This window comes from Mycobacterium nebraskense, from assembly GCF_002102255.1.
GTDB lineage: Bacteria > Actinomycetota > Actinomycetes > Mycobacteriales > Mycobacteriaceae > Mycobacterium > Mycobacterium nebraskense.
On sequence record NZ_LQPH01000183.1, the window covers coordinates 57672 to 109477 of the forward strand.

At 67.0% G+C, this 51806-nt stretch carries 49 protein-coding genes and 1 pseudogene (1 of these 50 only partly in view); 22 read left to right on the forward strand and 28 right to left on the reverse strand.

Annotation, left to right across the window (positions count from 1 at the left end):
* Nucleotides 1-712: the 5' portion of a M24 family metallopeptidase gene (locus tag AWC17_RS30250; RefSeq protein WP_047322909.1), read on the reverse strand. It extends 416 nt beyond the left edge of the window; the window shows 712 of its 1128 coding nt (coding positions 1-712); the start codon lies at nt 710-712; its stop codon lies off the left edge, out of view.
* Nucleotides 713-814: 102 nt separating this feature from the next.
* On the opposite strand from AWC17_RS30250, the gene AWC17_RS30255 reads away from it, so the two are divergent.
* Nucleotides 815-1771, forward strand: a complete 957-nt coding sequence (locus AWC17_RS30255; RefSeq protein ID WP_046187072.1) for a 5'-3' exonuclease — start codon at nt 815-817, stop codon at nt 1769-1771.
* A gap of 4 nt (nt 1772-1775) precedes the next feature.
* Here the strand turns inward: AWC17_RS30255 and AWC17_RS30260 are convergent, their stop codons facing one another.
* The 11 genes from AWC17_RS30260 to dop all read right to left on the reverse strand — a co-directional run bounded on the left by AWC17_RS30260 (nt 1776) and on the right by dop (nt 14017).
* The gene (locus tag AWC17_RS30260; protein WP_046187073.1) at nt 1776-2534 is read right to left on the reverse strand and encodes a DUF4333 domain-containing protein; all 759 of its coding nucleotides are present in this window, start codon (nt 2532-2534) and stop codon (nt 1776-1778) included.
* An 80-nt stretch (nt 2535-2614) separates the two neighbouring features.
* The gene (locus AWC17_RS30265; RefSeq protein WP_085165685.1) at nt 2615-5392 is read right to left on the reverse strand and encodes a DEAD/DEAH box helicase; all 2778 of its coding nucleotides are present in this window, start codon (nt 5390-5392) and stop codon (nt 2615-2617) included.
* A gap of 19 nt (nt 5393-5411) precedes the next feature.
* On the reverse strand, nt 5412-6380 hold the full coding sequence (gene tatC, locus AWC17_RS30270) for a twin-arginine translocase subunit TatC (RefSeq protein WP_141224863.1): 969 nt from the start codon (nt 6378-6380) through the stop codon (nt 5412-5414).
* Nucleotides 6381-6425: 45 nt separating this feature from the next.
* Nucleotides 6426-6704: a Sec-independent protein translocase subunit TatA gene (gene tatA, locus AWC17_RS30275; protein ID WP_046187091.1), complete on the reverse strand. Its 279-nt coding sequence runs from the start codon at nt 6702-6704 to the stop codon at nt 6426-6428.
* A gap of 72 nt (nt 6705-6776) precedes the next feature.
* A complete protein-coding gene (locus tag AWC17_RS30280) occupies nt 6777-7748 on the reverse strand; it encodes a helix-turn-helix transcriptional regulator (protein WP_085165673.1) in 972 nt (323 codons plus the stop codon).
* Nucleotides 7745-8749, reverse strand: coding sequence for a helix-turn-helix transcriptional regulator (locus AWC17_RS30285; protein WP_085165687.1), 1005 nt, complete (start codon nt 8747-8749; stop codon nt 7745-7747). The genes AWC17_RS30280 and AWC17_RS30285 overlap by 4 nt, the downstream gene beginning before the upstream one ends.
* A gap of 217 nt (nt 8750-8966) precedes the next feature.
* On the reverse strand, nt 8967-10325 hold the full coding sequence (gene pafA / locus AWC17_RS30290) for a Pup--protein ligase (RefSeq protein ID WP_141224864.1): 1359 nt from the start codon (nt 10323-10325) through the stop codon (nt 8967-8969).
* Between the two features lie 225 nt (nt 10326-10550).
* Entirely contained in the window at nt 10551-11324 is a 774-nt protein-coding gene (gene prcA / locus AWC17_RS30295) for a proteasome subunit alpha (protein ID WP_046183115.1), read from the reverse strand.
* Nucleotides 11321-12196: a proteasome subunit beta gene (prcB, locus tag AWC17_RS30300; RefSeq protein ID WP_046183114.1), complete on the reverse strand. Its 876-nt coding sequence runs from the start codon at nt 12194-12196 to the stop codon at nt 11321-11323. The genes prcA and prcB overlap by 4 nt, the downstream gene beginning before the upstream one ends.
* A complete protein-coding gene (locus AWC17_RS30305) occupies nt 12193-12387 on the reverse strand; it encodes a ubiquitin-like protein Pup (RefSeq protein ID WP_007170369.1) in 195 nt (64 codons plus the stop codon). The genes prcB and AWC17_RS30305 overlap by 4 nt, the downstream gene beginning before the upstream one ends.
* 121 nt (nt 12388-12508) lie before the next feature.
* The gene (gene dop, locus AWC17_RS30310) at nt 12509-14017 is read right to left on the reverse strand and encodes a pup deamidase/depupylase (RefSeq protein ID WP_046183113.1); all 1509 of its coding nucleotides are present in this window, start codon (nt 14015-14017) and stop codon (nt 12509-12511) included.
* Nucleotides 14018-14192: 175 nt separating this feature from the next.
* Here dop and AWC17_RS30315 point away from each other — a divergent pair, with 175 nt between their 5' ends.
* Both AWC17_RS30315 and AWC17_RS30320 read left to right on the forward strand, forming a co-directional pair.
* Entirely contained in the window at nt 14193-15383 is a 1191-nt protein-coding gene (locus AWC17_RS30315) for a hypothetical protein (RefSeq protein WP_085165675.1), read from the forward strand.
* A gap of 9 nt (nt 15384-15392) precedes the next feature.
* Nucleotides 15393-16037 (forward strand): hypothetical protein, encoded by a 645-nt coding sequence (locus AWC17_RS30320; RefSeq protein WP_046183111.1) that lies wholly within the window; start codon nt 15393-15395, stop codon nt 16035-16037.
* Between the two features lie 28 nt (nt 16038-16065).
* On the opposite strand, the gene arc is transcribed toward AWC17_RS30320, so the two are convergent.
* A complete protein-coding gene (gene arc / locus AWC17_RS30325; protein ID WP_046183119.1) occupies nt 16066-17895 on the reverse strand; it encodes a proteasome ATPase in 1830 nt (609 codons plus the stop codon).
* Between the two features lie 310 nt (nt 17896-18205).
* Here arc and lppK point away from each other — a divergent pair, with 310 nt between their 5' ends.
* Together lppK and AWC17_RS30335 are read left to right on the forward strand one after the other, a co-directional pair.
* On the forward strand, nt 18206-18790 hold the full coding sequence (gene lppK, locus AWC17_RS30330; RefSeq protein WP_085165677.1) for a lipoprotein LppK: 585 nt from the start codon (nt 18206-18208) through the stop codon (nt 18788-18790).
* An 8-nt stretch (nt 18791-18798) separates the two neighbouring features.
* Nucleotides 18799-19092, forward strand: a complete 294-nt coding sequence (locus AWC17_RS30335) for a DUF503 domain-containing protein (protein WP_046183109.1) — start codon at nt 18799-18801, stop codon at nt 19090-19092.
* A gap of 60 nt (nt 19093-19152) precedes the next feature.
* Here AWC17_RS30335 and trmI read toward each other — a convergent pair whose 3' ends face one another.
* Nucleotides 19153-19995: a tRNA (adenine(58)-N(1))-methyltransferase TrmI gene (gene trmI / locus AWC17_RS30340; protein ID WP_046183108.1), complete on the reverse strand. Its 843-nt coding sequence runs from the start codon at nt 19993-19995 to the stop codon at nt 19153-19155.
* A 73-nt stretch (nt 19996-20068) separates the two neighbouring features.
* On the opposite strand from trmI, the gene AWC17_RS30345 reads away from it, so the two are divergent.
* Nucleotides 20069-20947, forward strand: coding sequence for a RecB family exonuclease (locus AWC17_RS30345; protein WP_085165689.1), 879 nt, complete (start codon nt 20069-20071; stop codon nt 20945-20947).
* Between the two features lie 267 nt (nt 20948-21214).
* Nucleotides 21215-22510, forward strand: a complete 1296-nt coding sequence (locus AWC17_RS30350) for a DEAD/DEAH box helicase (RefSeq protein WP_046183106.1) — start codon at nt 21215-21217, stop codon at nt 22508-22510.
* A gap of 5 nt (nt 22511-22515) precedes the next feature.
* On the opposite strand, the gene AWC17_RS30355 is transcribed toward AWC17_RS30350, so the two are convergent.
* From AWC17_RS30355 to AWC17_RS30370, 4 genes are all read right to left on the reverse strand, one after another.
* Nucleotides 22516-23898 carry an FAD-containing oxidoreductase gene (locus AWC17_RS30355; RefSeq protein ID WP_046183105.1) on the reverse strand — a complete coding sequence of 461 codons (1383 nt, stop codon included), beginning with the start codon at nt 23896-23898 and terminating at the stop codon, nt 22516-22518.
* Nucleotides 23895-24404 (reverse strand): membrane protein, encoded by a 510-nt coding sequence (locus tag AWC17_RS30360; RefSeq protein ID WP_046183104.1) that lies wholly within the window; start codon nt 24402-24404, stop codon nt 23895-23897. The genes AWC17_RS30355 and AWC17_RS30360 overlap by 4 nt, the downstream gene beginning before the upstream one ends.
* A gap of 120 nt (nt 24405-24524) precedes the next feature.
* Complete coding sequence (gene hisG, locus AWC17_RS30365) at nt 24525-25379, reverse strand: ATP phosphoribosyltransferase (RefSeq protein ID WP_046183103.1); 855 nt, start codon at nt 25377-25379, stop codon at nt 24525-24527.
* Nucleotides 25380-25381: 2 nt separating this feature from the next.
* Entirely contained in the window at nt 25382-25663 is a 282-nt protein-coding gene (locus tag AWC17_RS30370) for a phosphoribosyl-ATP diphosphatase (protein WP_046183102.1), read from the reverse strand.
* A 491-nt stretch (nt 25664-26154) separates the two neighbouring features.
* Here AWC17_RS30370 and AWC17_RS30375 point away from each other — a divergent pair, with 491 nt between their 5' ends.
* Genes AWC17_RS30375 through AWC17_RS30420 form a run of 10 tightly spaced genes read left to right on the forward strand, consistent with a single transcriptional unit; the run spans nt 26155 to nt 36714 of the window.
* Entirely contained in the window at nt 26155-27096 is a 942-nt protein-coding gene (locus AWC17_RS30375; protein ID WP_082122931.1) for an MlaE family ABC transporter permease, read from the forward strand.
* 1 nt (nt 27097) lies between these two features.
* Entirely contained in the window at nt 27098-27961 is an 864-nt protein-coding gene (locus AWC17_RS30380) for an ABC transporter permease (RefSeq protein WP_046183101.1), read from the forward strand.
* A 26-nt stretch (nt 27962-27987) separates the two neighbouring features.
* On the forward strand, nt 27988-29523 hold the full coding sequence (locus tag AWC17_RS30385) for an MlaD family protein (RefSeq protein WP_046183100.1): 1536 nt from the start codon (nt 27988-27990) through the stop codon (nt 29521-29523).
* Complete coding sequence (locus AWC17_RS30390) at nt 29520-30569, forward strand: MlaD family protein (RefSeq protein ID WP_047322906.1); 1050 nt, start codon at nt 29520-29522, stop codon at nt 30567-30569. Before AWC17_RS30385 ends, AWC17_RS30390 begins: the two co-directional genes overlap by 4 nt.
* Nucleotides 30570-30576: 7 nt before the next feature.
* Nucleotides 30577-31614 carry an MlaD family protein gene (locus AWC17_RS30395; protein WP_141224865.1) on the forward strand — a complete coding sequence of 346 codons (1038 nt, stop codon included), beginning with the start codon at nt 30577-30579 and terminating at the stop codon, nt 31612-31614.
* Entirely contained in the window at nt 31611-32744 is a 1134-nt protein-coding gene (locus AWC17_RS30400; RefSeq protein ID WP_046183097.1) for an MCE family protein, read from the forward strand. The genes AWC17_RS30395 and AWC17_RS30400 overlap by 4 nt, the downstream gene beginning before the upstream one ends.
* Nucleotides 32744-33982: an MlaD family protein gene (locus AWC17_RS30405; protein WP_047322904.1), complete on the forward strand. Its 1239-nt coding sequence runs from the start codon at nt 32744-32746 to the stop codon at nt 33980-33982. Before AWC17_RS30400 ends, AWC17_RS30405 begins: the two co-directional genes overlap by 1 nt.
* Nucleotides 33979-35229: an MlaD family protein gene (locus tag AWC17_RS30410; protein WP_046185872.1), complete on the forward strand. Its 1251-nt coding sequence runs from the start codon at nt 33979-33981 to the stop codon at nt 35227-35229. The genes AWC17_RS30405 and AWC17_RS30410 overlap by 4 nt, the downstream gene beginning before the upstream one ends.
* A gap of 25 nt (nt 35230-35254) precedes the next feature.
* Nucleotides 35255-35950 carry a tetratricopeptide repeat protein gene (locus tag AWC17_RS30415; RefSeq protein WP_046185873.1) on the forward strand — a complete coding sequence of 232 codons (696 nt, stop codon included), beginning with the start codon at nt 35255-35257 and terminating at the stop codon, nt 35948-35950.
* Complete coding sequence (locus tag AWC17_RS30420; protein WP_046185874.1) at nt 35947-36714, forward strand: mannan-binding family protein; 768 nt, start codon at nt 35947-35949, stop codon at nt 36712-36714. The genes AWC17_RS30415 and AWC17_RS30420 overlap by 4 nt, the downstream gene beginning before the upstream one ends.
* Nucleotides 36715-36779: 65 nt before the next feature.
* On the opposite strand, the gene metH is transcribed toward AWC17_RS30420, so the two are convergent.
* Nucleotides 36780-40442 carry a methionine synthase gene (gene metH / locus AWC17_RS30425; protein ID WP_276038778.1) on the reverse strand — a complete coding sequence of 1221 codons (3663 nt, stop codon included), beginning with the start codon at nt 40440-40442 and terminating at the stop codon, nt 36780-36782.
* Nucleotides 40443-40606: 164 nt separating this feature from the next.
* Between metH and AWC17_RS32950 the strand changes: the two genes are divergently transcribed.
* Nucleotides 40607-40750: a hypothetical protein gene (locus tag AWC17_RS32950; RefSeq protein ID WP_167385662.1), complete on the forward strand. Its 144-nt coding sequence runs from the start codon at nt 40607-40609 to the stop codon at nt 40748-40750.
* On the opposite strand, the pseudogene AWC17_RS34265 reads toward AWC17_RS32950, so the two are convergent.
* A pseudogene (locus tag AWC17_RS34265) lies at nt 40687-40859 on the reverse strand (hypothetical protein); the annotation flags it as partial. The gene AWC17_RS32950 and the pseudogene AWC17_RS34265 overlap by 64 nt on opposite strands.
* A gap of 211 nt (nt 40860-41070) precedes the next feature.
* Between AWC17_RS34265 and AWC17_RS30430 the strand changes: the two are divergent.
* Nucleotides 41071-41949 carry a PAC2 family protein gene (locus AWC17_RS30430; RefSeq protein WP_047322900.1) on the forward strand — a complete coding sequence of 293 codons (879 nt, stop codon included), beginning with the start codon at nt 41071-41073 and terminating at the stop codon, nt 41947-41949.
* Here the strand turns inward: AWC17_RS30430 and AWC17_RS30435 are convergent.
* From AWC17_RS30435 to AWC17_RS30465, 7 genes are all read right to left on the reverse strand, one after another.
* Nucleotides 41946-42827, reverse strand: a complete 882-nt coding sequence (locus tag AWC17_RS30435) for an SDR family oxidoreductase (RefSeq protein WP_046186216.1) — start codon at nt 42825-42827, stop codon at nt 41946-41948. The two genes, AWC17_RS30430 and AWC17_RS30435, sit on opposite strands and share 4 nt — an antisense overlap.
* Nucleotides 42828-42846: 19 nt before the next feature.
* Nucleotides 42847-44082, reverse strand: a complete 1236-nt coding sequence (gene mshC / locus AWC17_RS30440; RefSeq protein ID WP_046186210.1) for a cysteine--1-D-myo-inosityl 2-amino-2-deoxy-alpha-D-glucopyranoside ligase — start codon at nt 44080-44082, stop codon at nt 42847-42849.
* Between the two features lie 24 nt (nt 44083-44106).
* The gene (locus AWC17_RS30445; protein WP_085165679.1) at nt 44107-44895 is read right to left on the reverse strand and encodes a 3'(2'),5'-bisphosphate nucleotidase CysQ; all 789 of its coding nucleotides are present in this window, start codon (nt 44893-44895) and stop codon (nt 44107-44109) included.
* 45 nt (nt 44896-44940) lie between these two features.
* Nucleotides 44941-45756, reverse strand: coding sequence for an SCO1664 family protein (locus AWC17_RS30450; protein WP_046186212.1), 816 nt, complete (start codon nt 45754-45756; stop codon nt 44941-44943).
* Entirely contained in the window at nt 45740-46327 is a 588-nt protein-coding gene (locus tag AWC17_RS30455) for a DUF3090 domain-containing protein (RefSeq protein WP_046186213.1), read from the reverse strand. The genes AWC17_RS30450 and AWC17_RS30455 overlap by 17 nt, the downstream gene beginning before the upstream one ends.
* Nucleotides 46328-46390: 63 nt before the next feature.
* On the reverse strand, nt 46391-47143 hold the full coding sequence (locus AWC17_RS30460) for a histidine phosphatase family protein (protein ID WP_046186214.1): 753 nt from the start codon (nt 47141-47143) through the stop codon (nt 46391-46393).
* Nucleotides 47144-47234: 91 nt separating this feature from the next.
* Nucleotides 47235-47537 (reverse strand): hypothetical protein, encoded by a 303-nt coding sequence (locus AWC17_RS30465; protein ID WP_046186215.1) that lies wholly within the window; start codon nt 47535-47537, stop codon nt 47235-47237.
* A gap of 125 nt (nt 47538-47662) precedes the next feature.
* On the opposite strand from AWC17_RS30465, the gene AWC17_RS30470 reads away from it, so the two are divergent.
* From AWC17_RS30470 to AWC17_RS30480, 3 genes are read left to right on the forward strand one after another with little or no spacing between them, the layout of a single operon-like run.
* Nucleotides 47663-48760, forward strand: coding sequence for a YncE family protein (locus tag AWC17_RS30470; RefSeq protein ID WP_085165681.1), 1098 nt, complete (start codon nt 47663-47665; stop codon nt 48758-48760).
* Nucleotides 48757-49011: a DUF5703 family protein gene (locus AWC17_RS30475; protein WP_046186804.1), complete on the forward strand. Its 255-nt coding sequence runs from the start codon at nt 48757-48759 to the stop codon at nt 49009-49011. The genes AWC17_RS30470 and AWC17_RS30475 overlap by 4 nt, the downstream gene beginning before the upstream one ends.
* Nucleotides 49012-49037: 26 nt before the next feature.
* Entirely contained in the window at nt 49038-50120 is a 1083-nt protein-coding gene (locus AWC17_RS30480) for a quinone-dependent dihydroorotate dehydrogenase (RefSeq protein WP_167385666.1), read from the forward strand.
* Here the strand turns inward: AWC17_RS30480 and AWC17_RS30485 are convergent.
* Nucleotides 50117-51496 (reverse strand): HNH endonuclease signature motif containing protein, encoded by a 1380-nt coding sequence (locus tag AWC17_RS30485; protein WP_085165693.1) that lies wholly within the window; start codon nt 51494-51496, stop codon nt 50117-50119. The genes AWC17_RS30480 and AWC17_RS30485 overlap by 4 nt on opposite strands.
* Between the last annotated feature and the right edge of the window lie 310 nt (nt 51497-51806).

The following is a 51806-nucleotide window of genomic DNA, read 5'->3' on the forward strand; positions in this document are numbered from 1 at the left end:
CGGGCTCATAGGCGCCGCCGATATCGACGACGACGATGTCACCGACTTGCAGTTCGCGATCCGAATAGCCGTGGTGCGGGTCGGCGCTGTGCGGCCCGGAGCCGACGATGATGAACGCCACCTCCGAATGCCCCTCGGCCACAATCGCTTCCGCGATGTCGGCGACCACGTCGGCCTCGGTCCGGCCTGGTACCAGAAACTCCGGCACGCGGGCGTGCACGCGATCGATGGCAGCGCCGGCTTTGCGCAGCGCGTCGATCTCGCATTCCTCCTTGACCATCCGCAGCGTGCGCATCACGTCGGTTGCCAACACGGGCAACACTCCAAGCACCCCGGCCAGCGGCAAGAGGTGCAGCGCCGGCATGGAATCCGTAACGGCGGTCGCGGCGGGAGCACCCCCCAACGCCACACCCACCAATTGATAAGGGTCGTCGCCGTCGACCCAATCCCGCACCGCGAGCCCCAGTTCCGCGACCGCCGACCCCTTGAGCGAGGCCAGTTCCAGCCGCGGCACCACCACCGTCGGGTCACCGGACGCCGGCAACACCAGCGCGGTGAACCGCTCGAGCGTCTGGGCGCGCGACCCGACGAGATAGCGCAGGTCGTACCCCGGCGTGATCACCAGCGCGGACAACCCCGCGTCGGCGGTCGCGGCGGCGGCCGCCGACAGCCGCCGGGCATACACCCCTGCGTCGAACCGATGAGATTCCATGGCAGCCAGGCTAACCCGCTCGGCCCAACGCCGACTTGTCGCGCCGATTGGCCTGGGTAGTCAACAACAAGTCGACGCTCGGCAACGTGAGACGATAGCCGCATGCCCGCACCGCTACTGCTGCTCGACGGGGCCAGCATGTGGTTCCGGTCCTATTTCGGGGTGCCGTCGTCGATCACCGCCCCCGACGGCCGGCCCGTCAACGCCGTGCGCGGATTCATCGATTCAATGGCCGTGGTGATCAACCAGCAACGTCCCAGCCGGCTGGTGGTGTGCCTGGACCTGGATTGGCGGCCGCAGTTCCGCGTGGACCTCGTCCCGTCCTACAAGGCCCATCGCGTCGCGGAGCCCGAGCCCGAGGGCCAACCGGACGTCGAAGAGGTCCCCGACGACCTGACGCCCCAGATCGACATGATCATGGAGCTGCTGGACGCCTTCGGGATCCCGACCGCGGGCGCCGAAGGGTTCGAGGCCGACGATGTGCTCGGCACGCTGGCCGCCCGCGAACGCCGTGACCCGGTGGTGGTGGTCAGCGGTGACCGCGACCTGCTGCAGGTGGTGTCCGACGATCCGGTACCGGTCCGAGTGCTCTACCTGGGCCGCGGGCTGACCAAAGCCACCCTGTTCGGGCCGGCGGAGGTCGCCGATCATTACGGCGTGCCGGAGCATCGGGCCGGGCCGGCCTACGCCGAATTCGCGCTGATGCGCGGTGATCCGTCCGACGGCCTGCCGGGCGTGCCGGGTGTCGGTGAGAAGACGGCGGCGACGCTGCTGGCCCAGCACGGGTCGCTGGAGCAGATCCTGGCGGCCGCCCACGACCCGAAATCGAAGATGGCGAAGGGACTGCGCTCGAAACTGCTGGGTGCCACCAACTACATCGAGGCCGCAGGACAGGTGGTGCGGGTGGCCACCGACGCGCCCGTCAGCCTGTCGACCCCGACCGACGCGCTACCGCTCGCGGCCGACGACCCGCACCGCACCGCCAAGCTGGCGACCAAACTGGGCGTCGGGTCCTCGATAGCCCGGTTGCAGAAAGCGCTCGACGCGCTCCCCGCATAGCCGACTACTGCGGGCGGCCGACCTCGTAGGTGCCCTTGTTGTCCTGGAACGTCACCGTCACGTGCTTGGTGGCGCCGTCGATGCTGACGTCGCAGTCGAACGTGGCGCCCTTCTTGACGGTGGGATTCTGGCCATGGTTGCACTTGACGTTTTGGACGTTCTTGGCGCCGTAGCCGTTCGTCTCGTCGGTCAGGACCTGCTGCACACCGGTCTGCGCCTTATTGACGTCCAGCTTGGTGGTGACGAAGAACCCGGGCTGCCAGAACCCGAGCACCAGCACCACCGCGATGAGCAGAAACGCGATCGCCCCGCCCACGCCCGCGATCAGGCCGACCGACCGCTTCTTGGCCGGTTGCTGCTCGTAGGGCGGGTACTGCTGCGGGTACTGGCCCGGCTGCCCGTACTGACCCGGCTGGCCATACTGTCCGGGCTGACCGTACTGACCCGGCTGCGCGTACTGACCGGGCTGCGCGTACTGGCCCGGCTGCCCGTATTGACCGGGCTGCCCGTACTGGCCGGGCTGCGCATACTGCCCGGGCTGCCCGTAGCCGGGCTGCTGCGGATATTGCTGCGGGTAGGCCTGTTCGCCCGGCTGCTGATACTGCGGGTACTCGGCAGGCGGCGTGTACGCCGGGGCCTGCCAGGTCGCCTCCTGGCCCGGCTGCTGCTGCCACGGCGAACCGACCTGGGTCGGTTCGGAGGAGTGATCGCTACCTTGGCCGGGCGGTTGCCACTGCTGCTCCGGTCCCTGCGGTCCGCTCATCGTCTCTCCTCAGCCCCTTGTGTCTCGGCATGAATTATCGGCGTAATGCTTTCCCGGATCTACGGTAGCTTCGGCTCAGCCTACCCGGCGTCAACAGCGACGACGCCGCGCCGAACGTCATTGATGGCGCGCTTGGCGGTGGCCCGCAGTTCCGCATCCGGGGCGGCGTTGCGGACCTGGTCCAACAGATCGAGAACCTGGCGACACCAGCGCACAAAATCCCCCGCCAACAGCGGCGAGCCGGTGCCGACCGGGTCGACGGCCGCGAGCGCCGCGGCCAGGTCGCCGGTCTCGGCCCAGCGATAGATGACGCTGACGAAACCGTCGTCGGGTTCACGGCTGGGCGCGATCCGGTGCGTCTGCTCGTCAGTGCGCAGCGCATACGACAGCCGCGACGTTTGCTGCAGCGCCTGCCGCACCCGCTGGGTAGGCGCCTCGGCGGCGAACGCCCCCCGCGGGCCCTCACCGCCCCTGCTCTCGTACAGCACCGCCGAGACCACCGCCGCCAGCTCGGCCGGCTTCAGATCGGACCATGCGCCGGTGCGCAGACATTCGGCGACCAACAGGTCACTCTCGCTGTAGATGCGGGCCAGCAGCCGGCCGTCGTCGGTGACATGTGGATCGGTGTCCGGGCCTTGGATGAAGCCGCGCTCGGTGAGCAGGCCGACGATCCGATCGAACGTCCGCGCCAACGAATTGGTCGCCGCGGCAACCTTTTTCTCCAATTGCGCGTTATCGCGTTCGATGCGCAGGTAGCGCTCGGCCTGCCGGACTTGGGACTCGAGGCCGGGGCTGTTGTGCGACGGGTGCCGGCGCAGCTCCTCCCGTAACGACACCAGCTCCGGGTCGTGGAAAGCTCCATCGTGGTCGCCGCCCCGGGCGCTGCGGCGCCTGGCCGGAACGGCCAACCCGGCGGCCGCCGACCGCAGCGCCGACGCCAGGTCACGCCGGACCCGCGGCTGGCGGTGCTCGACCCGCTTGGGCAACGGCATCGAACCGACCGGAGCCGACGCTCCGGAGTAGTCGGCCGTCGAAATGCGCCCCGCCCAGCGGTTTTCGGTGAGCACCAACGGGCGCGGGTCTTCGCCGTCGCGGGCCGATTCCAGCACCACCGCCAGCCCGCCGCGCCGGCCTTGGGTGATGTTGATGATGTCGCCACGCCGCAGCGCGGCCAGCGCGTCGCTGGCCGCCTGCCGACGCTGCAGCCGCGACGCGCGGGACTGCGCGCGCTCCATGTCGGAGATGCGCGCCCGCAGCCGGGCGTAGTCGAGGATCGGCGCCTGCGGGCCGCCCAGCTCGGCGGCGATCTCGGCGAGCATCGCGTTGCCGCGCTCGATACCGCGGACCAGCCCGACGACGGAACGGTCGGCCTGATACTGGGCGAACGACTGCTCCAGCAGCCGATGCGCCTGCTCGGGGCCCATCTGGTGCACCAGGTTGATGGTCATGTTGTAGGACGGGGCGAACGAGCTGCGCAGCGGGAAGGTGCGGGTCGAGGCCAGGCCCGCGACCGCGGACGGTTCGGTGGTTTCTTCGGCGGGATTCCACAGCACCACCGCGTGGCCCTCGACGTCGATGCCGCGCCGGCCGGCGCGCCCGGTCAGCTGTGTGTACTCCCCCGGCGTCAGCGGCACATGCTGCTCCCCGTTGAACTTCACCAGCCGTTCGAGCACCACCGTGCGGGCGGGCATGTTGATGCCGAGCGCCAAGGTCTCGGTGGCGAACACCGCCTTGACCAGACCGGCGGTGAACAGCTCCTCGACGGTGTGCCGGAAGGCCGGCAACATCCCGGCGTGGTGAGCCGCCAGACCGCGCAGCAGCCCCTCCCGCCACTCGTAATAGCCGAGCACCGCCAGGTCGGCGTCGGCAAGATCGCCGCACCGGTGCTCGATCACCTCGGCGATCTGCGCTCGTTCCTCCTCGGTGGTCAATCGGAGCGGCGAGCGCAGGCACTGCTGGACGGCGGCGTCGCAGCCGGCGCGGGAAAACACGAACGTGATCACGGGCAAGAGGCCCTCGGAGTCCAGGGTGGCGATCACGTCGGCGCGCCCCGGCGGCCGATAGAAGCGCGGCCGGCCGGGGCCACCGCGGCCAGTGCGTCCGCGGCGCGGCTGCCAGTCCGACATGCGGTCCGCTTCCCGGCGATGCGTGATGTGACGCAGCAGGTCGGGGTTGACGCGGGCCTCGCGGATAGCGGCCGGTTGCTCGCGGGCTGCCGAATTCCCGTAGTCGAACAGGTCGAAAAGCCGCTTGCCCACCAAGACGTGCTGCCACAACGGCACCGGCCGGTGCTCGTCGACCACCACGGTCGTATCGCCCCGCACCGTCTGGATCCAGCCGCCGAATTCCTCGGCATTGCTCACCGTCGCCGACAGGCTGACCACCCGCACCTCGTCGGGCAGGTGCAGGATCACCTCCTCCCATACCGGGCCGCGCATCCGGTCGGCCAGGAAATGCACCTCGTCCATCACCACGTAGGAAAGCCCTTGCAGCGCAGGCGAATCGGCGTAAAGCATGTTGCGCAGCACCTCGGTGGTCATCACCACCACGGGGGCGCCGGCGTTCACCGACATGTCACCGGTCAGCAGGCCGATCCGGTCGCGACCGTAGCGAGCGGTCAGGTCGGTGTGCTTCTGGTTGCTCAGCGCCTTGAGCGGGGTGGTGTAGAAGCACTTGCCGCCGGCGGCCAGCGCCAGGTGCACGGCGAATTCGCCAACCACCGTCTTGCCGGCGCCGGTCGGCGCGCAGACCAACACGCCGTGGCCTCGTTCCAACGCGGCGCACGCCTGCTGCTGGAAACCGTCGAGCGCGAAGGGCAATTCCGCGGTGAAGCGGGTCAGTTCGACGAGCTCCGTCAGGTCCTTCGGCACCGACGGTTTAGGTGACATCGTCATGCTGGCCGACGGTGAACGACGGCTCCCGTACCGGCTCCTCTATCGGCGCGGGCGGCTCGATGACCGATGCCTCGTCGTCGGGGATCACGGCCTGGGCTTCGCGCTTGGCCTTCCGCCTGTCGTGCAGGCGGGCGATCTGGATCGCGAACTCGAGGAGTACCGACAGCGCCACGCCCAGGGCGGTCATCGAAAACGGGTCGGACCCGGGGGTGAAGACGGCCGCGAACACGAACATCCCGAAGATCAGGCCGCGCCGCCAGGACTTGAGCCGCTCGTAGGTCAGCACACCCGTCATGTTGAGCATGACGATCAGCAACGGGAACTCGAAGCTGACCCCGAAGACCACCAACAGGTTGATCAGGAAACCGAAGTAGCGGTCCCCGGACAGCGCGGTCACCTGCACGTCGCTGCCGACGGTCAGCAGGAAGCCCAGCGCCTTGGCCAGCACGAAGTAGGCAAGCACCGCACCCGCGACGAACAGCACGGCCGCAGGGACCACGAACCCGACCGCGAAGCGGCGCTCCTTCTGATACAGCCCCGGGGTGATGAACGCCCACAGCTCGTAGAACCACACCGGACAGGCCAGCACCACCCCGGCCGTCAGCCCGACCTTCAACCGCAACATGAACTGGTCGAACGGCGCCGTGGCCAGCAGCCGGCACTGACCATCGGCGCTGATGCTCGCGCGCGCGGACTGGGGCAGCGAACAGTAAGGATGGCGCAGCCACTCGCCGAGGCTTTCCAGCCCGAAGATGGAATGCGAGTACCAGACGAACCCGAAAATCGTCGTGACCAGGATGGCGGCCAGCGAGAGCAGTAACCGGGTACGCAGCTCGGTCAGGTGATCGACGAGCGACATCGTCGCTTCGGGATTGGTGCGGCTGCGCCTGTTACGCGGATTGAGGCGCTTCAGCACGCCGGCCGTGCGCGCTGAAACCTTGAAAAATTTCACGACGCTCGTTCAGTGGCGTTCGGGCACCGCGACGATGATGGCGGGCTAAGCGGGACGTGCTTCGGAGTGCCCCTGCTCGGGAGCCGGCGGAGCGTCGACTCGCTGCGACTGCACGGGAGTGGGGTTCGCCGCGGAGGGCGCGCTGTTTGTGTCCAACGCGGACGGTTCCGCTTTGGTCTCGCTCTGCATTTCGCGCAGCTCAGACTTGAAGATGCGCATCGACTTGCCCAACGAACGTGCTGCATCGGGGAGCTTCTTGGCACCAAAAAGCAGGATCACCACCACAGCGAGGATCGCCCAGTGCCACGGACTAAGACTGCCCACTTTGATTACCTCCAGACGTCTACCCGATGCTACCGCAGTGCAGCGATACACCGGGCGGCCCGCGCCGTGGCCTCAAGGGGTAAGCGCCTGATAGGACTCGCACGCCGCCGCCGCGGCATCCCGTACACGTGTTGCGAGTGGCTCCGGTTCAAGCACCCGCACGGCCGACCCGAAGCCCAGGACCAGGCGGGTCATCCAGTCTTCAGACGCATAGGTCATTACCGCCTCGCAGGATCCGTCCGGCAACTCCCGCACCTCGCGCATCGGGTAGTACTCGAACATCCACGACGCGGAGGGCGCGACGCGGAGCTTGGCCGACGGCAGCGACGGGTCGCCGTCGAACAGCGACGTGTCCGGTGGCGCCTGCAGCGCCAGTTCGGGCGGAGCCGCCGGCTCGCCCAACTCGGTGGCATCGACGATCCGGTCGAAGCGGAACAGCCGCACCCCTTCGGCCTCGCGTGACCAGGCCTCCAGGTAGCTTTGGCCGCCGATCAGCAGTACCCGGATGGGGTCGACGATCCGGCTGGTCAGGGTGTCATGCGACGCGGAGTAATAGTCCATGGCCAGCGCGTGTTTGTACTGCACCGCCGTGCGCACCGCGGCCGCGGCCCGACTCTCCGCGGGTGCTTGCTCATCGACCGCTGCCGCCGAGCCGGTGGCGTCGTGCCCGACGGCGCCGGCCGCGGCTTCGATCTTGGCGATCGCGCTGCGCGCCGCTTCCGGATCGACAACGCCGGGAATGTCAGCGAGCGCCCGCAGCGCCACCAGCAGACCGGTCGCCTCCGGCGAGGTGAGCTTGAGCGGCCGGTCGATCCCCGCGGAGAAGGTCACCTCGATGGTGTCCCCGGAGAACTGGAAATCGATCAGGTCGCCTGGGTAGTAGCCAGGCAGCCCGCACATCCACAGCTGGTTGAGGTCCTCTTCCAGTTGCTTGGCGGACACCCCGAGATCGGCGGCCGCCTTGGCCCGGGTGACCCGCGGGTTGGCCTGGAAGTACGGCACCATGTTGAGCAGCCGGATCAGGCGGGTGGATACGGAAGTCACGGCCGCTCTCCCCCGTCCATGTGAGCGCGCAGCCGCGCCAGCACGTCCTCGCGCAGTACCTGCGGCTCGAGCACGACGGCGTCGGCCCCGTAACCGGCGATATCGCGCGCCAACCGGTCGCTGGATCCGATGTCGATTTCGATCACCTCGCCGTCGCGGCCGCCCAATTGCCGCGTGCCGGTGGACCTCCCGGCGCGCCGCAGCGCAGTGGCCCGCCCGTCGGCGACCCACACCCGCGCCTGCCCACCGGTCGGGGTCTCCGCAACCGTGCGGGCGACGATCTGGCGCAGGTCCGCATCTTCGGGCACGACGACCGCCCCCGGAGGGCCGATCGGGCTGACCTCGGCGCCGATCCGCGACAGCCGGAAGGTGCGGGTGGCGTCGCGGTCGCGGTCGTGGCCTACGAGATACCAACGGCCCTTCTGGGTCACGACGCCCCATGGCTCCACGGTGCGCATGCTGTACGGCTCGGCCCGCGACGGCCGGTGCGGGAACTGCACCGCCTGCCGGGAATCGATGGCCGACAACAGGATTCCGAGCACCTCTTCCGAGCCGCGCAAACCCGGCACGCCGGCCGGGGAGGCGATGGCCACCGGCGCCCCGATATCCAAGGGGTCGACGTCCACCCCGGCGGCGCGCAGCTTGAGCAACGCACCCTGGGTGGCGGTGATCAGTTCGGGCGACTCCCACAGTTGCGTCGCGACGGCAACCGCGGCCGCCTCGTCCGGAGTCAGCTCGACCGCCGGAAGCGAGTAGGCGTCCCGATTGATTCGGTAGCCCTCGATCGGATCCCAGGCCGACGCCCTGCCGACCTCGAGCGGGATGCCGAGATCGCGCAACTCGTTCTTGTCACGCTCGAACATGCGGGAGAACGCCTCGGCGCTGGGGCTGTCCGAATACCCCGCCACGCTCGACCTGATCTTCTCCGCGCTGATGTAGCCGCGGGTGGACAACAGGGCGATGACGAGATTGACCAACCGCTCGACTTTCGAGGTCGCCATTCGCACCAGGTTATAGCTGGCGCTCGCCCCGCGCGTGCACCGGCTGGCGAGTCGCAGCATTCACATTCGCCACATTAGTCACGGGCTGGCGGGCACCACTGCCGTTGGAAAGTTGATAGCGCCAGCGCTACTACGTTTGCGACTTCAGCATGGGCAGCCACGGCGGGGCTGGTGTGACTGATGCGACGGATGGTGAACGGTCGAGCTATATGGCGAGCTACATGCTGGCGATCAGCCGCTTGACCCGCTCGTCGACCGCCCGGAAGGGGTCTTTGCACAGCACCGTGCGCTGCGCCTGGTCGTTGAGCTTGAGGTGCACCCAGTCGACAGTGAAGTCACGGCCCGCCGCCTGCGCGGCGCTGATGAACTCGCCGCGCAGCCGGGCGCGGGTGGTCTGCGGCGGATGGTCGACCGCCTCCGCGATCTCCTCGTCGGTGGTGACGCGCGCCGCCAGGCCCTTGCGCTGCAGCAGGTCGAACACGCCGCGCCCGCGCTTGATGTCGTGGTAGGCCAGGTCCAGCTGGGCGATCTTCGGGTCGGACAGCTCCATGTCGTAGCGGTCCTGGTAGCGCTGGAACAGCTTGCGCTTGATCACCCAGTCGATCTCGGTGTCGACCTTGGCGAAGTCCTGGCTTTCGACGGCGTCGAGCTGACGCCCCCACAGGTCGACGACCTGCTCGATCTGGGCGTTGGGCTCCCGAGTCTGCAGGTGCTCGACGGCGCGGCTGTAGTACTCGCGCTGGATGTCCAGGGCGCTGGCCTGTCGGCCGCCGGCCAGCCGGACCGGCCGTCGGCCGGTGACGTCGTGGCTGACCTCGCGGATGGCACGGATGGGGTTGTCCAGCGAGAAGTCGCGGAAGGGGACGCCGGCCTCGATCATCTCGAGCACCAGCGCCGCGGTGCCCACCTTGAGCATGGTGGTGGTCTCGCACATGTTGGAGTCGCCGACGATCACGTGCAACCGGCGGTACTTCTCGGCATCGGCGTGCGGCTCGTCACGGGTGTTGATGATCGGCCGGCTGCGGGTGGTGGCCGAGGAGACGCCCTCCCAGATGTGCTCGGCACGTTGAGACAGGCAGAACGTCGCCGCTTTGGGCGTCTGCAGCACCTTGCCGGCCCCGCAGATCAGCTGGCGCGTGACCAGGAACGGCAGCAGCACGTCGGAGATCCGGGAGAACTCACCGGCCCGCACGATCAGGTAGTTCTCGTGGCAGCCGTAGGAGTTGCCCGCCGAATCGGTGTTGTTCTTGAACAGGTAGATATCGCCGCCGATGCCCTCGTCGGCGAGCCGCTGCTCGGCATCGATGAGCAGGTCTTCCAGCACCCATTCGCCGGCTCGGTCGTGGGTGACGAGCTGCACCAGGCTGTCGCACTCGGCCGTCGCGTACTCGGGGTGGCTGCCCACGTCGAGATACAGGCGGGCGCCATTGCGCAGGAACACGTTGGAGCTGCGCCCCCAGGACACGACGCGCCGGAAGAGATAACGGGCGACCTCGTCCGGGGATAGGCGGCGGTGGCCGTGGAAGGTGCAGGTGACACCGAACTCGGTCTCGATGCCCATAATTCGCCGCTGCACGTAATCGAGGGTACTTGTTGTCTGACCGGGAGGGTGCGGAAGCCGCGCCTGTGGGTTCCGAGGAGTTTCGCGCGGCTCCCTAGCGCGTCACGAGGAGGCGGCCGTCACGGCAGCCTGAGGGCTCACCAGCACCCAGGGCACCCGCGGCCCCAGAACGGCCCGACGCGGCTTGCGCTCGGCGTTCTGCCGATAGCGAACACGCGTCGGCGGCCGATGCGGCCCGATTCAGCCCGCGGATTCGCCGTTGGAATCCGGCGCTTCACCGTTGGTTTCCGGCTGCTTCGAATCCCCCTCGTGCAGCAGGCTTTCCAAGGTGGCTCGGTTGATCCGCCGGAACGCCCGTCGCGGCCGGCTGACGTCGAGGATGGCGACCTCCAGGCTGCCCACGTCCGGGGAGGGCTGATCCCCACTGGAGCCCTCCGCGCTGCCGGCGCGCAGCGCCTTCACGGCGATCTGCGTCGCGTCGCGCAGGTCGGCGTTCTCGGCGTAGGACTCTTTGAGCGCGGTGGTGATCGGCTCCGTGGTACCGCCCATCACCACGAAATGCGGCTCGTCGGCGATCGACCCGTCGTAGGTGATCCGGTACAACTCAGGCGGTTTCGTCTCGCCGTAGTGCGCGACCTCGGCGACGCACAACTCCACCTCGTATGGTTTGGCCTGCTCGGTGAAAATGGAGCCCAATGTCTGCGCGTAGACGTTGGCCAGCTGGCGCCCCGTGACGTCCCGGCGGTCGTAGGCGTAGCCCCGGGTGTCGGCGAACTGGATTCCGCCGCGGCGCAGATTATCGAACTCGTTGAACTTGCCCGCAGCCGCGAAGCCCACGCGATCGTAGAGCTCGCTGATCTTCTGCAGGGACCGCGACGGATTCTCCGCCACAAAGAGCACACCACCGGCGTAGACCAGCGCCACCACGCTCTTGCCGCGCGCGATGCCCTTGCGGGCGAGCTCGCTGCGCTCGCGCATCGCCTGCTCGGGCGAGATGAAATATGGGAAGCTCACTTCTCACCGCCATCGGGGCCGAAAGTATCTGCGCGCGAGCGGCTTTCGATGACTTCGCGGGCCAGTTCGGCGATCCGCCGCTCGGGCACTTCGACCGCGCCGTCGGCGCCGATGGTGACCGCTGAAGGGTAGATGCCGCGGACCAGGTCGGGTCCGCCGGTGGCGGAATCGTCGTCGGCGGCGTCGTAGAGCGCCTCGATGGCCACCCGCAGTGCGGAATCGGCGTCGGTCACCTGCGAGTACAACTTCTTTATCGACGACTTGGCGAAGATCGACCCTGAACCGACCGACTGGTAGCCCTCCTCCTCGAGGTTCCAGCCGCCGGCGGCGTCGAACGAGACGATCCGGCCGGCGCCCTCGGGGTCGGCCGCGTCGATGTCGTATCCCGCCAGCAGCGGCAGAGCCACCAGTCCCTGCATCGCGGCCGCCAGGTTGCCGCGCACCATGATGGCGAGCCGGTTGACCTTGCCGGCAAAGGTGAGTGGTACCCCTTCGAGCTTCTCGTAGTGCTCGAGTTCCACGGCGTAGAGGCGGGCGAACTCGACGGCGATCGCGGCGGTGCCCGCGATGCCCGTGGCGGTGTAGTCGTCGGTGATGTACACCTTTTTCACGTCGCGCCCGGCGATCATGTTGCCCTGGGTCGAGCGCCGGTCCCCGGCGATGACGACGCCACCGGGATATTTCAGGGCGACGATGGTGGTGCCGTGCGGCAGCTGCGAGCCGGCCCCACCGGCTTGCCCGGCGCCGAGGCTCGCCGGCAGGAGCTGCGGCGCTTGACGGCGCAGGAAGTCAGCAAACGACGACAGGTCTACGGCGGGATTTGCCGGGAGTGCGGAGTTAGTGGACAGGCGATCAGAGAAGGGCCAGGTCACTGTCCGCCCTTTTGGACGTATGCCCGGACGAAGTCTTCGGCGTTCTCTTCGAGGACGTCATCGATCTCGTCGAGCAGATCGTCGGTGTCCTCGGCTAGCTTCTCGCGGCGCTCCTGGCCCGCGGCCGTGCTGTCGGCGAAGTCGTCGTCGTCGCCACCACCACCGCCACGCTTGGTTTGCTCCTGAGCCATCGCCGGCCTCCTGCTTCATCTGAACTTGTTCAGCGGCTTGCTTGGTTCCGAAGAGCCGCACTGCCCCGCTGGTATTTCTCTACCCTACCGGGCAACGGCGACGTTCCCCGGTTAACTTGGCTTAGCTCGTGAGTTGTTCCACCAGTTCGGCGGCGCTATCCACCGAGTCCAGCAACGCTCCGACGTGCGCCTTGCTGCCGCGCAGCGGCTCCAGCGTCGGAATGCGCACCAGCGAATCGCCGCCCAGGTCGAAGATCACCGAGTCCCAGCTGGCCGCGGCGATGTCGGCGCCGAACCTGCGCAGGCACTCACCGCGGAAGTACGCGCGCGTGTCGGTCGGCGGGTTGTCCACCGCCTCCAGCACCTGGTGTTCGGTGACCAGACGCTTCATCGAGCCCCGCGCGACGAGCCGGTTGTACAGGCCCTTGTCCAGCCGGACATCGGAATACTGCAGGTCGACGAGATGCAGCCGCGGCGCCGACCAGCTCAGGTTCTCCCGCTGCCGGAACCCCTCCAGCAGGCGCAGCTTGGCGGGCCAGTCCAGCACCTCAGCGCATTCCATCGGATCCCGCTCGAGTTGGTCGAGCACGTGCGCCCAGGTCTCCACGATGTCGGCCGCGCGGGGATCAGGGTCGCGGCTGTCGACCAGCTTCGCCACCCGATCCAGGTAAATCCGTTGCAACGCAAGGCCCGTCAATTCGCGGCCGTCGGCCAGGGCCACGGCGGCCCGCAGGGACGGATCGCGACTGATCGCGTGGACCGCATGCACCGGCCGGGCCAGCACCAGGTCGCTGAGGTCTATCCCGTGTTCCGGGCCGACTTCGATCAAGTCCAGCACCAGCGCCGTGGTGCCCAGCTTCAGATAGGTCGACGTCTCGGCGAGGTTAGCGTCGCCGATGATGACGTGCAGCCGGCGGTAGCGGTCGGCGTCGGCGTGCGGTTCGTCGCGGGTGTTGATGATGCCGCGCTTGAGTGTGGTTTCGAGGCCGACCTCGACCTCGATGTAATCGGAGCGCTGCGACAGCTGGAAGCCGGGCTCGTCACCGGAGGGCCCGATGCCGACTCGGCCGGAGCCGGTCACCACCTGCCGGGAGACCAGAAAGGGGGTCAGCCCGGCGATGATGGCCGAAAACGGCGTCTGCCGAGACATCAAGTAGTTCTCATGCGCCCCGTACGAGGCGCCTTTGCCGTCCACATTGTTCTTGTAGAGCTGCAGTTTCGCGGCCCCGGGCACGCTGGCGACGTGCCGGGCGGCGGCCTCCATCACGCGCTCGCCCGCCTTGTCCCAGATCACCGCGTCCAGCGCGTCGGTGCACTCGGGCGCGGAGTATTCGGGGTGTGCGTGGTCGACGTAGAGCCGCGCTCCGTTGGTCAAGATCATGTTGGCCGCACCGACCTCGTCGGCGTCGACCACCGGTGGCGGCCCGGCCGAGCGGCTCAGGTCGAAGCCGCGGGCATCCCGCAGTGGCGATTCCACCTCGTAGTCCCAGCGGGTGCGCTTGGCGCGCTGAATGCCGGCAGCGGCGGCATAAGCCAATACCGCCTGTGTCGAGGTGAGGATCGGGTTGGCGGTCGGGTCCGACGGCGACGAAATGCCGTATTCGACCTCCGTCCCGATAATCCGTTGCATGGCGCAAGCGTAGGCCCGCCGACGATGCACCCCGCGCGGCGGGGCGAGAAGGAGGCGGGCAATCGGGCTCTGCCCGCCGACGATGCGCCCCGCGCGGCGGGGCGGGCAACCGGCGGATGTCTGTAGTCGCTCAACCACCAGCGCGGGCGACTTGCCCGTCGTAGGGTGACCCGGCATGGACCTAACTCTGCGCCGCACACCACGCCGCCGAGGTCCGGCGAGCGGTGCGGCTGAAAGCTGGTTCCTGGAGCGGGGTTTGCCGTCCGTACTCACCCGGCGCGCCCGGTGGCGGCGGCTCTGGCCGCGCTCGGCGCCCATGCTGGCGGCCTACGCGACGCTGCAGGCGTGCATCCTGCCGGTGTATCTGGTCACCGGCGGCCACGATGTCGAAATCACCGGAACGCCAACGACTTCCGAATGGGTCGTGCTGGTGATCGTCGGCGTCAGTCTCCCGCTGATGGCCCTCGTGGGCTGGCTGGTGTCCCGGTCACGAAACGGGTGGGCGCGCGCGACGGTAGCCACGGCGTCGGTTCTGGTCGTGGCGTGCGTCTCAGTGGCGACGGCGGACGCCGCGCAACTGCCGCAACAGGCTGCCGTAGTCGCCGTCGTGCTGATCCTGACGGGATTCGGCGTCGGTTCGGTGGTCGGCTGGGCGGTGCGCATGATGCTGTCGCATTTCGCGATGGTGGGCGCGCTGGCGGTCCGGGCGTTGCCGGTCGTGCTGCTGACCGCGTTGGTGTTCTTCAACACCTACGTCTGGCTGATGGCCGCGACGATCAGCGGAAACCGGCTGGGGCTGGCCATGGCGTTCCTGGTCTCCATCGCGGCCGCCTTCGTCATCTCCGCCACGGTGGAACGGGTCCGGCCGATGCTGAAGTCGACGGCGGCCCTGCCCGAAGAGACCGAGCACCTCGCCGGCACACCGTTCGCGGCCATGCCGGACGCCCCGGACTGCGCACCCCTGAAGAAGACGGAGCGCCTCAACGTCGTCTTCGTTCTGGCCGCCTCCCAACTGGCGCAGATCCTGGTGGTGGCGGTGGTCACCGCCGCGATCTACCTGATTCTGGGGCTGATCGTGCTCAGCCCCGGTCTGCTCAACGAATGGACCCACACCGACAAGAGCACCGCGACGGTGTTGGGATTCACGCTGCCGGTTCCGGATTCGCTGGTGCACATGACTCTTTTCCTCGGCGCGCTGACCTTCATGTACATCAGCGCCCGCGCGGCCGGCGACGCCGAGTACCGCTCCACCTTCCTGGACCCGCTGATCGGCGACCTGCACACCACCCTGATCGCACGCAACCGCTACCGCGGCGTCGCCGCGCTGCCTGCGCGTGCTGTTGACGGCACCGACGGTAGTGACTAACTTCACCGTGTGTCCGCCCCCGAATCCGACCACGTCGTCGGTAAACACGCACTCGACCTGGCAGGAAAACGCTACGGCGAAGTGCTGCTCGTAACCTCCGGCGAGGCCGGCCCGCAGGCAACGGTCTACAACAGCTTCCCGCTCAACGACTGTCCCGCCGAACTGTGGTCCGCGCTCGACCCGCACGCCATCGCCGCCGAAAACGGAGTGGCCGCAGCCCTACTCAACGGTCCGCGGTACTGGCTGATGAACGCCATCGAAAAAGAAGCCCAGGGCCCACAGGTGACGAAGACCTTCGGCGGAATCGAGATGATCCAGCAGGCCACCGTCCTGCTGTCTTCGATGAACCCGGCGCCCTACATCCCCAACAAGGTCAACCGGCACACCGTGTTCGTCTTCAACGCCGGCCAACAGGTCTACGAACTCATCGACCCCGAGGGACAGCACTGGGTGATGCAGACGTTGAGCCAAGTCTCCGACCCCAACCTGTCGCAAGCCGACTTGCCGCGGCTGGCCGACCGACTCGACCTGCCGGCCGGGTGGACCTACCAACCGCGGGTGCTCACCGACGAGTTGCGCGTGGACACGAGGACCCGGGCGGCCCAGGTGCTGCAGGACAATCTGACCAACAGCTATTCGCTGGTGACCGGCTGACCCTGAACGGCACCTGGGCTGTGGAGCCCTACAGGTACTGGCCGAGGTTGGATTCAGTGTCGATGGCCCGCGATGCGCTCGAGCTCTTGCCGGTGACCAGGGTGCGGATGTAGACGATCCGCTCGCCCTTCTTGCCCGAAATCCGCGCCCAGTCATCGGGGTTGGTGGTGTTGGGCAGGTCCTCGTTCTCGGCGAACTCGTCGACGATCGAGTCGAGCAGATGCTGGATGCGCAGACCCGGTTGCCCGGTCTCCAGCACCGACTTGATCGCGTTCTTCTTCGCCCGGTCGACGACGTTCTGGATCATCGCCCCGGAGTTGAAGTCCTTGAAGTACATGACTTCCTTGTCACCGTTGGCGTAGGTGACCTCCAGGAACCGGTTGTCGTCGATCTCGGCGTACATCCGCTCGACGACCTTCTCGATCATCGCCCTGATGCAGGCCGAACGGTCGCCGCCGAACTCGGCGAGATCGTCGGCGTGCACCGGCAGCGTCTCGACAAGGTACTTCGAGAAGATGTCTTGCGCCGCTTCGGCATCGGGGCGCTCGATCTTGATCTTCACGTCCAGACGGCCGGGCCGCAGGATCGCGGGGTCGATCATGTCCTCACGGTTGGAGGCACCGATCACGATGACGTTCTCGAGACCCTCCACACCGTCGATCTCGCTCAGCAGCTGCGGGACCACCGTGGTCTCGACGTCCGAGGACACCCCCGTGCCGCGGGTGCGGAATATCGAGTCCATCTCGTCGAAGAACACGATCACCGGTGTTCCTTCGGACGCCTTTTCCCGTGCCCGCTGGAAGATCAGCCGGATGTGGCGCTCGGTCTCGCCGACGAACTTGTTCAACAGTTCGGGGCCCTTGATGTTGAGGAAGTAGGACTTCGCCTCGCGCGCGTCGTCGCCACGCACCTCGGCCATCTTCTTGGCCAGCGAGTTCGCCACCGCTTTGGCGATCAACGTCTTCCCACAGCCGGGCGGGCCGTACAGCAACACGCCCTTGGGCGGGCGCAGCGCGTACTCCCGGTACAGCTCCTTGTGCAGGAAGGGCAGCTCCACCGCGTCGCGGATCTGCTCGATCTGGCGAGTCAGGCCACCGATGTCCTGGTAGCTGACGTCGGGCACCTCTTCCAGTACCAGGTCTTCGACCTCGGCCTTGGGAATGCGCTCGAACGCGTAGCCCGCCTTGGTGTCGACCAACAGCGAGTCGCCCGGCCGCAGCTTGCGCGGCCTGGTGTCGTCGTTGAGCGCGTCGGGATGACCCTCGGGCAGGTCCTCGGCCACCAGTGGCTCGGCGAGCCACACGATGCGTTCCTCGTCGGCGTGGCCGACGACCAATGCCCGGTGTCCATCGGCCAAGAGCTCACGCAACGTCGATATCTCGCCGACGGATTCGAACGTACCGGCCTCGACAACGGTCAGCGCCTCGTTGAGGCGAACCGTCTGGCCCTTCCGCAGCGACGAAACGTCGATGTTCGGCGAGCACGTCAGCCGCATCTTGCGACCCGAGGTGAACACGTCGACCGTGTCGTCCTCGTGCGCGCCCAGCAATACGCCGTAGCCACTCGGCGGCTGCCCGAGCCGATCGACTTCCTCCCGCAACGCCAGTAGTTGCTGGCGCGCCTCTTTGAGCGTCTCCATCAGCTTCGAGTTGCGGGCCGCCAGCGAGTCGATACGGGCTTCGAGCTGATGCACATCGCGCGCAGAGCGGGCGCTGCCTTGCGCCCCGGCCGCATGCTCGAGTTGCTCGCGCAGCAGCGCTGCCTCGCGGCGTAATTCTTCCAATTCGGCAGCATCGTCGCTGGACATGCCTGACTCGTGGGGGGTACCGAATGCTTCAGAACGCTCTGAGCCACCCATGTTGCGCTCCTTTCCCACACCGAAATGGCGCGGTGGATACTTCAAAGCTACCGGCGATTGACCCATGATGTGCGGAGTCAAATACCCACGAAAAGTTAAGATTTTCGTCTCGCTGGTAATCTCGGCCACTAATCTCGCTGATCGAAAGGGCCGCCGTGACCGCAAAAGGCCTCGCCACGTGCTTCGTCGGCGCAGCCGACGTCGGGATGGCGACCGCGGGTGTGAGTTCAGTTGCACCCGTTGGCCCGACCGCACGGCGGGTGCCCGTGTCGGAGAGCGCCACTACCCCCCAGCCGGCCTGATCGACTGGATGCACCGACACCTGTCCGCAGCGTTGAGCGCCGCCACCGTCCTGGCGGCGGTCGGGATCTCGGGATGTTCGTCGCATCAACAACCCAGGATCGCCTCCTCCATGCCCGCGGCGGCACCGGCCACGTCGAGCACGACTGTCATCTCTCCGACTACCCCGCTGCCGACGCCCGAAGCCCTTACCGACATCCTGACCCGGCTGGCCGACCCGAAGGTACCCGGTATCAACAAGGTGAGCCTTGTCGAAGGCGCGACCCCCGAGAGCGCGGACACCCTGGACAAGTTCACCAACGCGTTGCGCGACAACGGCTACCTGCCCATGAACTTCGTCGCGCACGACATCGCCTGGTCGGACAAGAACCCCTCCAACGTGGTGGCGACCATCGACGTCAACACCGCCCGGCCGGCCAACTCCAGCTTCCACTTCCCCATGGAATTCACGCCCTTCCAAGGGGGTTGGCAGTTATCCCGGCGAACCGCCGAAATGCTGTTGGCGCTGGGCAAGTCACCGGCGGTGACGCCACCTCCCAACCCGGCGCCCGCACCGGCCCCGGAGCCCGGCCCGACACCGAGTCCACCCGGTTGACGCGCGGCATGTGGATCGGCTGGCTCGAGTTCGACGTGTTGCTGGGTGATGTCCGATCACTCAAACAGAAGCGGTCGGTGATCCGCCCCGTCGTCGCCGAGCTGCAACGCAAGTTCAGCGTGTCGGCGGCCGAGACAGGGTCGCACGAGCTGTATCGGCGCGCGGGAATCGGTCTGGCCACGGTGTCTGGCGACAGGAGCCATGCCGTCGACGTCCTGGACGCGGCCGAACGGCTGGTGGCCGCACACCCCGAGTTCGAGTTGCTGTCGGTGCGACGGGGCCTGCATCGCAGCGACGATTAGGGCCTAGCCGACGGTGGCGACCCGCGCGCCCGGCAACGGCGCGCTCGCGATCGCCACTAACTAGCCGTCGCGGCCCTCGCGTTTGCGTCCCAACGGCGCCGGGGCGACGACGCCGGGTGCGAGCCGGCGCGTGAAGATCAGGAACGCGGTGTGCCCGCGCATGGAGTGCTGCGGCCGAACGGCAAGGCCGACGACGTTCCAGCCGCGTTGCAGCGTCTCCCACGACCGCGGCTCGGTCCAGCACTGCTGGGTCCGCAAAGCCTCCACGACCCGCGACAGCTGGGTCACCGTGGCGACATAGATCATCAGGACGCCGCCAGGGATCAGCAGCCTGGCCACCGCGTCGAGCACCTCCCACGGCGCCAGCATGTCCAGCACGGCCCGGTCGAAGGAGCCGTCGGGCCGATCGGAGTCGGCGACGTCGCCGACGATCAGCTCCCAGTTGTCCGGCAGCCCGTCGAAGAACACCGCGACGTTGCGGCGGGCGTGTTCGGCGTGATCGGCGCGCTGTTCGTAGGAGACCACCCGTCCGTCGGGGCCGACCGCGCGAAGCAGCGAGCAGGTCAGCGCCCCCGATCCGGCTCCGGCCTCCAGCACGCGCGCGCCCGGAAACATGTCGCCCTCGTGCACGATCTGCGCGGCGTCCTTGGGGTAGATAACCTGCGGTCCGCGGGGCATCGACATGATGTAGTCGACCAGCAGCGGGCGCAGCACCAGGAAGGGCGCGCCGTTGCTGGACTTGACCACGCTGCCCTGTTCCAGTCCGATGAGCGCATCGTGGGCGATCGAGCCGCGATGGGTATGGAACTCGGCGCCGGGCGTGAGCGACATCGTGTAGTGCCGGCCCTTGGCATCGGTGAGTTGGACGCGTTCCCCGACGGTGAACGGGCCGGTTGCGGACACGCCGTCTAGCGTGCCAGCCGACTCGCCGCGGGCGGTGCTCGGGGTTGTCGGCGCCCGGTTCTACGCTGCGGACATGACCGACCAGCCGCAGGCACTCGCGCGGCCGGCTGCAAAACCGGCGCTGTCACCGTCGCGGGCGGCGGACTTCAAGCAGTGCCCGCTGCTGTACCGGTTCCGGGCGATCGACCGGTTGCCCGAGGCGCCGTCGGCCGCACAGTTGCGCGGCTCGGTGGTGCACGCCGCCCTGCAGCACCTCTACGGCCTGCCCGCCGCGCAGCGCGATCCCGACACCGCGCTGTCACTGGTCGAGCCGGCCTGGGACCAGGTGATCGCCGCGGCGCCGGAACTGGTCGGCGAGTTCGATCCCGAGCAGCGCGGCCAGCTTCTCGGCGAGGCCCGCGCGTTGCTCTCCGGCTACTACCGGCTCGAGGACCCGACCCGCTTCGACCCGCAGTGTTGCGAAGAGCGCGTGGAGGTCCAGCTCGCCGACGGGACGCTGCTGCGCGGATTCATCGACCGGATCGACGTCGCCGCCACGGGAGAGCTGCGGGTGGTCGACTACAAGACCGGCAAGGCGCCGCCGGCGGCGCGGGCCCTGGCCGAGTTCAAAGCGATGTTCCAGATGAAGTTCTACGCGGTGGCCCTGCTGCGCACGCGCGGCGTGCCGCCCACCCGGCTGCGGCTCATCTATCTCGCCGACGGGCAAGTGTTGGACTACTCGCCGGACCACGACGAGTTGCTGCGCTTCGAGAAAACCCTGATGGCGATCTGGCGTGCCATCCAATCCGCCGGCCAGACGGGTGATTTCCGTCCCAATCAGTCGCGGTTGTGTGATTGGTGCCCCCACCAGCAGCACTGCCCGCTGTTCGGCGGAACGCCGCCGGCCTACCCCGGGTGGCCGGATTACGCACGGGCGCAAGGGGTTTCGCCGCAGTCCGAACCGGCTGCCTGATCACCCGCCGGCCCATGAGGTGACAGGGATTTTTTGCTGCGTAACCACCGATGAGCCGGCCCGCCGGCAAGTGCGGTACGCTGTTGTCAACGTTGGCCGCCGAATGGCTTGCCAGCACGTCGTGATCGATTCGTTATTTCTTCTCAGATCCCCGCGGGGCGCCGAGTCCGAGATGACCAGGTGCCCACCGCACAGCCTCGAGTCGCGGCGATCGAAGTTGCCAGACGGGCAATCTCGCTACCACCGACGCTATAGGGACATTGAAACATGCTTGAAGACAAAACTTTTGCTCACCTCGGGGTGAGCCCGCCGTTGGTTGACGTGCTCGCTAAGGGCGGCATCCACCGGCCCTTCCCAATCCAAATCGACACCTTGCCGGATACGCTTGCCGGCCGTGATGTGTTGGGCCGCGGCAAGACCGGTAGCGGCAAGACGCTGGCGTTCTCGATTCCGCTGGTGAGCCGGCTCGATGCCGGTAATCGGCGCCCGGGCAAGCCGACCGGGTTGGTGTTGGCGCCCACCCGCGAACTGGCGACACAGATCGCCGCGACCATCGGACCGCTTGCCGCGGTTCGGGGCCTGCGCGTGACCACGATCTTCGGCGGGGTGTCGCAGCACAAGCAGGTCTCGGCGCTGAAGTCGGGTATCGATATAGTCGTCGCCTGCCCGGGGCGGCTCGAGGATCTGATGAAGCAAGGCTTCGTCAGCCTGAGCGCGGTGCAGGTCACGGTCATCGATGAGGCCGACCACCTAGCCGATCTGGGCTTCCTGCCCACTGTCACCCGTATCTTGGCGGCCACTCCCGCGGGCGGCCAACGGATGCTCTTCTCGGCCACTCTCGATGCTGCCGTCGACACCCTGGTGAAGCGATTCCTCACCAGCCCGGTGACACGATCGGTCGCCGAACCGGTGTCCCCGACTCCCGCGATGACACATCACCTCTTCTGTGTCGACGGGCCGCAAGCCAAGAAGGACTTGGTACACCGGTTGGCCGCGGGAGACTCGCGGCGAATCCTGTTCATGCGGACCAAGCACCAGGCCCGGAAGCTGGCTCGCCAGCTCACACAATCGGGTATCGCGTCGGTGGAGTTGCACGGCAACCTTTCCCAACCCGTGCGTGACCGGAACTTGGCGGCGTTCGCGGCCGGGCACGCGCGAGTGCTGGTCGCGACCGACATCGCAGCGCGCGGCGTGCACGTGGACAACATCGAGCTGGTCGTCCACGTGGACCCGCCTCCGGAGCACAAGGCATACCTGCATCGATCCGGCCGCACGGCCCGGGCCGGCGCCTCTGGCGACGTGGTCACCATCGTGCTGCCCGAGCAGCGCCGGGACACCGAATCGATGATGCGCAAGGCGGCCATCCGCGCCGTTCCCCAGCAGGTCACCGCGGCCTCCCCCGTCATCCACGCCCTGGTCGGCCAGGCCGCGCCCCGCGAGGTCATCGCGCCCGCGTCGGTGCCGGCCCATCGTTCCGGGCCCCCCGCGGCTGCGACCCACGGTCCGGCCGCGGCGCGTAGCAGGCGACGCCGGTCGCGTCGCCCCGCCACGGCGTCGCGGTAGCGAGGTTATTGCAGCGGCGTCATCTCCTGCAGCATGGTGGGAACGAGCTCGCTGACGGTGGGATGTATGTGCATGGTGCGCGCCAGCGTGGTGTACGGCGCCTTGGCCGACATGACGTCCAGGATGGCGTGAATCGCCTCGTCGCCGCCGACGCCGAAAATGGCCGCTCCCAATATTTCCCGGGTGTCGGCATCCACCACGACCTTCATGAAGCCTTGCGTCTCACCCTTTTCCACCGCCCGGCCGACTCGTGTCATCGGCCGCTTACCCACCAGCGCCTTGCGTCCCGACGCACGGACCTGGTCGGCGCTCATCCCGGCCCGCCCCAGCGGTGGGTCGATGTAGAGCGCGTAGGTGGTGATGCGGTCGCTCACGCGCCGCGGGTCGTCATCGAGCAGGTTGGCGGCGACGATCTCGAAATCGTTGTAGGAGGTGTGGGTGAAGGCACCCTTGCCGTTGCAGTCGCCCATCGCCCAGATGTGGTCGACGTTGGTCTTGAGCTGGTCGTCGACGACGATGTAGCCGCGGGCGTCGGTCTGCACGCCGGCCGCCTCGAGCCCCAGGTCGTCGGTGTTGGGTCGCCGGCCCACGGCCAACAGCAGGTGGCTTCCGGCGATCGGGGCGGCGCCCGCGCTCGGCGTCAATTCAAACCCGTTGCTGATCTTGGTGATTCGCACATCATCGGCGCCGACGACGACGTCGATACCCTCCTCCTCGAGGATGTCCCGGACGGTGGCGGACACGTCCTCGTCCTCGCGGGGCGCCAGGCGTGAACCCCTCTCGACGACGGTCACCCGGGCCCCGAATCGCCGGTACATCTGTGCGAACTCCAGCGCGATGTAGCTGCCACCGATGATCACGAGATGCGTTGGCAGCGTGTCGAGTTCGAGGATCGAAACGTTGGTGAGGAACTCGACGTCGGACAGTCCCGGAATGTCCGGCACCACCGCTCGGCCACCCACGTTGAGGAAGATCCGGTCGGCGTGCAGCACAGCTTGCCCATTTTGCGAGCCGACACGCAAGGTGTGCGGATCCTCGAAACGGGCGTGCCCGCGAAAGACGGTGCAGCCGTCCATGCCGACCAGCCAGTCCTCGACACCCTTGCGGTCGCCGAGCATGATCTCGTCTTTGCGCGCCTTGACTTTGGCCATGTCCACGCTGACCGGCCCGGTCGCCACACCGAAGTCCGCGCCGCGGCGCGCGAGGTGAGCGGCGTAGGCGCTGGCCACCAGCGTCTTGGTCGGAATGCATCCGGTGTTGACGCAGGTGCCGCCGATCAGTTTGCGCTCCACCAGCGCGACGCGCTGCCCGGCCGCCGTCAGTCGCCCCGCCAGCGGCGGGCCTGCCTGTCCGGCGCCGACGATGATGGCGTCGAAATGCTCTGTCACTTAACGGCCGTCAACAGGTACGCCGTCAGCACGTGACCCGTAGCCGCCGCGATGGCGAACCCACCCAGTATCGCGACCGCGTCCTCCAGCAGCGCGATGGGCAAGTCCCTACCGGCAACAGCGGCCAGACGTTTGCGCGCCTGAAAGCCGCCGAGGGTGCCGAGCACCGCGCCGATCACACCGGCCCCTAGCGCGCTGAAGGTCCAGTGCGGCCATGCGCCAAGGGCCGCGCCCGCCAGCCCGCCCATGATGATCCGGGCGGCGAAGATCGGCGGCGCCGTGCGGGCCGGCGTCTTGGGCAGCTTGTCGTTGACCAGTTCGACGACGGCAAGAACGGTGAAGACAATGGCCGTGATGATGTTGGCCATCCATGCCGCCCACGTGCCATGCAGGTCGATCCAACCGAGGAAGGCGGCCCAGGCGACCACAGCGGGGGCGGTCAGCGAGCGCAACCCGGCGACGACGCCGATCAGTAAAGCCAGCAGCAGAACAAGCGCGTGTGTCACGAAGACCCTCCTGGGGACGAACAGCCCGGTAACGGTAAGGGATGACGGCCCATGGGGAGTAACACGGGCAAACAGCCCTAGGCGGACGCTAACACAGCCGCGGCCGCCGCACCCGTTCGATCAGAAGCGGCAGAACCTGATGTCGGAAGCCAGAATCGCTTTGGCGCCGATTGCGGCCAGCTCGTCCATGATCTCGTTGACGCCCCGACGCGGCACCAGCGCGCGGATGGCGACCCAGTCCGGGTCGGCCAGCGGCGCAATGGTCGGCGATTCCAGGCCCGGCGTGATCGCCGTCGCTTTCTCCAGGACCGACCGGGGGCAGTCGTAGTCGAGCATCAGATACTGCTGGCCGAAGACCACACCCTGGATCCGGGCCACCAATTGGTCGCGCGCGGCCTGCGTTCCGGCCTGCCCGCTTTGGTCGCTTTCGATCAGCACCGCTTCCGAATCGCACAGTGGATCGCCGAATGCGACGAGATTGTGCAGGCTCAGGGTGCGCCCGGACCCGACCACGTCGGCGATGGCGTCGGCGACACCGAGTTGTACCGAGATCTCCACCGCACCGTCGAGCCTGATGACAGTTGCCTCAATACCGTGCCCGGTCAAGTCTTTTCGGACCAGATTGGGATAGGCGGTGGCGATCCGTTTGCCGGCCAGGTCGGCGATCTTCCAGTCGCGCCCCGCCGGTGCGGCATACCGGAAACTCGACGACCCGAATCCCAGCGCCAAACGTTCGCGCACCGGGGCATCGGAGTCGCCTACCAGATCCCGTCCTGTGATGCCGAAATCCAGCTCTCCCGAACCCACATAGATGGCAATGTCTTTGGGCCGCAGAAAGAAGAACTCGACCTGGTTGACCGGGTCGATGACGGTGAGATCCTTGGAATCGGTGCGACGCCGGTAGCCCGCCTCCGCGAGAATCTCGCTGGCCGGCTCGCTCAGCGCGCCCTTGTTGGGAACCGCGACCCGCAGCATGGTCACAGCTTCCGGTACACGTCGTCGAGGGACAGGCCACGCGCGATCATCAGCACCTGCGTCCAGTACAGCAACTGGCTGATCTCCTCGGCCAGCGCCTCGTCGGGTTCGTGTTCGGCGGCCAGCCATACCTCGCCGGCCTCCTCGAGGATCTTTTTGCCCAGCCCGTGGACGCCGCCGTCGAGTGCGGCGACCGTGGCGCTGCCGGCGGGTCGGGTGCGGGCGCGCTCCCCCAGTTCGGCGAACAGATCCTCGAAGGTCTTCACGGCCAGCGATTGTTTCACGCGGTGGCGAGCAAAGTCACGGCGGTTTCGCTCGGCGACCAAGTCATCCGTGCCGCGGTGCGGTGGGGGTACCGCCCGGCGGCGGACGACGGAGCTAGGCACCGCCGCTTGCCGGACGCGGCCAAGCCAGCTCCGGACGTCGGAGAGCGACTAGGGGCGGCGCCGGTTTCGTGCGAGCCGGTGTTTGCTGGGAACAGATCATCTCATTCTTCAATCCGACATTTCGGCGCGCCCCACTCTCGGGTGGCGACTTAATTAAGCGCTTGTACAGTATTGAAAGCACCGATCGAGTAGGCTACCGCCGACCGAACTGAACTGCGGGGTCGCGGAACTTGAAGGCGCTTTCTTCGCCAAAAAATGCATCAAAGTTGCACTCCGTTTTCCGTCCGGCACGCAGCACGTCGATGGTGGGAGAGCGCCGATGCAGGCCGGTACTGGTAAGCAATGACCGGTGGCATTGGTTTGCCGGAGCAACGGACGGCCGCGCTGCGATGACTGCCCAACAAGAGTCCGTGGTGCACAGCGAACACCGCGACGACGGACCGACTGAGGACGTCGAAGATCCCGCCCTCGATAGCCCTCGTGATGGCCCGCACGAGGACCCTCAGGATGGCATCGCCGCGATCGAGGATTGGACCATCGGGTACGTCAAGGGTCACCCGCTCGCCTCGCTCACGACCGTTGGTGAACAGTTCATCCTCGGCGTGCGCACCCTTCAGTACCTCTTCATGGATCTGATGACCGGCCGATTCCGATGGGAAGAGTTCGTCCGGCAGGGCGCCTTCATGGCCGGCACAGCGGTGCTGCCGACGGTTCTGGTGGCGCTGCCGATCAGTGTCACACTGTCGGTCCAGTTCGCTTTGCTGGCCGGTCAGGTCGGTGCGACCTCACTTGCGGGCGCGGCAAGCGGTCTCGCGGTCATTCGCCAGGGCGCATCGCTCGTCGCCGCCATTCTCATGGCGTCGGCGGTCGGGTCGGCCATCACCGCCGACCTCGGGTCGCGGACCATGCGGGAAGAGTGCGACGCCATGGAGGTGATGGGCGTGTCGGTCATCCGCCGCCTCGTCGTACCTCGCTTGGCCGCCGCAATCATGATCAGTTTCGCGCTCACCGGCGTCGTGTGCTTTGTCGGGTTCTTCGCTAGCTACATGTTCAACGTCTATTTCCAGAACGGTGCGCCCGGGAGCTTCGTCGCAACGTTCGCGTCTTTCGCCACACCCGGCGACATGATCCTGGCGCTGCTGAAGGCCGTCATCTTCGGCGCGATCGTCGCCGTCGTGTCCAGCCAGAAGGGCCTGTCCACCAAAGGCGGCCCAACGGGAGTCGCGAACTCGGTGAACGCCGCCGTGGTCGAGGCGATCCTCGTGCTGATGATCGTGAATGTCGCCATCAGCCAGCTCTACGTCATGCTCTCGCCCAGGACGGGACTGTGACATGACGGCTTCCACCTACGTACCTTTGGAGCCCATCGCGGGGCGGGTGGTCCGGCTGTATCACCGGGCCACCATGCCGATCATCCGGATCGGGCACCTGCTTGTGTTTTTCGTTCGGGCGCTGGTCGCCTCGCCGATCGTCGTGCGTCACTACCGCGCCGAATTCCTGCGATTGCTGTCGAACATCACGTGGGGCAACGGGTCGCTGGTGGTGGGCGGCGGTACCGCCGGCGTCGCGGTCGTCCTCGGGGTCAGCACCGGTGCGCTGGTCGGCATCGAGGGCTACAACTTCCTCGAGCTGCTCGGCCTTGGCCCTGCCACCGGCTTCGTCTCGTCGTTGGTGAATACCCGAGAGCTGGCCCCGCTGATGGCCTCGATGGCGTTTGCGATACAGGGCGGCTGCCGGTTCACCGCCCAGCTGGGATCCATGCGCATCTCTGAAGAGATTGACGCAATGGAATCGCTTGCCATCCGCCCGATCCCGTTCCTGGTGACCACCCGGCTGATTGCCTCGGTGATCGCGATAATCCCCCTCTACGCCGCCTGCCTGGCGATCAGCTACTTGAGCACCGAGCTGGTGGTCGGGCTCAGCGGCGGCGGGTCGACTGGTTCGTACCTGCACTACTTCTCGTTGATGCTGGCCGGTAAGGACATTGCCTATTCGTCGCTCAAGGCGGTCATCTTCGTGTGGATCGCGTCCACGATTCAGTGCTACTACGGGTTCTACGCGAGCGGGGGTCCCGCGGGTGTCGGGGTGGCCGCCGGACACGGCATGCGCGCCAGCATCACGGTCGTGATCATGGTGAACATGCTGCTCACCATGGCCTTGTATGGCGTCGACTCCGGCGCAAGGTTCGGTGGGTAGGTGACGACCAGGTGATGGCCGGGTAGATGGGTAAGCCGAATTCCTTTGAGCTGGACGGGCGTGGCCCCTCGGACCGGCACCTGCTCGGCTGCGGGGTGGCCGTTCTCGTTGTGGCGAGCATGATCACGGCGACACTTTTGTATAAGTCGACCGGCCGGCTCAACGACTACGTACGAGTCGTCGCCGATCTGGTCAACGTCGGCGACGGTCTGCCGGAAAAGTCCGACGTCAAGTATCACGGCGTGCTCGTCGGCACGGTGAACAGCGTCGTCCCGGCGGCGTACGGGAAACCGAACTATGTCCGAATCGACCTCAAACCCGACTACGCCAAGTCGATCCCGGCCGCGGTGACCGCCCGCGTTGTTCCCAGCAACATCTTCGCCGTGTCGTCGGTTCAGCTGGTGGGCAACGCTTCTCAGGGTTCTGGCGTCCCGGGCGCGGCGATCCGCCCGGGCGCTCATATCCCCGAAGACACCCGCCTGCCGACCGTGCTGTTTCAAACCACCATCGGCAAGCTGCGAAACCTGCTCACTGCGAGCGGGCGCGGCCGAGAAGACAACTCCTTGGGAATCATGGCCGCGCTCGCCGCCGCCACCGAGCATCGCCGCGTAGCGCTGGTGGATGCCGGGAAGGAGCTGGATCACCTTCTGGATCAACTCAATTCGATCGTTGGCGCCGACACCGGCCCGTCGACACTGTCCGCGCTCGTCGACGCCACCCGGGGTCTTGAGGCAACCGCCCCGGACCTCTTCGATGCACTGCACCAGGCAGTCGAGCCGATGCAGACCTTCGCCGAGACGCGCGGGCAGCTGGAAACACTGCTTTCCGGCGCCGATCACACGCTCGGCACCACGCACCAATCGCTCAACAACCACATCGACCAGCTGGTCCGCATCACCACGGACTTCACACCGGTGGTGGGCATACTGGCGATCAAGTCCAGCGCCTTCCTCCCGGCCGCCGTCAAGGTGGACAACATGGCCACCAGGTTCATGGACGAAGTCTGGATGCCGGACGCCCAGCTCGCCAACGGGCGAGTGAACCTGTCGTTCGCCCCCTCCTACTCCTACACGCGTGCTGACTGCCCGCACTACGGCGAGGTCAAGGGACCCAGCTGTTTCACCGCGCCTCTGGTTCCGGTCCGGCCGGACATGCCGGAAGTGCTTCTGCCGCAGAACTATCAGCCGCCCAAGGATCTCGCGCCGCCGCCGGGAACCGTCATCGGAGCCGACGGCAACCTTGTCGCAGTCGGTCCGCCGCTGATCAACCCGACTCCCAATCTGCAAGACCCCAATCCACCACTTCCGCCAGGGCTTACCCCCTCGCCGCCGGTACCGGGGACCGCGAACCCCGACAACGCGCCGGCACCAACTGCGCCGGGATCGGTTGCCCCATCAGCGTTCGGCGGCAACATTGGGCCCGTCGGCAGCCAATACGAACGAAACATGTTGTCTGTGATCACCGGCCGGCCTGCGAACGCGGCCACCGAGCTGTTACTCGGTCCGATCGCCCGCGGGACGACGGTGTCGCGGAACCATTCGTCGGTTGGGAGGCCAAAGTGAAGTTTCGCGGGCCGCTCATCGGCCTGTCGCTTTTCATGATCGCCGCATTGACTGTCACGTGGCTGGTGTATGTGAGTCTGCGGCGGGACGTGGCCGGGAAGACGGCGTCGTACTCAGCTGTGTTCAACGATGTGTACGGGCTTCGTGAGGGCGACGACGTCAGGATGGCCGGGGTGCGGGTGGGCCGGGTCGAAAAGATCGAGCTCGACGGGAAACTGGCGAAAGTCAGGTTCGTGCTACAGGACGAACAGCCAGTGTTCGGTAACACGATCGCCTCGGTGACCTACCAGAACATCGTCGGCCAGCGTTATCTCGGGCTGTCATTGGGCATGGAAGGCAGTCCCGACCGGCTGCCGGTCGGGAGCGTCATCCCGCTGGAACGCACGGAACCATCGTTCGATGTCACCGCGCTTCTCAACGGCTACGAGCCGCTGTTCAGCCTGTTGAACCCGCACGACGCCGACAACCTGACCAAAGCCGTCATCGAGTCGCTGCAGGGCGACACCGCGTCTATTGCCACGCTGACCAGCCAGACAACAACGCTCACTGAGACATTGGCCGGAAGGGATGAGGCCCTCGGCGATACGATCACCAGTCTCAGCAAGGTGATCCACAGTCTTGCTCAGCAGAACGACAATCTCGACGGCATCATCACTTCGACGCGTGACACCGTTTCGGCCCTCGACGGGCGGCGTCCGGAACTCGTGGCGTCGGCGGGCTCGCTGGCGCGCGTCATGGGCCGACTGTCCACTTCCGCGAAGGACCTGTACCCATCGATCACCGAACTCATCGAACGTCAGCCCGGATTCGTCCGACACGTCCTCAGCGTCGAACCCCAGGTGGCGTTCTTCGCCGACAACATTCCGCTGGCCTTGAAGGGGCTGACCCGGATGGCCAACCAGGGCGCCTACGTCAATGGCTACGGCTGCGACGCGAACTTGCTCGGGTTCTTCCCCGGCCTGAATGACGTCTTGCCGATCATCGTCGACGCAGCCACGCCCGGAAACAAAGCGCAGCACACCCCGAAGTGCAGGAACAATGGTTGATTTCCGGATGTGGCGAACGAAAGCCGGGCCGAAGCGCGCGCTGGAGAGTTACAACAAGACCTGGCTTGGGTTCGTCGCGGTCGCGGTGGTCGCGGTGGTGATCGGAGCCATGGTCGCCGTTCATACGCTCGGTGCCGGGTATCGGCACTACACGGCGGAATTTCTGCAGGCGGCCTCGCTGCGGGTCGGGAACCCGATCACCGTCGCGGGCATACCCGTCGGCGCCATCAGCAGCATGAAGCTCGCCGGTGACCACGTCGAGGCGGGTTTGAAGATTCGCGATGACCTCGTGCTCGGCAACCAGTCGAAAGCTGTGATCAAGGTCGCCACCATTCTCGGTTCCCGCTACGTTGCGGTTGAGCCCAACGGCCCCGGCTCCCTGCCGCGCGGCACGTTCGACTTGGCGCACACCGAGGTCCCCTATGACCTGCAGGCCGCATTGGAGGACGCCACAACCACTTTCGAGCAGGTCGACTCCGACAGGTTCGCGCAATCGCTGAGCCTGCTCGGCAAGCAACTGGAAACGATGCCCGCGGTGGTACCTCAGGCGATGGCAAACATCGACTCACTGTCATCCATCATTGCCCAACGGCGCGATCAACTGGGCCAGCTCCTCAAAAACACCGAACAGGTCACCAACACGCTGCGCCGCCAGCAATCCAGCATCGGCACCCTGGTCAACCAGGGTCAAGACCTGTTAGCCCAATTCGTCGCGAGGCGTGGCGTTTTCCACGCGATGATGCAGTCTCTCACGAGTCTCGTCGACATCTTGAACAAGATTCTCGTCCGCGACCGGTCACAAGTGGATGCGCTGATCAAAGACACCCGTGACATGACCGGGATCATCGCGCAGCACGACGACCTGCTGCGCAACACGCTGCAAGTCAGCCCCGTCATGTTGCGTGAGATGGCCAACATCAGCGGTGACGGAAACGCCTTCACCTTCAACGCGCCCGGCGGCGCGCTCATCGATTCGTGGATGTGCGCCATCAGCGGCCGCGCCAAGCAGTTTGGCATGATCCCGTACTTCAAGGACTGCAAATGACCGGGGCCAGGGCCGGCGCGGGGATCAGGGTCGGGATCCTCGCTGTCGTTGCCGCCGTGGCGTCAGTGATAGCGGCCGTCGGCATCGGGTGGTGGTACTTCGGCTCCAAGGCGGACCCGATCACCGTGACGGCCCAATTCGACAGTGCCTCGGGCTTATACGAGGGCAACGTGGTTGCGGTACTGGGCATGCCGGTAGGCAAGGTCACCAAGATCACCCCACGGGGCAGCTACGTCGAAGTGGAATTCACCGTCGACCGCGACGTCAAGGTTCCCGCCGACGCTCAAGCCGTGACGGTATCCACCTCCATCTTGACCGACCGCCAGATCGAGCTCACCCCGCCCTACCGTGGCGGCCCGGCCCTGGAAAACCACGACACCATCGGCTTGACCCGCACCAAGACGCCCGTCGAATTCAGCCGGGTGCTCAGCGTTCTCGACCGGGTGACGAAATCGCTCGAAGGTGACGGTCATGGCGGGGGTCCCCTCGCCGACGTGATCAACAGCGGTGCGGCGGTCGTCGACGGCAACGGCGGCAAGATCAAGCAAGCGCTCGGCGAGCTGTCCAGGGCGCTCCGGCTGAGCAGCGATGGCGGCGCGCAGACCCGTGAGCAGATCACCACGATCGTCAAGAACGTCAGCTCGCTGTTCGAGGCTGCGGCCGCCAATGACGCGAAGCTGCGGGAGTTCGCCTCCACCATCCACCTGGCCAGCCAGATTCTGGCCGACGAGGATCTCGGCACCGGTACAACCGGGAAGAGGCTCGTTCAGCTGGTGCAGGAGGCCTCCGATCTGCTTGACGCGCAACGCGACACCATCAGACAGGCCGTTCTCAACGGCGACACCTTTGCGAAGACGGGTATGGACAACCAGCGCGAGATCGCCGAATTACTTGATTTGGCGCCGATGGTGTCCGACAACGCCTACAACGCCATCGACCGGGCCAATGGCGCCATCCGCGGGCGCCTCCTCACCGACAGGGTCATTTTCGAGAGCCAGTGGTCCAAAGAGGTCTGCAACGTAATGGGACTGAGGCAACTGGGCTGCAGCACCGGGACCCTGCGTGACTTCGGGCCTGACTTCGGACTCACGTACATGCTGGACGGCATGGCCGCAATGGGGCAGAAGTGATGGCCGCACGAGGGAGGTCCGCGCTGGCGATTGCTGTGACCACGGCAGTCGTCAGTTCGGGGTGCGCCACGAACGGGCTTGCCAGCCTTCCCCTTCCGGCCCCCGGGCTCGGCTCGGGCGGGTACACGCTGACCGCGGTGTTTTCCAATGCGCTCAACCTGTCGATGAACGCCAAGGTAAAGCTCGCCGGCGCCGACGTGGGCCAAGTCGAATCGATGGTCGCACGCAACTACACCGCGATAACGACGCTGCGCGTCAGGAATGGTGTCCTGCTGCCCCGGGGCAGCACCGCTGAGTTACGCACCGCCACACCGCTGGGCGACGTGTTCGTTGCTCTGCAGCCACCCGCCGACGATCCCCCGAACATGCCGATGTTAAAGGACGGCGACACCATAGGCTTGGGTTCCACGGGCGCCTCCGCGACGGTCGAGTCGCTGCTGAGCTCGGCGGCGGTGCTGGTGAACGGCGGAGCGGTGCGCAACTTCACCAACATCATCAACGGTTTCGGCAGGGCGACGGGCGACCGTGGCCAGGCGCTCGCTGATCTGATCCGTAAGTCGAACCGGCTGATCGGCACGCTGGACTCCCGCACCGGGCAGATCTCGAGCTCCATGACCGAAATGTCACGCCTCGCTGATGAACTCGACGCCAAAGAGCAGACCGTCACCGACCTGATGGCGGCGGCCGGCCCTGGCACCGAGGCCATCGCCAACAACACGACCGAGCTGTCCGACTTGGCCGTACAAGCCGGTGACACCGCCCGGCTGCTGGCCAGGTTCCCGTCGATAGGCGGGACCGACACCAGCGGCCGTAGCGTCATCCGCGACCTGAACACGCTCGCCGGAGCGTTCAACGACGTTGCCGTGAGCCCAGATACCAGCTGGTTGCCCTTGAACCGGATGCTTCCGCCGATGATCAAGTCGACTTCCGGTTTTGCGGTCGCGGGCCGAGGCAGTATCGACCGGCTGATACTCGGATCGATACCCGACATCGGGTTCCCCGGCGACATCGGGTTGCACGGGCCACACAGGTACAACTGGAATCAATTCATCGGCTCGTTGAAGTACACGTTGTGGCGTCTTCAGGAACGAGTGGTGGGGCGCGGGCCGAACTCACCGCAGGTGCCGGTGATACCGGATCCGAGCATCCCCGGGGCGGTCGAGATCGCCCCTCCCCCGGCGCCACCGGCTCTCGGCCCCCCGGCCCCCGGTCCGCAGCCGACAGGACCGCAACGATGATCGGGGCGATCGCCGACGTCATTGTCCGCGTGGTGCGGGCCGCTCACCGGCGGCAGACGTGGCTGTCGGTGGCCGGGCTGGTGCTGACACTGGTCCTCGCGACGGCCTACCTGCTGGCCGGTGCGTTGCGGGCGACGCCGTTCGCGTCGTCGTATCAGGTGATCGTGCAATTGCCGGAATCCGGTGGGCTGCTGCCCAATCAGGATGTGGCACTGCGCGGTGTGCGCATCGGGCGTGTCCAGTCGCTGCAGATCACCGACAGAGGTGTGAATGCCATCGCCACCATCACCTCGAGGGTGAAGGTCCCGGCGTCCAGCGTCGCACAGGTGTCGGAGCTGTCCGCTGGCGGCGAGCAATGCCTCAACTTCGAAGCCGAATCCGACGCCGGACCGTATCTGCACGACGGCAGTGTGATCGGACTCGACCGAACCACCGTCCCGCTCAGCATGGCGCAGTTGCTCGCCGACGCCGACGGAATGCTGGCGCAGGTCGATCCCCGCAAGATGGAGCTGATGAAGCGGGAACTCAGCCTGACCAAGCAGGGCCCGCAGAAGTTGGCCGCCATCGTCGACGGCGGCACGTTCTTGCTTTCGACGCTCGATTCGGTGCTGCCGGAAACCACCAGCATCATCAAGACCAGCCGGGTGGTGCTGAACCTCGCAGCGGACAAGAACGCCGGCCTGGCCGCGATGACCAAGGGCCTCGATCGAACGCTGGCCGGCGTGGCCGGAATGCAAGGCGGCTATCGCCGCTTGACCGAACGGTCGCCGCGGGCCCTCTCGGCCGTCGACAGCTTATTCGCCGACAACTCAGACACGATGGTGCAGCTACTCGGCAGCGCGGCCAGCTACGCGCAGCTTCTCTACCTGCGGGTACCGGCGCTCAACGCGCTGTTCCCGGATTATCGCGGGTCACTATTGGACGCCCTGGCCAGCACCATTCACGACCACGGGATCTGGGCGACGGCCGACTGGTACCCGCGCTACGCCTGCGACTACGGCACACCGGCGTTTTCACCCTCTGCCGCCGACTATCCCGAGCCTTTCATGTATACCTACTGCCGCGACGACGATCCCGCGGTCGGGATCCGTGGAGCCAAGAACGCGCCGCGGCCTGCCGGCGATGACACCGCCGGTCCGCCGCCGGGGGCGGACCTGGGCCGCAGAACCGATCCAACACCGAAGGGCCGCTACACGATTCCCACCCCTTACGGCGGCCCGGTGCTGCCCATAGAACCGCCCCACTAAGACCGACACCTGTCCAGCCAAGGAGATGATTATGGCCACGACGACCGATAAAGACCTCGACACTTCCGTCGAGGAGGAAACGCCTAGCGCCGCAACGGAAGAAGCCGAGTCGGAGAAAGGCGAAGCCGAGGCCGAAGCCGCCGACGACACCGAACCTACGGCCGGCGACGAGGAGGACGACGAACCCTTCAAGGGCAGGGGCAACAAGGCCAAGCGGCGCAAGCGATCGTGGCCCCAGCGACCGTGGCGCCAATATCTGCGTCGCGGCGCGCTACCGCTGTTACTCGTTGCGTCACTTGCGGTTTCGGGCTTCCTGGGCTGGCAGCAGTGGCAAGAGCATCAGGTGAAGCTGGCCGGTCAGCAGGCACAACGAGCCGCCATCACCTACGCGCAGGTACTGACCAGCATTGATTCCAACAAGGTCGATGAGAACTTCCGGCAGGTGCTCGACGGCGCGACCGGCGAGTTCAAAGACATGTACACCCAATCCAGCGTGCAGCTTAGGCAGCTACTGATCGACAACAAGGCGACCGCGCACGGGGTGGTGGTGGACTCGGCGATTCAGTCCGAATCCACGAACAAGGTTGTCGTGCTCGTCTTTATCGACCAGACCGTCACCAACGCTGCCGCACCCGACCCGCGCATCGACCGCAGCAGGATCAAGATGACCATGGAGAAGGTCGACGGTCGCTGGCGGGCAAGCAAAGTCCAGCTGTTGTGATCCGAAAACTCCTCGCGGCCGTCGTATTGATCGTGGCCACAACGATTCCCACCGCCGCCACTGCACACGCATCCGCCCCGTCATTCTGTGGCGAGCTCGGCGGTGACTGGGACGGCCAGTACTGCCACACCTCGGTGACGTCCGAGCGCAACGCCGTCCGCGACATCAAGGTCGCCGTGCCCGGCGAGCTGATCGACAATCCGACTACGGGCCCGGTGATCCGCGACTACCTGCGCACCCTGGTCAACAATTGGAAGACAGCCAACGGCAGCATGGCCGCCGACAGTTACGGCGAGGAGAACTTCGAAGTATTCCGGCACGGCAACCTGCTCAGCGCGGTGTTCCACGAGGACTACCACGCCGACGGGCCGAAGTTCAACAACGCCTACCGGACCTTCACGTTCGACATGGCAGGCGGCCGGCGGGTTCAGCTCGCGGATCTGACGACGTCAAATCCGCTGACTGCCATTCCCCCACTGGCTCAACCGTTTATCGAAACCGCGCTCAATCAGGCGCCGCCGCCACACGACCCGGGCACCTACCCGTTCACGGTCGACCGCTGGACCCCGGACAAGGTCTACTCCGGAGCGTACAAGGCCTGGGCGGTGACTCCCGACGAGCTGATCCTGTACATGCCGGACTACCCGGTGGCCCACGACGAGCCGATCAACTTCACGCCCGGTGTCATGCAGTGGTTCATGGACGGGGGCACCGTCCAAGCCCACATCCCGCTCTCAGCCCTGAGCTCCGTGCTGCAGATGTAAGACACACGCGCCATTAGGCGTTGAAGTACTTGGCCTCTGGGTGATGCGGCACGAACACGTGGAGCTCAGTCCTCCGGGTTGTAGCCGAGGTTGGGGCCGAGCCAGCGCTCGGCTTCCTGCAGGGTCCAGCCCTTGCGCTTCGCGTAGTCGGCGACCTGATCCTGGGCCATCCGGCCGACCACGAAGTACTGCGACTGCGGGTGCGAGAAATACCAGCCGCTGACGGCGGCGCCGGGCCACATCGCCATCGATTCGGTCAGCTCGATGCCGGTCCGCTCCCGGACGTCCATCAACTTCCAGAGCGTCACCTTTTCGGTGTGCTCCGGGCAGGCCGGGTAGCCGGGGGCAGGGCGGATTCCCACGTACTTCTCACTGATGAGTGCCTCATTGTCCAGCTGCTCGTCCGGCTGGAACCCCCAGAACTCCTTGCGGACCCGTTGGTGCATCCGTTCGGCGAACGCCTCTGCCAGCCGGTCGGCGATGGACTCCAGCAGGATCGCGTTGTAGTCGTCGTTGGCTGCCTTGAACTCCGCGATCTTGTCCTGGCTGCCGAGCCCCGTGGTGACGGCGAAGGCGCCGACGTAGTCAGCCAGACCGGTGTCCTTGGGCGCGATGTAGTCGCCCAGCGACCGGTTAGGGATGCCGTCCCGGTGCTCGCCCTGCTGGCGCAGGTTGTGCAATGTGGTCAGCACCTCGGTACGGGTCTCGTCGGTGTACACCTCGATGTCTTCAATACCCGAGCCGACCGCGTTCGCCGGGAAGAACCCGATCACCCCGTTGGCAGTCAGCCACTTCTCCTTGATCAGGGTGTCGAGCATCTCCTGGGCTTCGTCGTACAGCTTGCGGGCAGTCTCGCCCGAGACCGGGTTGTTGAGAATGTCGGGGAACCTGCCCTTCATCTCCCAGGCGTTGAAGAACGGCTGCCAGTCGATGTACTCGCGCAGTTCGGCGAGGTCGTAATCGTGGAACTCCCGCACGCCGAGGCCCTGGGCAGGCACCGGTGGCGTGTAGCCGTCCCACTCGATCGGCGTCCGGTTGGCGCGGGCCTTCTCCAGCGTCAGCATCGGCCGCTCGTTCTTCTGGGCGTGCCGTTCGCGCAGGGCTGCGTAGTCAGCCTCGGTGGCCTCCAGCAGCGCTGGACGCTGCTTGTCGTCGAGGAGCGCCGCAGCGACCGGCACCGAGCGGGACGCGTCCTTGACCCAGACCACCGGACCCGTACGACGCGGCGACACCTTCACGGCCGTGTGGGCGCGCGAGGTGGTCGCGCCACCGATCAGCAGCGGGATCTCCAGCCCCTCGCGTTCCATCTCGACGGCGAAGTTGACCATCTCATCCAAGGACGGGGTGATCAGGCCGGACAGCCCGATGATGTCGGCGTCGTGCTCCTTCGCCGCGTCCAGGATCTTCTGGGCGGGCACCATCACACCGAGGTCGATCACTTCAAAGTTGTTGCACTGCAGGACGACCCCGACGATGTTCTTGCCGATGTCATGGACGTCGCCCTTGACCGTCGCCATGATGATCGTGCCGTTGGTGTCCTTACCGGCAGCGGCGCCGGACTCTACCTTCTCCGCCTCGATGTACGGCAGCAGGTAGGCCACGGCCTTCTTCATCACCCGGGCCGACTTCACGACCTGGGGCAGGAACATCTTGCCCGCGCCGAAGAGGTCGCCGACGACGTTCATGCCGTCCATCAGCGGACCCTCGATCACCTCGATCGGGCGACCACCCGCGGCGGCGATCTCGGCCCGCAATTCCTCGGTGTCGGCATCGACGTGGGCGTCGATCCCCTTGACCAGCGCGTGCGTGATCCGCTCGCGGACCGGAAGGCTGCGCCACTCGGCTGCCGCCGCGGCATCACCTTCCCCGAACTGCCCCTTACTGTTGAACCGTTCAGCGATCTCCAAAAGCCTTTCGGCCGCGTCCTCACGACGGTTCAGGACGACGTCCTCGATTCGGTCCCGCAGCTCGGGGTCGATCGAGTCGTAGGGCACCAGCGCGCCGGCGTTGACGATGCCCATGTCGAGGCCGGCCTTGATGGCGTGGTATAGAAACACCGCGTGGATCGCCTCGCGGACGGGGTTGTTGCCCCGGAACGAGAACGACACGTTCGAGATACCGCCGGAGATGTGCACGCCGGGAAGGTTCTCCTTGATCCAGGCGCAGGCCTCGATGAAGTCGATCCCGTAGGTCGCGTGCTCTTCGATACCGGTCGCCAGCGCGAAGCAGTTCGGGTCGAAGATGATGTCCTCGGCCGGGAAGCCGACCTCTTCGGTCAGGATCCGGTAGGCGCGCCCGCATATCTCCTTGCGGCGCTCCAGGTTGTCGGCCTGACCCTGCTCGTCGAAGGCCATCACGACGACGGCGGCGCCGTACTTGCGGCACAGCCGTGCCTCGCGGATGAACTTCTCTTCGCCCTCCTTCATGGAGATCGAGTTCACGATCGGCTTGCCCTGCACGTTCTTCAGGCCCGCCTCGATGACCTCCCACTTGGAGGAGTCGATCATCACCGGGACGCGACTGATGTCCGGCTCGGCCGCGACCAGCTTGGTGAACCGGTCCATCGCGGCGACGCCGTCGATCATGCCCTCGTCCATGTTGATATCGATGACCTGCGCACCGACCTCGACCTGCTGCAGGGCAACCGACAGGGCGGTGTCGTAGTCCTCGGCCTTGATCAGGTTGCGGAACCGGGCGGAGCCGGTGATGTTGGTGCGCTCACCGATGTTCACGAACAGGGAGTCGTCGGTGATGTTGAGCGGCTCGAGGCCCGAGAGCCGGGTGGCCACCTCGATCTCCGGCAGCTCTCGCGGCGGCTTGCCCTCGACGACCTTGGCGATCTCGGCGATGTGCGGCGGCGCCGTCCCGCAGCAGCCACCGACCAGGTTGACCAGGCCGGCCTCGGCGAAGTCGGCGATGTAGCTCGCCTGACGCTCGGGGGACTCGTCGTATTCGCCGAAGGCGTTGGGCAGGCCGGCGTTGGGGTAGCAGGAGACGAAGGTGTCCGCGATCCGCGCCATCTCGGCGATGTAGGGCCTCATCTCCGGCGCGCCCAGCGCGCAGTTGAGGCCCACCGCGATCGGCTTCGCGTGCCTGATCGAGTTCCAGAACGCTTCGGTGACCTGACCGGACAACGTCCGCCCGGAAGCATCGGTGATGGTGCCCGAGATGATCACCGGCCAGCGGCGTCCGCGGTCCTCGAACAGCGTCTCGACCGCGAACACCGCCGCCTTGGCGTTCAGCGAGTCGAAGATCGTCTCGATGATGATGAGGTCGGCACCACCGTCGACCAGGCCGTTGGCGGCTTCGAGGTAGGCGGCGACCAGCTGGTCGTAGGAGACGTTGCGGGCTCCGGGGTCATTGACGTCCGGCGAGATCGACGCGGTCCGTGTCGTCGGCCCGATTGCGCCGGCGACGTAGCGGGGCTTCTCCGGGGTGCTGTACTCGTCGGCGGCCTTGCGGGCCAAGGCGGCGCCGGCGTAGTTCAGCTCGTAGCTGAGGTCCGCCATGTCGTAGTCGGAGAGCGAGATCGCGTTCGCGTTGAAGGTGTTGGTCTCCAGGATGTCGGCGCCCGCGTCGAGGTACTCGCGGTGGATCGCCTCGATGATCTGCGGCTGCGTCAGGTTGAGCAGGTCGTTGTTGCCCTGAAGAGCGGTCGGCCACTCCGTGAACCGGTCGCCGCGGTAGCCGGCCTCGTCCGGCCGGTCCCGCTGGATCGCCGTGCCCATCGCGCCGTCGATCACGATGATCCGCTGGCGCAGTGCAGCCTTCAGTTCGTCGGTGCAATCGGGACGGATGTTCGGTGCAAAGGTGTTCGACTCAACGGAGTTCACGTGCATTCCTTCCGTAGCGGAAGGCGTCCTTAAATCTGCCGAGCGTGGCGGATACCGGCATGGACCCGGAACCGTTGCAACGCCTCTCGACCAGAAAAGTCTACGTCGTCACCCGACGTCTGGACGCCCAGCTCGACCGGACCCGCTTGGCGATCGCGGTGTCCTTGAGCGACAGCTCGCGGATCCTGTCGGCAATGTCGTAGTTACCAAGGTTGACCAGATTGCGGCCGAACCCATTTCGTCTCGACCGCGTCGACGCCGGTTGTTGAAGTCGTCGCGACTCAGGTCGGCCGCTTGCAGCAGTGTGCCCATCGCAACATCGCCGACCACCACACGCTGCGCCAAAGCGTCCAGGATGTCCGTGTCGTAGCGGTGTTCGTTAGCGGCGGTCACGCCACAAGGATAGTCGTCCTATGAAATGCGCCCAGAGGTTGACAGCTCCCTGACAGGCTCCCCGATGGCAAGGCCGGACTTCGGCGCACGGTCCGCCTCGGCGCCGGGCGCGAGGCCGTACGCTGATTCTGTGACCCCGCCCGAGGGCAGCGCCGCACTGCCCGAACTGCACAACACCGTCGTCGTGGCGGCGTTCGAGGGCTGGAACGACGCCGGCGACGCGGCCAGCGACGCGCTCGAGCACCTCGAGGCCATCTGGGAAGCCGACCCGATCTTGGAGATCGACGACGAGGCGTATTACGACTACCAGGTGAATCGCCCGGTCATCCGGCAGGTCGACGGGGTCACCCGGGAGCTGGTGTGGCCGGCGATGCGGATCTCGCACTGTCGGCCGCCGGGCAGCGACCGCGACGTCGTCTTGATGCACGGCGTGGAACCCAACATGCGCTGGCGCACCTTCTGTGCCGAGCTGGTCGCCATCGCCGACAAGCTCAACGTGGACACCGTGGTCATCCTGGGAGCCCTGCTGGCCGACACGCCGCACACCCGGCCCGTCCCGGTCTCGGGTGCGGCCTACTCCCCCGAGTCGGCGAAACGCTTCGGGCTCGAGGAGAGCCGCTACGAGGGCCCGACCGGCATCGCCGGCGTTTTTCAGGACGCCTGCGTGGCCGCCGGGATCCCGGCGGTGACCTTCTGGGCGGCGGTGCCGCACTACGTGTCGCAGCCGCCCAACCCGAAGGCGACCGTGGCGCTGCTGCGCCGCGTCGAGGACGTGCTGGACATCGAGGTTCCGCTGGCCGACCTGCCGACGGAAGCCGAGGAGTGGGAGCAGGCGATCACCGAGATGGCCGCCGAGGACGAGGACCTGGCCGAGTACGTGCTGTCGCTGGAACAGCGCGGCGACGCCGAAGTCGACATGAACGAGGCCCTGGGCAAGATCGACGGCGACGCGCTGGCCGCCGAGTTCGAGCGGTATTTGCGCCGCCGCCGCCCCGGATTCGGCCGCTAAAGCTTCTTGCCCAAGCCCTGGTTGTAGGCGCTGGTGGACCGCCCGAGCGCGGCGACCTCGGCGTCCAGCTGGGGCAACAGCTCCGCGGTGGGTTTGTGCAGGGCCACTTCCCCGACGGGGCTGGACAGCACCGGCTTGAGCCAGCGGAACAGGGCGACCCAGCGCGGACAGTAAACGCGGTTCCGGCGGCCCTCGATGCCCTTGACGAAAGCGTCCGCGCACTTGTCGACGGTGGTGGTCCTGTTCAACGGCCAGGGGAAGCTGGCGAGCAGCTTGCCGAAGGCGGGCAGGTCGGCCGCGGTGTCGCGGACCAGGGCGGTGTCGATCCACGACATGTGCGACGAACCGACGCTGACGCCGTGGTGGGCCACCTCCAGCCGCAGCGCGTTGGCGAGGATCTCGACACCGGCCTTCGACGCGTTGTAAGGGGCCAGGCCCGGACAAGCGGCGTACGCGGCCAGCGACGAGACGATCAGCAGGTAGCCGCGGCTCTCGATCACCGCCGGTAGCGTGGCGCGCACGGTGTTGAAGACTCCGAGCACGTTGACGTCCAAGACGCGCTTGAACGCCTCGGGGTCGACCTGCAGCACCGACCCGTAGCTGGCGATGCCGGCGTTGGCCACGACGACGTCGATGCCGCCGAAGCGTTCGACGGCCTGGGCGGCGACAGCCTCCATGGCCGGCAGGTCGCGCACGTCGGCGACGGCGGTCAGCACGCGGTCCTCGCCGAGTTCGGCGGCCAGCGCGCTCAGCTCGGTTTCGTTGAGATCGGTCAGCACCAGCTTGGCGCCCTTGTGGCGCAGCCGCCGAGCGACCTCGGCCCCGATTCCCCGGGCACCGCCGGTGATGAAAACAACTTTGTCCTGCAGCGACGTCATGGCCGCCAACGTACCGCCTTCACAGTTCCACGCCGAGCAGCGCATCGATCGCGGTCGCCACCAGCCTCGGCGCCTCGGTGTCGTGACCGCCGTATTCGAGCGCATCTGTGGCCCAGCCATCAAGTGCGGCAAGGGCTTTCGGAGTATTCAGGTCGTCGGCCAGGTACTGGCGTACCCGCGTGATCACATCGGCGGCGTCCGGTCCGGCCGCCAGCCCGGTCGCGGTGCGCCAGCGCCGCAGCCGGGCGTTGGCCTCGTCGAGCACCTCCCGGCTCCAGAACCGGTCTGCCCGGTAGTGCCCGGACAGCAGGCCCAGCCGGATGGCCTGCGGCTCAATGCCTTGCGCTCGCAAGGTCGACACCAGCACCAGGTTGCCGCGGCTCTTGGACATCTTGTGCCCGTCCCAGCCGATCATTCCGGCGTGCACGTAGTGGCGGGCGAATCGTCGCTCACCCCTGACGCATTCGGCGTGGGCGGCAGTGAATTCGTGATGCGGGAAGATCAGGTCGCTGCCACCGCCCTGGATGTCCAGGCCGCTGCCGATGCGGCTGAGCGCGATTGCCGCGCACTCGACATGCCAGCCGGGCCGCCCGTCGCCGAACGGTGACGGCCAACTCGGCTCCCCCGGCCGCGCGGCCCGCCACAGCAGCGCGTCCAGCTCGTCGGTCTTGCCGGGCCGCTGCGGGTCGCCGCCGCGCTCCCCGAACAGCCGCAGCATGGTTTCGCGGTCATAGCCGGACTCGTAGCCGAACTGCGGCGTGGCGTCCGCGCGGTAGTAGACGTCCGGGTACTCGCCGTCGACCACGTACGCCGCGCCCGACGCCAACATCTTCTCGACGAGCTCGACCACCTCGGGGATCGCCTGGGTGGCGGCAACGTAATCGCGCGGCGGCAGGACCCGCAGCGCCGCCATGTCCTCGCGGAAGCGCGCCACCTCACGGTCGCCGAGCTCGCGCCAGTCGACACCGTCGCGGTCGGCGCGCTCGAACAGCGGATCGTCGACGTCGGTGACGTTCTGCACGTAGTGCACGGCGTGGCCCAGGTCCAGCCACTGCCGGTAGACCAGGTCGAAGGTCAGGTAGGTGGCCGCGTGACCGAGATGGGTGGAGTCATACGGCGTGATGCCGCAGACGTACATGGTGGCGGTCAATCCGGCGGCCACCGGGCGCACCTGCCGGTCGGAGGTGTCATACAGCCGGAGCTCCGGGCCACGTCCCGGCAACACCGGAACCGGTGGAAACACCCACGACTGCATGGCATCGACTCTAAACGCGCTGACTCAGCGCCACGCGTCGCGGATGGCAGCGAGCAGGATCGGCGCCACCTCGGCGCGGCACATCACGAAGTCCGGCAGGTACGGATCGAACTGGTTGTAGCGCATGGGCGAGCCGTCCAGCCGTGACGCGTGCATGCCGGCGGCCATCACCACGCCGGCCGGCGCGGCCGAGTCCCACTCCCACTGGCCACCCGCGTGCAGGTAAGCGTCGACGTGCCCGTCGATGATGGCCATCGCTTTGGCGCCCGCCGACCCGATCGCCACCGGTTGGATCACCAGCGACTGGCGCATGCGGTGCAACACGAAGGGCGGCCGGGTGGCGCTGACGGCGATCCGAAACGTATGGGGAATGCCGACGCGGGCGGCGTCGGCGGTCACGGTGTCGGTGCGGTACACCGTGTTCCCGCGGGCCGGCAACGACACCGCGGCGTCGGTGATTTCCCGCTGGCCGTTGGTGGGGCGCTGCCACAGCGCGATGTGCACCGCCCAGTCGTCGCGGCCCGGTGTGGAGAACTCGCGGGTGCCGTCCAGCGGGTCGATGATCCACACCCGGTCGTGCTTGAGCCGGACCAGGTCGTCGTAGGCCTCCTCGCTGAGCACCGCGTCGTCGGGGCGCTCGACGCGCAGCCGCCGCAGTATCAATTCGTTGGCCAGGCTGTCACCGGCGTCGCCCAGCGCCCACGGGTGACCGAAGCCGATCTCGTCGCGCACCGTCAGCAGCAGCTCCCCCGCGTCCGCGGCGAGTTCGGCGGCCAGTGCGGCGTCGGTCAGCTCATCCGGGCCCTGGCTCACCGGTTCAGTATCTCCGACGCCCGTGCGTGGCTCAGAAGGCCGGCCCTAGAAGGCCGGCCACGGAATGGGACGGTGCCGGTTGGGTCCCGGCATCACCGGATCGTTCAGCAGCGCGTGCGCGCGCCTGCGCAGCGCCGCGATCTCCGCCTGCGTGATGTGCTCGGCCAATTCATCGCCCAGCGAGCCGGCCAGGGCCTCGGTGAGCCCGGCCACCGCCTCCAGCATTTTCTCGTCGACCGGCTTGTTGGCCCAGCCCCATAGCACCGTGCGCAGCTTGTTCTCGACATGCAGGCACACGCCGTGGTCGACGCCGTAGATGTGGCCCTCGATGTCGCGCAGAACGTGGCCACCTTTGCGGTCGGCGTTGTTGATCAGCACGTCGAAGACCGCCATCCGCCGCAGCCGGATGTCGTCGGCGTGCATCAAGACGACCTCGTCGCCGGCGTAGTCGTAGGCCCGCAACACGGGCAGGTAACCGGGCTGCGGTTGGTTGGCGGGAAACAGGTCGACCAGGTCGGGGCCGGGCCTCGGGTCGGAGTCGGCCGCGTCGCCCGGTTGCTCGACCCAAAGCTGCAGCATGCCCGAACCGGCCGGCCCGTGACGAATCATCGTGTAGGGCACGATGTTCCAGCCCAACTGCGTCGACACCAGGTACGCCGCGAGTTCGCGGCCGGCCAGCGTTCCGTCGGGGAAATCCCACAACGGGGCCTCACCGGAGACCGGCTTGTAGACGCAGTGCACCGTCGATTCGCCGAGCGTGGACTCACACAGGAAGGTGGCGTTGCTGGCTGAGCGGATGCGTCCGATGACCGTCAGCTCGCCGTTGCGCAACACCTCACGGTCGTCAGGCCTCAAGTTCATCGTCAGGCCCGAGCAGCGCGCTGCGCCTGTAGCCGTTGGCGCGCGCGCAGATATGGCCTTCCGGATCCAACGGTTCGTCGCACAGCGGGCAGGGCGGCCGTCCCGCCGAGATGACGCGGTTGGAGCGCGTGGCGAACTGCCGCGCCGACTCCGGCGTCAAGAACACCCGCACCGCGTCGGGACCTTCTTCGGTGTCGTCGAGCACCACTGACGCGTCGAACTCGGCGTCGGTGACGGCCAGCAACTCGACCACCACGGTCTGGGCCTCCGAATCCCAGCCCAGGCCCATGGTTCCGACCCGGAACTCGGCATCGACGGGCGTGATCAGCGGGTTCAAATCCTCGACCTCGGCGGGCTCCGGAGGGACCGGCGTTCCGAACCTGCGATTCACCTCGAGCAGCAGCGCACCGATGCGTTCGGCCAGCACCGCCACTTGCTGCTTCTCCAGCACCACCGACACCACCCGGGAATCATGCACCGCCTGGATGTAGAAGGTGCGGTTTCCTGGCTGGCCGACGGTCCCGGCCACGAAGCGGTCGGGTGTGCGGAAGACGTGAATTGCGCGGGCCATGGCACCTCCAAAATACCGGCTGTTGCCTTCGCCGTGCGATTCGATTGCCCAGCCACAGCTGAATTAGTCAGTCGAGCCGCCGACCACCGCGTCGCCGGACGGCACGACCGCGGTCGCCTGTTCCGTTGGCGCCGCCTGGGACTCACCGTCCGCCTTCGCCTTCGCCTCATCCTGGGGCGGCGGTCCGGCCCGCAGTGCTGCGGCCAACTTCGCACCGGTGTGGTTGACGTGCAACACAAACGGGCGCAGTTCGGTGTACCGGATCACACTTACCGACGCGGGGTCGGCGGTGACCCGCTGGAACGCATCCAGGTGCATGCCGTACGCGTCGGCGACGACCGCCTTGATGACATCACCGTGGGTACAGGCCACCCACAGGGCGTCGCCGCCATGCTCTGCTGCCAGCCGACGATCGTGTTCCCGGACGGCGGCCACGGCGCGCGACTGCACTTGCGCCAGCCCCTCGCCGCCGGGAAACACCGCCGCGCTCGGGTGGGCCTGCACGACCCTCCACAGTGGCTCGCCGGCCAGCTCGGCGATCTTGCGGCCCGTCCAGTCCCCGTAGTCCACTTCGGCGAGCCGGTCGTCGATGAGCGGCTCGAGGCACAGCGCCGCGGCGAGCGGCTCGACAGTGCGCCGGCAGCGCAGCAGCGGCGAACTGATCAGCCCGCGGATGGGCAGGTCGGCGATCCGGTCGATCAGCCCGGCTGCCTGGTCGCGGCCCTTGTCGTCTAGGTCGACCCCCTCGGAGCGCCCGGCCAGGACCCCGGCGGTGTTCGAGGTGGAGCGACCGTGGCGCAACAGGATGACCGTCATGCCGCGGTGTCCAACGGAGGCGTCCGCGAGGTTGGGGCAACCACGACCACGACCGTACCCGGTGCGAGTGCGCTCGCGATTGGGCTACTGACTAGTGCGATACCGGCACCGCGTGCGCCACCGAGTCACGCACGGCGGCGATCAGGCTGCGCTCGTCGGTGAGGTCGATATCGACCAGACTGCGGACCGCCGTGGCGACCACTTCTTCGGCCTGGGGAACTGGCCCGGCAAGACGCGGCCGGTAAATCTCGACGACGAGCGAGCGGTGCTCAATGTGGAACGAAAAACTGCGCCCATCACCAACTTGTCCATAGCCGCTGCCGAAAATTCCTGTCGACACGTCTTCGACAGCAAACTCTTTTTCCGCGACATGCCGGTCAACGGTGACGGCCATGAGCCGACGATACCTCGCCCGCGGGACTTGATGTGGGCGACATGGCCATATTGGATGCGAAGGCGTTCCTTAGTATTCGCAGACCACAGTTCCTATGCGAGGGAAAATAATTGCTGTCACCGCACATGCGTCGTCTATCGGCAGCTCACCGGCATTTAGTTGGCGTAGCGCTTTTGCTGGGCGCGGTCGCGGGATGTTCGTCCAATACATTCAAATCCGCACCGCCCACCATCGAACCGGCCGTGCCCGCCGTGTCGCCGCCGGTGTCGCAGAGCCCGGCCGGCGCGGTGCGCCCGCTGGCCGCCCGCGCGGCCGCGGCGGCTTTCGACGGCGGCACCCATCAGCTGGCGGTCCTGGCGCCCGGCGCCACCCCGGCGGGGCCCGCCAGCCTGACCGTCTTCGGGGATCCGAAGGCCGCGCCGCGCGTCATCGACCTGCCCAGGCCGGCGAGCGCGTTGACCGATGACGGCCACGGCACGCTCTTCCTGGCCGCCCGGGGCGGCTATTTCGTGGTTGACCTGACCACCGGCCACACGACACAGGTGACCGTCAGCGGCGCCCAGCAGGCCGATTTCACCGCGGTCGCCTTACGCGCCGACGGCAAGCTGGTGTTGGGCAGCGCCGACGGAGCCGTCTACACCCTTGCTTCTCCAACACCAGCTTCTCCAACACCAGCTTCTCCAACACCTGCCTCGCCGACACCCGACGCCGTTGGCACCGCGATCGTCGGCAGCCGGAGCAAGGTTTTCGTGCGTGTCGATTCGCTTGCCACGCAAGGGAATACGACCGTGGTTCTGGATCGGGGACAGACCTCGGTGACCACGATCGGCACCGACGGTCAAGTCCGCCAGGCGCTGCGAGCGGGCGAAGGCGCAACCACCATGGCCGCGGACCCGTGGGGCCGGGTGCTGGTCGCCGACACCCGGGGCGGCCAGTTGCTGGTGTATGGGGTCGACCCGCTCATCTTGCGTCAGGCCTATCCGGTGCCCCAGGCGCCATACGGTCTGGCCGGCTCCCGCGAGTTGAGCTGGGTAACCCAGACCGCTTCCAATATCGTGATTGGTTACGATCTGTCCACCGGAATTCCCGTCGAAAAGGTGCGTTACCCAACCGTGCAGCAACCGAACTCACTGGCCTTCGACGAAGCGTCAGACACCTTGTACGTGGTGTCGGGGTCCGGTGCGGGGGTTCAGGTCATCGAGCACGCGGCGGGTACGCGTTGACCGCGCCGCGCCGAAGTCAGTTGCCCACGGGCTGGGACACCGAGCTGTCCGACGAATACGAGTGGGTGCCGCTGCGCCTGCCGCCGGAGGTGACCCGGCTCAGCGCGTCCACCCGGCTGTCCATCGAGGCCGAATATCGCGGCTGGGAGCTCACCCGGGTGCGGCTCTACACCGACGGGACCAGACGAGTGTTGTTGCGCCGCAAGAAGTCTCGGCTGGACAACCGGCGGCCTGACCAGCCGGAACTGTGACGGTGAGCAAACCCCGCGACGGCGTGGTGTACGGCCTGGTGCGGCGGTTGTTCTTCCTGGTTCCCCCCGAGCGCATCCACACGCTGGTGTTCGCGGTGCTGCGCGGCGCCACCGTCCTCGGCTTCAAACGCCGGCTGCTGCACCGGCTGCTCGCCCCCAGGGACCCGGCGCTGGCGAGCACGGTGTTCGGGGTGCGTTTCCCGGGGCCGCTCGGGCTGGCCGCCGGCTTCGACAAGGATGGCAAGGGGCTGATGACGTGGGGTGCGCTCGGGTTCGGGTACGCCGAGGTCGGGACCGTCACCGCGAACGCGCAGCCGGGTAACCCGCCACCGCGCATGTTCCGGCTGCCCGCCGACCGCGCCCTGCTGAACCGGATGGGCTTCAACAACCTCGGCGCCGGCGCGCTGGCGATCCAGCTCGCGCATCACCGTCCCGACATTCCGATCGGGGTCAACATCGGCAAGACGAAGTCCACGCCGGCCGCCGACGCTGTCGACGACTACCGGGCCAGCGCCCGCCTGGTCGGGCCGCTGGCGTCCTACCTGGTGGTCAACGTCAGCTCGCCGAACACGCCCGGCCTGCGCGACCTGCAGGCCGTCGAGTCGCTGCGGCCCATCCTGTCGGCCGTCCTGGCCGAGACGTCAAACCCGGTGTTGGTGAAGATCGCGCCCGATCTTTCCGACGCCGATCTCGACGACATCGCCGACCTGGCTGTCGAGCTGGGTCTGGCCGGAATCGTCGCCACCAACACGACCGTGTCGCGCGACGGCCTGAGGACGCCGGGGGTCGACGCGCTGGGCCCCGGCGGCATCTCCGGGCCGCCCTTGGCGCACCGCGCCACCGAGGTATTGCGCCGGCTCTATGCCCGGGTCGGCGATCGCCTGGTGCTGATCAGCGTCGGTGGCATCGAAACGGCCGACGACGCGTGGGAGCGGATCACCGCGGGCGCGTCGCTGCTGCAGGGCTATACCGGCTTCATCTACGGAGGAGGCTTGTGGCCCAAGCGCATTCATGACGGCATCGCGCGCCGGCTGCGCGACGGCGGGTTCGCCTCGCTCAGCGATGCGGTGGGGTCGGCGGCGCCGAAGGCTGGGGACGCGACAACTTAAGCCGCCCCTTCTTCGGCGTCATCTTCGTCGTCTTCGTCGGCCAAAACTTTTTCCGGGTGGTGAAAGGTGTTCACGCGGGGCCGCCCGCGGTCAAGATGCGGTGGCGGGATCCATTCGGTGTCGCCGTTGGCGTGTTTTCGGGTGGTCCAGCCGTTGTCGAGCAGGCGGTGGTGGGGTCCGCAGGCCAGGGTGAGTTGATCGATATCGGTGCGGTGGGTGCTGGCCCAATCTTGGACGTGATGTACTTCGCAGTAATAGCCCGGCACATCGCAGCCCGGTGCCGAGCAGCCACGGTCCTTGGCGTACAAGACAATTCGCTGTCCCGGCGAGGCCAGGCGCTTGCCGTGATACAACGCCACCGCTTTGCCCTTGTCGAAGACGGCCAAATAGTGGTGGGCGTGGCGGGCCAGTCGGATCACGTCGGACATCGGCAGGCGCGTGCCCCCACCTGTCAAGCCCTTACCCGCGGCGGCTTCCAGCTCGGTGAGCGTGGTCGTCACGACGATGGCCGCCGGCAATCCGTTGTGCCGGCCCAGCTCACCGCTGGCAAGCGTTGCTCTTAGCGCGGCATTGAGGCCGTCGTGGTTGCGCTGTGCGGGGCTGCGGGCGTCGCGCTCTACCGCCTCCTCGCTGGGCTGCTCGTCAACGACCGTTGTCTCGTCGTCGGCGTTGCACATGCCCGGGGCGGCCAGCTTGGCCAGCACCGCCTCCCAGCTGGCGCGTGCCTCGGGCGTCAACCACCCGCTCAGCCTCGACATGCCGTCGGCCTGCTGGTTGCCCAGCACCAGCCCGCGGGCGCGCGCCCGGTCCGCATCGGTGTAGTTGCCGTCGGGGTTGAGGCAGTCCAACAGGTGGCGGGCGAGCTTGACGAGTTCATCTGGACGATACTGGGTGGCCTCGGACGCCAGATGTTTCTCGGCGTGCTCACAAGTCTCGATGTCGACGGACTCCGGCAGCTGGCGGAAAAGCCGCCGGATCACCGCGACATGGTCGGAACCGATGGCCCCGTCGCGCTGGGCCGCCGCGGTCGCAGGCAGCACCGGCGCCAACGGCTCACCGGAAAGCGCCCTGCGGGGGCCCAGGTCGGCGGCCTCAGCGATGCGGCGGCTGGCCTCCCCCCGGGTGATGTGTAGACGATCGGCCAACGCCCAGCTCAGCTTGCCACCCAGCTCGGCCGAATCCCCTTGCTCACCAACTTGATTGATGAGTTGATGAGTTGGCGCTTGCAGCCGGCGTGTCTCGCACTCGAGTATCTCCAACAACTGCAACCGCTCCGGATTGGTCAACGCTTCGTACGAATGCCCCTGAAAGCGGGAGACAACGGCGCGCAACGCGTCGACGTCGCCCTGAATCTCATCGCGGTCAGTCAAAGCCATGTGCGCCACCAATTGGCCGTCCAAACGGACTGGACAACTCATAGATGAGTGCATCCAGCCGACCGAGCAGAAATCCATACCTATCGAGGGCCGCGACAAGCTCGGGAGCCGTCAGTGAATCGAAGGACGCAACGAGCAAATCTTGCGCCGCCTCGAACGCATCAAGCAGGGCGGCCACGCGACTGCACGGATCAATCGAACGCATGTACTGCTTATCTGCTTAAGTGGACTAGCGGCCTAGAATTCTCCAAATATGTTGCTAGGCAAGGCTTCTAAAGCAAATTCTTCGTCCAGTTCTTCGTCACGGAGG

What these genes read in the sequence shown, in the direction of transcription:
- AWC17_RS30350 (WP_046183106.1), top strand. Translation starts at nt 21,215, where the DNA reads ATGCTTGAAGACAAAACTTTTGCTCACCTCGGGGTGAGCCCGCCGTTG.
- AWC17_RS30410 (WP_046185872.1), top strand. Translation starts at nt 33,979, where the DNA reads ATGATCGGGGCGATCGCCGACGTCATTGTCCGCGTGGTGCGGGCCGCT.
- AWC17_RS30435 (WP_046186216.1), bottom strand. Translation starts at nt 42,827, where the DNA reads ATGACGTCGCTGCAGGACAAAGTTGTTTTCATCACCGGCGGTGCCCGG.
- AWC17_RS30460 (WP_046186214.1), bottom strand. Translation starts at nt 47,143, where the DNA reads ATGACGGTCATCCTGTTGCGCCACGGTCGCTCCACCTCGAACACCGCC.
- AWC17_RS30405 (WP_047322904.1), top strand. Translation starts at nt 32,744, where the DNA reads ATGGCCGCACGAGGGAGGTCCGCGCTGGCGATTGCTGTGACCACGGCA.
- AWC17_RS30345 (WP_085165689.1), top strand. Translation starts at nt 20,069, where the DNA reads ATGACCGACCAGCCGCAGGCACTCGCGCGGCCGGCTGCAAAACCGGCG.
- AWC17_RS30315 (WP_085165675.1), top strand. Translation starts at nt 14,193, where the DNA reads ATGGACCTAACTCTGCGCCGCACACCACGCCGCCGAGGTCCGGCGAGC.
- AWC17_RS30305 (WP_007170369.1), bottom strand. Translation starts at nt 12,387, where the DNA reads ATGGCTCAGGAGCAAACCAAGCGTGGCGGTGGTGGTGGCGACGACGAC.
- AWC17_RS30455 (WP_046186213.1), bottom strand. Translation starts at nt 46,327, where the DNA reads ATGGCCCGCGCAATTCACGTCTTCCGCACACCCGACCGCTTCGTGGCC.
- AWC17_RS32950 (WP_167385662.1), top strand. Translation starts at nt 40,607, where the DNA reads ATGGACCCGGAACCGTTGCAACGCCTCTCGACCAGAAAAGTCTACGTC.
- AWC17_RS30395 (WP_141224865.1), top strand. Translation starts at nt 30,577, where the DNA reads ATGTGGCGAACGAAAGCCGGGCCGAAGCGCGCGCTGGAGAGTTACAAC.
- hisG (WP_046183103.1), bottom strand. Translation starts at nt 25,379, where the DNA reads ATGCTGCGGGTCGCGGTTCCCAACAAGGGCGCGCTGAGCGAGCCGGCC.
- arc (WP_046183119.1), bottom strand. Translation starts at nt 17,895, where the DNA reads ATGGGTGGCTCAGAGCGTTCTGAAGCATTCGGTACCCCCCACGAGTCA.
- lppK (WP_085165677.1), top strand. Translation starts at nt 18,206, where the DNA reads ATGCACCGACACCTGTCCGCAGCGTTGAGCGCCGCCACCGTCCTGGCG.
- AWC17_RS30465 (WP_046186215.1), bottom strand. Translation starts at nt 47,537, where the DNA reads ATGGCCGTCACCGTTGACCGGCATGTCGCGGAAAAAGAGTTTGCTGTC.
- AWC17_RS30485 (WP_085165693.1), bottom strand. Translation starts at nt 51,496, where the DNA reads ATGGCTTTGACTGACCGCGATGAGATTCAGGGCGACGTCGACGCGTTG.
- dop (WP_046183113.1), bottom strand. Translation starts at nt 14,017, where the DNA reads ATGCAACGGATTATCGGGACGGAGGTCGAATACGGCATTTCGTCGCCG.
- AWC17_RS30470 (WP_085165681.1), top strand. Translation starts at nt 47,663, where the DNA reads ATGCGTCGTCTATCGGCAGCTCACCGGCATTTAGTTGGCGTAGCGCTT.
- metH (WP_276038778.1), bottom strand. Translation starts at nt 40,442, where the DNA reads ATGGGCACGGCGATCCAGCGGGACCGGCCGGACGAGGCCGGCTACCGC.
- AWC17_RS30375 (WP_082122931.1), top strand. Translation starts at nt 26,155, where the DNA reads ATGACTGCCCAACAAGAGTCCGTGGTGCACAGCGAACACCGCGACGAC.
- AWC17_RS30285 (WP_085165687.1), bottom strand. Translation starts at nt 8,749, where the DNA reads ATGGCGACCTCGAAAGTCGAGCGGTTGGTCAATCTCGTCATCGCCCTG.
- AWC17_RS30415 (WP_046185873.1), top strand. Translation starts at nt 35,255, where the DNA reads ATGATTATGGCCACGACGACCGATAAAGACCTCGACACTTCCGTCGAG.
- mshC (WP_046186210.1), bottom strand. Translation starts at nt 44,082, where the DNA reads ATGCAGTCGTGGGTGTTTCCACCGGTTCCGGTGTTGCCGGGACGTGGC.
- AWC17_RS30335 (WP_046183109.1), top strand. Translation starts at nt 18,799, where the DNA reads ATGTGGATCGGCTGGCTCGAGTTCGACGTGTTGCTGGGTGATGTCCGA.
- AWC17_RS30255 (WP_046187072.1), top strand. Translation starts at nt 815, where the DNA reads ATGCCCGCACCGCTACTGCTGCTCGACGGGGCCAGCATGTGGTTCCGG.
- AWC17_RS30385 (WP_046183100.1), top strand. Translation starts at nt 27,988, where the DNA reads ATGGGTAAGCCGAATTCCTTTGAGCTGGACGGGCGTGGCCCCTCGGAC.
- AWC17_RS30450 (WP_046186212.1), bottom strand. Translation starts at nt 45,756, where the DNA reads ATGAACTTGAGGCCTGACGACCGTGAGGTGTTGCGCAACGGCGAGCTG.
- AWC17_RS30260 (WP_046187073.1), bottom strand. Translation starts at nt 2,534, where the DNA reads ATGAGCGGACCGCAGGGACCGGAGCAGCAGTGGCAACCGCCCGGCCAA.
- AWC17_RS30380 (WP_046183101.1), top strand. Translation starts at nt 27,098, where the DNA reads ATGACGGCTTCCACCTACGTACCTTTGGAGCCCATCGCGGGGCGGGTG.
- AWC17_RS30400 (WP_046183097.1), top strand. Translation starts at nt 31,611, where the DNA reads ATGACCGGGGCCAGGGCCGGCGCGGGGATCAGGGTCGGGATCCTCGCT.